Below are 55071 nucleotides of genomic sequence, written 5' to 3' on the forward strand. Positions count from 1 at the left end.
CGGCGAAAAATTCGCTTACGTCGACATCCTGCAGAACCCTGAGATCCGCGCCAACCTGCCCAAATACGCCAACTGGCCGACGTTCCCGCAGTTGTGGGTAGCCGGTGAGCTGGTCGGCGGCAGCGACATCATCACCGAGATGATGGCTGACGGCTCCTTGCAGGAACTGGTCAAGTCCGCAAGCGCCAAGGCTCAGTAAGCACGTCTGCCCGGTAGGAACACGCGGACGGCGATCCGTCCTGCCCGCGACAGGGCCATGCATTGCTCAAATGCCTGGCCTGATCGTTTCTACCTGAAAGCAGACAAGAAAAAGCCCCGCTCTCGCAAGAGGCGGGGCTTTTTCATGGCCATGCATGTCGAAGCGGGGACGTTATTCGCCCATCTGCGACTGCAGGTAGTTTTCGATGCCGATCTTGTCGATCAGGCCCAGTTGGGTTTCCAGCCAGTCGATGTGCTCTTCCTCGGATTCGAGGATGTCTTCGAGCATCTCGCGGCTACCGAAATCACCCACGGTTTCGAAGTGAGCGATGGCAGCCTTGAGATCGGCCAGACCCTTCTGTTCGATCTTGAGGTCGCACTCCAGCATTTCCTTGGTGTGCTCACCGATCAGGATCTTGCCCAGGTCCTGCAGGTTGGGCAGACCTTCGAGGAACAGAATGCGCTTGATGAGTTTGTCGGCGTGTTTCATCTCGTCGATGGACTCGCGGTACTCATGTTCGCCCAGCTTTTTCAGACCCCAGTCTTCATACATGCGCGCGTGCAGGAAGTACTGATTGATCGCGACCAGCTCGTTCCCGAGGATCTTGTTGAGATGCTGGATGACTGTAATGTCGCCTTTCATGATCGAGGTCCTGCCGATGGCTTGTGTAGATAAAGCGCGAGTTTGAGCCGCACTTAAAAGCCTGTCAAACCTAAGTTATTGAATAATAAGTGAAATTAAATAGGAATAAGAATGTTTGAGTTCCGCATCTTGACGCTAAGCAATTGAATTACAGGCATAAAAAAACCGGACGCAGGGTCCGGTTCTCTGGAAACGGTGATTCAGGCTGCGGAAAATTTCGCCGGATAAGCCAGCGCCGCATGACTGCTTTGCAGTTCAGTCAGGGTTTCACGCACCACTTCCTTGGCCAGGCAGGCGCATTTCCCACATTTACTGGCGACGCCGGTTGTCTCACGAACTTCACGGTAACTGCAGCAGCCTTCCAGAATTGCTTCACGGATTTGGCCGTCGGTGACACCTTGGCAGAGACAAACATACATAAGTCAGAGACCGTCGCTGGTAATTGCTTGGTGCCGTGGAGACTAATGTGAATGAGAATGCTTGTCAAAACTGTTCTTGTAACCATTGCGCCTCTCCGATGAGTGGTCGGATTGTACCGGTCCGGCAAGCGGCGGCCGGGCGCGTTTGATGCATAAAAAAACCGACCTTGAAAGGCCGGTTTCTCGTAGCACGCGCTCGCTCAATCGTCGAAGTCGTGCCAACCGCCCATTTCCTTCCAGCGGTTGACGATGCCGCAGAACAGCTCGGCGGTCTTCTCGGTGTCATAGCGAGCGGAGTGAGCCTCACGGCCGTCGAAGTCGATACCGGCAGCCTGGCAGGCCTTGGCGAGAACCGTCTGGCCGTAAGCCAGGCCCGCCAGCGTCGCGGTGTCGAAGCTGGAGAACGGGTGAAACGGGTTACGCTTCATGTCCATGCGCGCGACGGCGGCATTGAGAAAGCCCAGGTCGAAGCTGGCGTTGTGGCCGACCAGCACGGCGCGCTTGCAACCGTTGGCCTTGAGTGCCTTGCGTACGCCGCGAAAGATATCGGTCAGCGCAGTTTCTTCGCTGACGGCCATGCGCAGGGGATGGTCCAGCTTGATACCGGTGAATTCCAGGGCAGCCGCTTCAACGTTGGCGCCTTCGAAGGGCTCGACCCGGAAAAAGTAAGTGTGTTCCGGAAACACGAAACCCTTTTCGTCCATGCCGATCGTCACGGCGGCGATTTCCAGCAGCGCATCGGTTGCCGAATTGAAACCGCCGGTTTCAACGTCGACGACGACGGGCAGATAGCCGCGAAAGCGAGCGGCCATCGGGTGACGGGATCCGCCACCGCCTTGACCGTCCTGTTCGTCGTCGAAATGATCTTCACTCACGCGTGTTCCTCCAGCAGACGCCAGCGCAGTTTTTCACCAGCGCGCAGCGGGATTACGGTCAGCTCGCCGAAGGGCAGGCTGGCAGGTGCGGTCCATTCTTCACGGACCAGCGTGATGGTGTCCTGGTTGGCCGGCAGGCCGTAGAACGCCGGGCCGTGCAGGCTGGCGAAACCTTCCAGCTTGTCCAGCGCGTCGCGCTGTTCGAACGCCTCTGCATACAACTCGATGGCGGCATAGGCGGTGTAGCAGCCCGCGCAGCCACAGGCGTTTTCCTTGGCATGCTGGGCGTGAGGCGCCGAGTCGGTGCCCAGGAAGAACTTGCCGCTGCCGCTGGTAGCCGCATCGAGCAAGGCCACCTGATGCGTGTTGCGCTTGAGGATCGGCAGGCAGTAGAAATGTGGACGAATACCGCCGACCAGCATGTGATTGCGGTTATAAAGCAGGTGATGCGCGGTGATGGTCGCCGCCACATTGGCCGAAGCTTCGTTGACGAACTGCACGGCGTCGGCGGTGGTGATGTGTTCGAACACCACTTTGAGTGCCGGGAAACGCTCCACGACGCGGCGCAGGTGCTCGTCGATGAACACCTTCTCGCGGTCGAACACGTCGATCTCGCCACGGGTGACTTCACCGTGCACCAACAGCAGCATGCCGACTTCGGCCATGGCTTCGAGGGCCGGGAAGATCTTGTCGATGCTGGTGACGCCCGAATCGGAATTCGTGGTGGCGCCGGCCGGATACAGCTTGGCCGCATGGACGAAGCCGCTGGCCTTGGCCTGGCGGATGTCTTCAGCGCTGGTCTGGTCGGTGAGGTAGAGCACCATCAGCGGCTCGAAGCGGCTGCCGGCCGGGCGTGCGGCCAGGATGCGCTGGCGATAGGCGTCTGCCTGTTGCGCGTTGCGCACAGGAGGCACCAGGTTGGGCATGATGATGGCGCGGCCAAAGGTGCGTGCCACGTCAGCGACGGTATTGGGCAAGACAGCTCCATCACGGAGGTGAATGTGCCAGTCGTCGGGACGCAGAAGGGTCAGGCGGTCAGACATTGGGGATTCCAGGCGGGTCAAACTCGCTGGGAATGCTACCGGAAAAGACTCTCTCAGGCACTCGCTATCAAGTTTTGTAGGAAGTAACCGATAGCCCGATGTAGGAAGCAATTTCGTTTCGCGGTCATTTTCAAGTGGAGCTTGCCGTGCGCCAGCTATATGTAGCCCTGCTCAGCGTGTTCGCCAGCCTTCCGGCCATGGCGATGAATTTCCAGACCCGTCTGGAAAGCATCGAGTGGAAGGTCGAGGGAGATCAGTTCGAGTGCCGTCTGACGCAGCCGATCACCGACTTTGGTGCCGGTGAGTTCGTGCGTCGCGCGGGCGAGCAGGCCACATTCCGTCTCAAGACGTCCTACGCCACGCTGGGCAGCGGCTCGGCGACCTTGCTGGCCGCGGCTGCGCCGTGGCAGCCAGGTCGGGGCGATATCAATCTGGGCTCGGTGCGCGTCAGCAACGGCGAGATTCCGTTCAATACGTCCCAGGCGCAGGCCGGACGGCTCATCAATGGCCTGATGGAAGGGCGCAGCCCGCTTATCCGCCACTACTCTCGCGAGGGAGGGACCATGGAAGTGCGCCTGCTGCCGGTCAAGTTCAGCAAGGCATTTGCGGACTATCAAGCCTGTACGGCCAAGCTGCTGCCGATGAATTTCGATCAGGTCAAGCAGTCGGAAGTCGGCTTCCCCGGTGGCGGGATCGAACTCGATGCCAAGGCCAAGGCCCGGCTGGACACCATGATTGCGTATCTGAAGGCCGATCCGACGGTCAATCACATTGAACTCGACGGGCACTCGGACAACAGCGGTAATCGCCTGACCAACCGTGATCTGTCGCGACGTCGTGCGCTTGCGGTCATGGACTACTTCAAGGCGCAGGGCATCCCTGAGCAGCAGATCACCTTGCGCTTTCACGGCGAGCGTTACCCGCTGGCGCCTAATACCAACAATGCCAACCGTGCACGCAACCGCCGGGTGAATGTGCATCTGGAGCGCGTCGCGCCCGACGAGCGTCCGGCTCCGGTGGCTTCGTCGGCCAGTGCCGCCGCCACATCCTGATCATTTGTCCCGTCGAGGCGGCCATTACTGTCGCCTCGTCGTCAGAAGCTGTCGCGCCCCTGTAAATTTGCTGGTTTGAACGGTAGAATCGCTGGTTTTCCGTACAACCCGGTGGAGTGATGGCATGGCGGACGTAAACAAGGTAGTTCTAGCGTATTCCGGTGGCCTGGATACTTCGGTAATCCTCAAGTGGCTGCAAGATACCTACAACTGCGAAGTGGTGACCTTTACCGCTGACCTGGGTCAGGGCGAAGAGGTCGAACCGGCTCGCGCCAAGGCTCAGGCCATGGGCGTCAAGGAAATCTACATCGACGACCTGCGCGAAGAATTCGTGCGCGATTTCGTGTTCCCGATGTTCCGCGCCAATACCGTCTACGAAGGCGAGTACCTGCTGGGTACTTCCATCGCTCGTCCGTTGATTGCCAAACGCCTGATCGAAATCGCCAACGAAACCGGCGCCGACGCCATTTCCCACGGTGCCACCGGCAAGGGCAACGACCAGGTCCGTTTCGAGCTTGGCGCCTACGCGCTCAAGCCGGGCGTCAAGGTCATCGCCCCATGGCGCGAGTGGGATCTGCTGTCGCGTGAAAAGCTCATGGATTACGCCGAGAAGCACGCGATCCCGATCGAGCGTCACGGCAAGAAGAAGTCTCCGTACTCCATGGATGCCAACCTGCTGCACATCTCCTATGAAGGCGGCGTGCTGGAAGACACCTGGACCGAGCACGAAGAAGACATGTGGCGTTGGACCAAGTCCCCGGAGGACGCACCCAACGTTCCGACCTATCTCGAACTGACCTACCGCAACGGCGACATCGTGGCCCTGGACGGCGTCGAAATGACTCCGGCCACCGTGCTGGCGACCCTGAACCGCATCGGCGGCGAGAACGGCATCGGCCGTCTGGACATCGTGGAAAACCGCTATGTGGGCATGAAGTCCCGTGGCTGCTACGAAACCCCAGGCGGCACCATCATGCTGCGTGCCCACCGCGCCATCGAATCGATCACTCTGGATCGTGAAGTCGCTCACCTCAAGGATGAGCTGATGGTCAAATACGCCAGCCTGATCTACACCGGCTACTGGTGGAGCCCTGAACGCCTGATGTTGCAGCAGATGATCGACGCTTCCCAGGTGCACGTGAACGGCGTGGTTCGCTTGAAGCTGTACAAGGGCAACGTGATCGTGACCGGTCGCAAGTCCGAAGAGTCGCTGTTCGACGCCAACATTGCGACCTTCGAGGAAGACGGCGGCGCCTACAACCAGGCCGATGCGGCGGGCTTCATCAAGCTCAACGCCTTGCGTATGCGTATCGCTGCGAACAAAGGCCGCAAGTTCTTCTGAGCGGCCCCGGTATGAGAATGCAGCCCGTTAGGGCTGCATTCGAATTCTGATGCTCGGCGGCGCTCAGCCGTCGAGGCTTCACGGCCTGGTCAGCGTTCTTTTACTGGCCTTCCTCCCCGAATAACCGTATTTGATGGGTTTTTCCTTTACGCTCAAACCTGCGTGCTTGAGTGGCAAGTTCAAGTAATCCACCAGATCGGCAATTCCCATGCTGTAACGCTTCATGAGCGCTGTCAGTTTTCTTTCGAATTCCAGATACCGGGTAAGTTGCTCATTGGTCTCCAGAGACTTCAGTCTTTCCTGGTGCGCCTTGAGGGCGCGCTCAATTTCGCGATATTCCTTTAGCTTGGACATGATCTCTCCATTGATGGGACCGCCATCGCTGAGGGTAGTTGTCAATACTTGTTGTCGGAGTGGTGTTCACACGGTTCTCCCTGAAAATCCCACACTGCCAAAAATGTTAGACGGGATTTTCCGGAATGCGACGGCCGGTATCTACAGGATTCAGTATCTTGATCGCGATACACGGGTGCGGGCGTGAGTTTCATTGGATTTACCCTGTTTCTTACTTGATCTATTCGTTATTCGGCAATATTAATCGTAACTTCCTACAGGTTTTGAAGGCGCTGATAGACGCTGTTGTTCTGGAGTCGACGCTGGCTCGAATGCGTTGCAGTTGATGTTGCGATTGTCAGTGGCCTTTCGCGAGGCATCGAGGACGTCGTGTGTGGTGGGCTGGTTGGAGCAGTCCGGCGTCGTATAGAGGGCGCTCGGATTGAAGTTAAGCGTCAGGAAAAACAGGATGACGAGGGTTGATGGAAATAATATGAGAAACCATATATAGGGTTGGCGCGACGCATCATCCAGATAGGGCAGTACGGTTGTAGCTGAGGCTTCGGATAAACCGGCAAACAAGGCAATGACGGTTATCGGGTTCATAAGGCGGGTGAACGGGTTCATGGTGTCGGCTTCAGATTCGATAAATGGTGGAGTGGGGTAGAGTTGTTCAGGCCGACAGGCGCCGAACGCGACCTGGCAGGTCGAGCGGGAAGTTCCAGGCGCACGGTCGAGCAGTCGTTGCCGAGAATTCCAGTACATTTCGGTTGTCATGAGGGGTCCCGTTCTCTGTTTTGGCGAAACTCGAAGCGGTACGCCTTTCCGATGTCCCACACCTGTCTGATACTCAGGCCGAGCACCTGGGCTATTTCTGTCGCGGTATAGCCGAGTGTGGAGTAGTGCATCGCGTGGCCTGCCACGACATCATCGATATCGGAAGTCGGCGTGAAAGTCTCTTTTCTGATGAACTTGACAGGACGGCTGTAACTTATCTTTACGCCATTGTCAGTTGCCAACTGGCGGATGTCCTTTTTGTTCATGCGCAACGAGTACTGCAGCGCGGATACACCCGCGCCTTTGGCCACCAGCTCCTTGAGCAATTCGAGTTTGTTGTGCTCGGCTTCAGCGCCCTGGTCTGGTGTGTGCTCGACGCCGTAGGCCGCAGGAGCCTCGGCGATCCCTCCGTCGGGGATGACCGAGATCACTCCACCCTGAGAAACAAACTCCTCCACGGCGGCGGAAAGGCTCTGGGCAGTCGAATCCTTTGATAGCGAGCAAGACGACTTGTTGTTCATGGTATATCCCTTTTTGAACATGGTTATACACATGGCCACTGTGCAGGCATAATCACATCTGGCTCGAAGTCAGTTTGGGATGAATGTCGCTGCCCGGCCATGTTCATGTTGTCCGAATCCTTTCGGTTATTTCGATAAAACGAGTCCCTTTAATCAATACTGTTCCGGTCTGCGCAAAGGCATTACGGGAAAAGCGTTCCGCATGTAGTTGTACATGTTAACGGGCTGAAAATATTGATTGGTTCTCAAAAAAGTAACGACTGGTAATAGAATTTGCAAGTAAAAAAGCGGTATGAAACATGAAATGAGTTGGTTTGTCCGAAATCGTCTTACATAGGGGTTTTTACCGTCTGTTAGTGTTGTAGTACCTTTCCTCTTTAATGGCTGAGCTATGGATTTGATCAAGGTTATAGTATTAGCTAGTTGTCGAATGAGCCCTTGTTTCAGGTTGGTCCTCTTGCGAATGTAGATGATCCCCGGTTTTTGGTGGTGAATCATGTGCAGGGTCGGGCGGGGTTCGCTCGGAACTGCCGGACACCTTATCTGGGCCTCTGAAGGCCCCGGGCGATCGTGCCTAGACGACAATGTAGGAAGCTTCTGTATATTTTGTAGGATTAATCTTTAAATACATATTTGTATGAAGTTGATACCGTTATGTGTGTAGTTTTCAACGCGGGGGTGCGGGTATGGCCTTTTCGTGTCGCTCGGTAGGTGGCAATAAATTCTGATCCTTGGGCCGTGGCGCATTTGCAGATTGCGCTTATTCTGGAGACAGGTTGTCGGAAAACGGTCAGGCCGGAGTTGGCGCATGAAGTTGCGCGGCCCGACAACGAGCGTTGTTATGAACTTTGATTCACCTGGAGGCCAGTAATGGGGCAACGAGGAATAACGTACCTGTCTGGTCCCGGTGCAGAAGCTGTCCGTGTTAACCGCAGGCTCTGGATAAGCGGTTCCCGATAGCACCAACTTCAGCGGTATCCCAGAGGGAAGCTTGAGATAATCATGGAAAACAGTTCGTTCACGTCTAGTTTTGTAGGATGTTTCTGTTGTGTTTGTGGGAATGGTCTTTGGCTGCCTGTCCGAAGGGGTGAGCGCCATGCAAAGCACTAAACGACTAAGCTATTGTGCTGACTCTAAAAATTCGAATATCGAAACTGGACTGCCCCATGAATAAAGTGCTGATCGTGGATGATCATCCCGTCATTCGCCTTGCTGTACGCATGCTGATGGAGCGTCATGGCTACGAAGTCATCGCAGAGACCGATAACGGGGTCGATGCGTTGCAGCTGGCTCGCGAGCATCTGCCCGATATCGTCATCCTCGACATCGGCATCCCGAAGCTGGACGGCCTTGAGGTCATCGCGCGCCTGTCAGCCATGACGCTGCCGTTCAAGATCCTGATCCTGACCTCCCAGGCCCCCGGCCATTTTTCCATGCGTTGCATGCAGGCGGGTGCTGCAGGCTATGTGTGCAAACAGCAGGATCTGACCGAGCTGTTGAGCGCGATCAAGGCTGTGTTGTCCGGCTACAGCTATTTTCCCAATCAGGCGCTGCACACGGTTCGGTCCAGCATGGGCAACGCCAGCGAGGCCGACATGGTGGATCGCCTTTCAGGGCGCGAAATGATGGTTCTGCAGCAGCTCGCCAGAGGCAAGACCAACAAGGAGATCGCCGACAGCATGTTCCTGAGCAACAAAACGGTCAGCACCTACAAGACACGCTTGCTGCTCAAGTTGAATGCCCACTCGCTGGTGGATCTGATCGAGCTTGCGCAGCGTAACGGGCTGGTATGAAACATGGCAGGGTGGGGTATTCAGCGCGTACCCGCGCTGGAGCCTCCCGGATGAGAGGCTTTGAAGTCGAGGCAGAGCGGTCGTCGCCATGGCTATGGCGGATGCAAAACGACTAGAGGTCGAAGTCGTAATCGGCCAGCTGTTTCTGCAGGCGCCGCTCTTCAAGCAGGTTGTCGATGGTGCGCCGTTTGCTCAGGTTTGTCTTGGCCGGCTCAGTGGCCGGCTGCTCACCCTCGTCGGAATCAACGGTGATGAAGTCGTCGTCTACGTCCAATTGCTCTTTGCCAGTACTCATGAAGGTGACTCCAGGCTTGGGCTGTCATTGGCGCACCTTATAGCGGCATTCTCCGGACGGGTAAAAAAGATTTTTTTAATCGATTCTGCCGCAGGATCGCTATTGATCAATCGTCCGATGTTTTGTGTTTGTACTCGCACAAGTCTTCGATCCGGCAGCTGCCACAGCGAGGTTTACGCGCCTGACATACGTAGCGGCCATGCAGGATCAGCCAGTGATGGGCATCGAGCAGGTAGTCTTTGGGCACGAATTTCATCAACTGCTTCTCGACCTCAAGAACCGTCTTGCCGGGCGCGATATGGGTGCGGTTACTGACCCGAAAAATGTGAGTGTCCACTGCCATGGCGATCTGGCGGAAAGCCGTATTGAGCACGACATTGGCCGTTTTGCGTCCGACACCGGGAAGTGCTTCGAGCGCTTCGCGGGTCTGCGGAACCTCACCACCGTGCCGCTCCAGAAGCAGCCGGCAGGTTTCGATCACATTCTTGGCCTTGCTGTTGTACAGGCCGATGGTGCGGATGTACTCCGACAGGCCTTCCACCCCAAGGTCCAGGATCGCCTTCGGTGTATTGGCCACCGGGTAGAGCCTGGCGGTCGCCTTGTTGACGCCGACGTCAGTGGCCTGCGCTGAAAGAATGACCGCGATAAGCAACTCGAACGGCGTGGTGTAGGCCAGTTCGGTCTTGGGATCAGGATTGTCCTCGTGCAACCTGCGAAAAATCTCCAGGCGTTTGGCGGCATTCATGAGCGGAGCGTTTCCTTGAATATCACAACGGGTTGGGAATCTGGTGCAGGGTGATCCAGTCGATTGGCAGGTTCAAGCAGGGTGGAGTCACTTTTCGCGCAGGGTGGCACCTGAAGCTGCGCCCTGGGCCTGGCTCAGCGCCTGTTCGGCGTGAACGACGGCGTTGTTCAACAGCACCAGCTCGTCGGCAGGCGCATGGGCCGTCTTGGCCTTGCCAAGCGCGGCGCGGGCCATCGCCAACTGGATTTTCGCTCGCTTGACTGCGGCTTGATCAAGGGCGGCGGCCACCGGCACCGAGGCATTTGTGGCGGTGACTGACGTCAGCCGTGCCAACTCACGTTCCGTGGCCTCGAATTCCCGTTGCAACTGAGCCAGCCGCGCTGCCTGCTCGGCAATCGGGGGATGCCCGAATGCCTTGAGCGACTTGTTGAGCTGCGCGCGACTCATCGCCACGGCAATCCGGGCTTTTTTTACGGCAGCATCGACATCTGGCGTGGCAGTCGATCCCGCCGTGGGCGCTGGACTGGGGGCCCCCGGAGGGATGGCCGGCTGGCGTGCGACGCGTTGCTGCACTCGCCGCTCCAGTTCACGCCGTAGGCGGTCGTTACGAGCCTCGAAGCGCCGGCGGGCGTGCAGACGCTTTATGGCGCGGGCCTGATAGTCGCCCGGTGTTTCAGCCATGCCGCCGACGATGGGGGTGACCCCGTTTCGCTCCAGCGGATGCATTTCGATGCAGTCTACCGGGCAGGGCGCAACACACAGGTCGCAGCCGGTGCATTCATCGACCAGCACGGTGTGCATCAGTTTTGCGGCCCCGACGATGGCATCGACCGGGCAGGCCTGGATGCATTTCGTACAGCCAATGCACTCCGCTTCGCGGATAAACGCAATCTGGGCAGGCGCCGGGCCACGTGCCACATCTAAAGGCAGAGCCGGGGTGCCGAGCAGTTCTGCCAGCTGCGCGATGGTTTCCTGTCCGCCTGGTGGGCAGCGGTTGATTGGCTCGCCGGCCGCGATACCTTGGGCGTAAGGCCGGCAACCAGGATGGCCGCACTTGCCGCACTGGGTCTGCGGCAGCAGCGCATCGATGCGTGCAATCAGGCCCGGCGAGGCGGCACCGGTGTGCAGGTGGGGAGTGTCGGTCATGATCGTATCGATGGTTCAGCGCTGGAGGCGTTATCGAGAGTTTGCCTCACTGCAGGGGGGATGCAAGGCAGGATGGATGAAGGCCCGGGCATCCTTCGCTCGAAGGATGCCGGGCCCTGGAGCGCTTACTTGATCCGCTGGCCCGGCTTGGCACCGCTATCCGGGCTGAGCAGATAGATTTCTTCTCCGCCGGGGCCTGCCGCCATCACCATGCCTTCGGAAATGCCGAAGCGCATCTTCCGGGGCTTGAGGTTGGCGATCATCATCGTCAGGCGGCCTTCCAGCTCGGCCGGGTTCGGGTAGGCACTCTTGATGCCGGAGAACACGTTGCGCTGCTCGTCACCGATATCCAGGGTCAGACGCAGCAGCTTGTCTGCACCTTCGACATGCTCGGCCTTGAGAATCAGGGCGACGCGCAGGTCGACTGCGGCAAACGCCTCGAAGTCGATCTCTGCGGACAGCGGGTCCTTGGTCAGTTCACCGTTGCCCTTGGGCGCGGCGTCGGCGTCGGCATTGGCATTGCCATCTGCCAGGTCTTCGCGGGAGGCTGCGGTCATCGCTTCGATCTTCGCCGGGTCGATACGGGTCATCAGCGCCGTGAACGGGTTGAGCTGATGATTGCTCAACAGCGTTTTGTGGTCGTCCCAGGTCAGCGGTGCCACGTTGAGGAATTTCTCGGCATCAGCGGCCAGTGCCGGCAGGACCGGCTTGAGGAAGATGACCAGTTGACGGAACAGGTTGATGCCCAGTGCGCATACCGCCTGGACTTCGTCCTGCTTGCCTTCCTGTTTGGCCAGCGCCCAGGGCGCCTTGTCGGCGATGAACGCGTTGGCGCGGTCGGCCAGGGCCATGGTTTCGCGCATGGCACGGGAAAAGTCCCGCGCCTCGTAGGCTTCGGCGATGCTCGGCGCTGCCGCCAGGAACGCGTCAGTCAGTTCCGGCGCAGCGTTGGTATCGACCATCACCCCTGCGTTGCCCTTGTGGATGAAGCCCGCGCAGCGGCTGGCGATGTTCACCACCTTGCCGATCAGATCGGAGTTGACCTTCTGCACGAAGTCTTCGAGGTTCAGGTCCAGGTCATCCACGCCGCGGCCCAGCTTGGATGCGTAGTAGTAGCGCAGGTATTCCGGCGACAGGTGGTCCAGATAGGTACGGGCCTTGATGAAGGTGCCGCGCGACTTCGACATCTTCTGGCCGTTTACCGTGATGTAACCGTGTACGTTCACTGCCGTAGGCTTGCGCAGGCCCGCGCCTTCGAGCATGGCCGGCCAGAACAGGGCGTGGAAATTGACGATGTCCTTGCCGATGAAATGGTACAGCTCGGTGGTGGAGTCCTTGGCCCAGTAGGCGTCGAAGTCCAGGTCCGGGCGGCGGGCGCACAGGTTCTTGAAGCTGGCCATGTAGCCGATCGGCGCGTCCAGCCAGACGTAGAAATACTTGCCCGGCTCGTCGGGAATCTCAAAACCGAAGTACGGCGCGTCGCGGGAAATATCCCACTGCTGCAGGCCCGAGTCGAGCCATTCGGCGATCTTGTTGGCGACGGCGTCCTGCAAGGCACCGCTGCGCGTCCAGCTCTTGAGCATGGCGTCAAAGGCCGGCAGGTCGAAGAAGAAATGCTTGGAATCCTTCAGCACCGGCGTGGCACCGGAAATGGCCGATTTCGGATCTTTCAGGTCGGTAGGGGCGTAGGTCGCGCCGCATTTTTCGCAGTTGTCGCCATACTGATCTTCGGTGCCGCATTTCGGGCAGGTGCCCTTGATGAAGCGGTCGGCCAGGAACATTTTCTTTTCCGGGTCGAAATACTGCGTGATCGAACGGGTGGCGATGTGCCCGGCGTCGCGCAGACGCTTGTAGATCATGCTCGACAGTTCGCGGTTTTCGTCCGAGTGGGTCGAATGGAAATTGTCGAAATCCACCAGGAAATCGGCGAAATCGGCGCTGTGCTCGGCGTTGACGTTGTCGATCAGTTGCTCAGGCGTGATGCCTTCGCGTTCGGCGCGCAGCATGATGGCCGAGCCATGGGCGTCGTCAGCGCACACGTAAGTGCACTGGTTGCCGCGATGTTTCTGGTACCGCACCCACATGTCGGTCTGGATGTATTCGAGCATGTGGCCAAGGTGGATTGAACCGTTGGCATAGGGGAGGGCGCTGGTAACGAGAATCTGGCGTGGCTCGGACATGGGCTCGGCTACTTGAAGTGAAACGGAGGTCGGCCACTATAAAGGTCTGGGGATTTTTTTTCACCGTTTAGCGACGTGGGAAGTGTCCTGGACTGGCAGTGAAACCATGTCGCCGCCCGTCAGAACGGTTAGGATAGCCGCCTGTTTCAGTCAGCCTTTTTCGGAGTGAGCCCATGAGCGCAGTCAACCGCGCAGCGGTGGAGACGATTCTTCGCCAGTACACCGACCCTTACATGAACCAGGATCCGGTCAGTGCCGGTTGTGTGCGGGCCATCGATATTCAGGGCGGCCAGGTCACCGTGCAGCTGGAGCTGGGCTACGCCGCCGGCCTTTTCAGGAGCGGCTGGGCTCAGGTGTTGAAAACCGCCGTGGAAGGTCTTGACGGCGTGACCGCGGCTCGGGTCGAGATCGCCAGCGTTATCAGCGCGCACAAGGCCCAGGGTCAGGTGCCCGGCCTGGCCAATGTAAAGAACATCGTGGCGGTGGCCTCCGGCAAGGGTGGCGTGGGCAAATCCACCACCGCTGCCAATCTGGCGCTGGCGCTGGCCCGCGAAGGTGCGCGGGTCGGGATTCTCGACGCCGATATCTACGGCCCCAGCCAGGGTGTGATGTTCGGCATTCCTGAAGGCACCCGACCAAAAATCAAGGACCAGAAATGGTTCGTGCCCATCGAAGCCCACGGTGTCGAAGTGATGTCCATGGCGTTTCTGACCGATGACAATACGCCGATGGTCTGGCGAGGGCCGATGGTGTCCGGCGCCTTGCTGCAGCTGGTGACCCAGACCGCATGGAATGATCTGGATTACCTGGTGATCGACATGCCGCCCGGTACCGGCGACATTCAGTTGACCCTCGCGCAGAAAGTCCCGGTGGCTGGCGCGGTGATCGTTACCACGCCTCAGGATCTGGCGCTGCTCGACGCGAAGAAAGGCGTCGAGATGTTCCGCAAGGTCAACATCCCGGTGCTGGGCGTGGTGGAGAATATGGCCGTGCACATCTGCTCGAACTGCGGTCACGCCGAGCATCTGTTCGGTGAGGGTGGTGGCGAGAAGCTGGCCTCACAGTACGACGTGGAACTGCTGGCGTCGCTGCCGCTGTCGATGCTGATTCGTGAGCAGGCCGACGGAGGCAAGCCGACAGTGATTGCCGAGCCGGAAAGCCAGATCGCCATGGTCTATCAGGAACTGGCTCGCCATGTAGGCGCGCGCATCGTGCTGCAGGAAGCTGCCAGCCCGGCGATGCCGACCATTTCGGTGAGTGACGACTGACGACAGCCGCCAAGACCTGTGGGAGCGGACCGGGCGGGACCGCTCCCACAGGACTCGAGAAAATCCAGGCAATAAAAAACCCCGCTTTTGAGGGCGGGGTTTTTCAAGCGATTCAGTACAAGTTAGATAACTTGAACTTCCTCAGCCTGCATGCCTTTCTGACCGCGGGTAGCGATGAAAGAAACCTGTTGGCCTTCTTTCAGGCTCTTGAAGCCGTCGGACTGGATAGCTTTGAAGTGCACGAACAGGTCGTCACCGGACTGTGGAGTGATGAAGCCGAAGCCTTTTTCATCGTTGAACCACTTAACGGTACCAGTTTGGCGATTGGACATGATGTATCTCCTTGGACAAAGTTAACTGCGACTCAGGAAGAGCCCTGGCCGAGACTGAGTGCAAAGAGCTGGAAAATTCATGGAGATGGTTGGATCGAAATTCAACATCGTGTAGAGATTCTCAGTGACACAAGCAACACAGTGGCGCCACCTTAACCCTTTTTGCGGAACGTGCCAATGGTCTGTCGAGATTATTTCCTGACGGGTGAAAAACGGCACGTCCGGCAAGCGAAGCGGCCTTGCGTGACCTTTGAACGCAAGGCCCCGGCCCGGTAAGATGCGGCACATCTTTCTTCACCTCGTTATTCAGGACACCGCCATGAGCATCAAATCGGACAAGTGGATTCGCCGCATGGCGCAAGAGCAAGGCATGATCGAGCCCTTCGTCGAGCGCCAGATGCGTGGCGAGGGCGCCGACCGGGTGATCTCCTTTGGCGTTTCCAGCTACGGCTACGACGTGCGTTGTGCGGATGAATTCAAGGTGTTCACCAACATCAACTCGGCGACCGTCGATCCGAAAAACTTCGACGAGAAGAGCTTCGTCGACGTCAAGAGCGACGTGTGCATCATCCCGCCCAACTCGTTTGCCCTGGCACGCACCGTCGAGTACTTCCGCATTCCGCGTAACGTGCTGACCATCTGTCTGGGCAAGAGCACCTACGCGCGCTGCGGCATCATCGTCAACGTGACGCCGCTGGAGCCGGAATGGGAAGGCCACGTGACCCTCGAGTTCTCCAACACCACCACGCTGCCGGCCAAGATCTACGCCAACGAAGGTGTGGCGCAGATGCTGTTCCTTGAGTCTGACGAGGAATGTGAAGTGTCCTACAAGGACCGTGGGGGCAAGTATCAGGGCCAGCGTGGCGTCACTCTGCCACGTACCTGATTTTCGATTTCGCGCTGACGCAAATTGAATTAATACAGTTTTATGCACTCTATTGGCTGACATGTCCCCGCATACATTTTGTGCGCGGGGCCGCTGATCGGAGTGCCCTATGAAGACCGACTACAAAACATCTGACCGGGAAACGTCTCCTCCGCCCAACGAGATCGGACTGCTGGCCTGGTCGTTGCTCGCGCATTCGCATCTGCACGCGCAATTCAACATGGTCGGCGGCGGAATCCCAGGTCAGCCTGACCCGGATACCCCGTTCCAGGAACCCACCGAGCCGGGTGAACCTACCATTCCTGACGAGCCACCTCCTGCGCCTGTAGCCTGACCCTTCCCTGAATCTGCCCTGATGTGCCATGCCGCCCGGCGCATTCCGCGTGGGCGAGCGGGCAGGTCAATGACTGGCGACGAGTGGCGATCGAGGGCTGATGAAGCGTTTCAGCCTCGCGGTAAAAGCGGTATCACCGCACACCCCAGATCGCCCCGTCGCCAGTGACATACACGCTGCTGCGGTCGGTCGGTTCGATGGCATAGCCGCCGGTGAATTCGCCGAACGCAGGCATCAGGCTGACATGCGCATCGAGGTAGAAGCAGGCCAGGCGCAAGCTTTGCCGGCCTCTTCCACGCAACCGGTAGACCGGGTGAACGTGCCCGGCCAGGACATGCAGCGACGGGTGCGCGTCCGGCTCGTGTTGCAGCGCAAACGGCCCCAGAATCAAGGGTTCTTCAACCACCTCGATGTTCAGCTCGGCCGGCGGATCACCGGCGCGTTTGTCGTGGTTGCCGCGAATCAGTGTGATGCTTAGCTGCGCATGTCGGGCACGCCATGTGCGCAGCGCGCTCAAGGTGCCTGCCGCATGGGACTCGGGGGCGTGGAGAAAGTCCCCCAGGAAGATCAGGTGGCCGACGTCGTAATCGGCCAGCAGCCGGTCCAGCCGCTGCAGATTGACCTGAGTCGTGCCGTGGGGCACCGGCTGGCCCAGTTTGCGATAGGCGGCGGCCTTGCCGAAGTGCGCGTCGGCAATCAGCAACGCACGGTGCGCGGGGTAATAGATGGCCTTGTCGGCCAGCAGCCATAGCTCGGCGCCGGCCAGGGTGACGACTTGGTAAGGGCTCAATGCTCGGTCTCCGGTCCGGCGGCTTTCTCCAGATCACGCACCATGCGCGCAATCCGGTCGGCGAGTTTTTCCGAACTCAGGCTTTCCCGGAAGCGTTCCACCAGCAGGGGAAACGCCAAGGGCGTCGCGCGTTTGATGACATGCATGTCCAGGGTCCGGTCGTTGATCTGTTCCAGCGTGTGCTCAAGCCGCGCCAGGTCCAGCTCTTGACGCAAGACTTCCTCCTCGGCCTGGGTCAACAGCATATTGCCGGCGTCGTAGCGTTTGAAGACCTCAAAGAACAGCCCGCTGGATGCCTGCAGTTGGCGGTTACTCTTCGATGCGCCCGGGTAGCCGGAAAATACCAGCCCCGAGATCCGGGCGATTTCCCGGAACCTGCGCAGCGCCAGTTCGCCCGCGTTCAGGCTGGCGATGATGTCTTCCATCAACCGATCCTGACTGAACAACCCACTGTCCAGCGCCTGAACCCAGTTCACTTCGCTGGCGCTGAGCAATTCCAGGCCATAGTCGTTGACGGCGATGGAGAAAGTCAGCGGCGTGTCCCGGCCCAACCGCCAGGCCAGCAGGCTCGCCAGGCCCAGATGTACATGGCGACCGGCGAAGGGATAGAGAAACAGATGCCAGCCCTCCCGTGATTTCAGGGTTTCCGCCAGCAGCGTATTGCGTCGCGGTAGGCCGGACCACTGCTGCTGGACTTCCAGCAACGGGCGCACCGCCTGCATTTCCGGGCTGAGGAATTCGCCGTGCGCGGCGGCGTCGAATTTTTCCACCACCGCATCGGCCAGTTCGCTGGACAGCGGCATTCTCCCGCCATTCCAGCGCGGCACCGCGGCTTTCTTGCCTGTGGCGCGTTTGACGTAGGCGGTCATGTTTTCCACGCGCACCAGTTCCAGCACCCGACCGGCGAACAGGAAACCGTCGCCCGGCCTCAGGCGCGCAATGAAGCCCTCTTCGACGCTGCCCAGCGAGCCACCGCCGCCTCCTTTCTTCCAGTACTTGAGGTTGATGCTGGCGTCGCTGACGATGGTGCCGACGCTCATGCGGTGGCGACGAGCCAAGCGGGCGTCCGGCACGCGCCAGACGCCATGCTCATCCGGTTCGGCGCGACGATAATCGGGGTAGGCGGTGAGCGAATGGCCACCGTTGCGCACGAAGGCCAGCGCCCAGTGCCACTGCTCGTCGGTGAGGTCACGATAGGCCCAGGCGGTGCGCACTTCGGCCAACAGCTCATCGGGCAGGAAACCGCCGCCGAGGGCGACACTGACCAGATGCTGGACCAGCACGTCCAGCGGTTGGCGTGGCGATTCGCGCGGCTCGATCATGCGCGCCGCCACGGCGGTGCAAGCGGCTGCGGCTTCCACCAGCTCCAGGCTGTGGGTCGGCACCAGGGTGACTCGCGACGGGCGACCTGGGGCGTGGCCGGAGCGACCGGCACGCTGCATCAAGCGGGCGATACCTTTGGGCGAACCGATTTGCAGGACACGTTCCACCGGCAGGAAGTCGACGCCCAGGTCCAGGCTCGACGTGCACACCACCGCCTTGAGCTGGCCTTCCTTGAGCGCACGCTCGACCCAGTCGCGAACCTCGCGCGCCAGCGAGCCGTGGTGCAGGGCGATCAAGCCGGCCCAATCCGGCCGCGCTTCCAGCAGTGCCTGATACCAGATTTCCGATTGCGAGCGGGTATTGGTGAACACCAGGCAACTGGCGCTGCCGTCAACTTCGGCCACTACCTGAGGCAGCATTCGCAATCCCATGTGTCCGGCCCAGGGAAAACGTTCGATGGACGGTGGCAGCAAGGTATCGACTGTCAGGTCCTTGACGATCTTGCCCTGCACGGTCACCCCGCCGTCGCCGAGCAACACCTGTTGAGCATGCTCTTGATTGCCCAGGGTCGCGGAAATGCCCCACACGATCAGTTGCGGATTCCAGCGCCGCAGGCGAGCCAAGGCCAATTGCAGCTGAACGCCACGCTTGTTGCCGATCAACTCGTGCCATTCGTCCACGACCACGACGCGAAGCGTCGACAGCGTGGTTTGGGCGTCGGCGCGGGTCAATAGCAGCGTCAGGCTCTCGGGCGTGGTGATCAGCGCCGAGGGCAGGCGTCGGCCCTGGCGAGCACGCTCGCTGCTGCTGGTGTCGCCGGTGCGCAGGCCAACCGTCCAGGGAATGTCGAGATCGCTCAACGGCGCCTCAAGGGCGCGCGCCGTGTCGGCGGCCAGCGCGCGCATCGGCGTGATCCACATCACGCTCAATGGCGCGGCGGGCGGCTTGCGTTTGCGGGGCTTGTCATCGGCGGGCGGCGGATTGGCTTTTGCGAAGCGATTGAGAGCGGCGAACCACACGGCGTAGGTCTTGCCGGAGCCGGTGCTGGCATGCAGCAGCCCGGACTCACCTTTCCTGACCGCCGCCCAGACTTCTTTCTGAAAGGGAAACGGCTTCCAGCCTCGGGCCGAAAACCATCGCTGAGCGAAATCGGTGGGTCTGCTCATCCAGTCGGGTGTGCTCTGAGGGGAGATAAGTCAGAGACAGCAGTGAGTGGGAGATAGTTTTAAAGGATGTGTGCTCTCGAACGCCTTCGCCAGCAAGGCGGATCTTGCAGATGGGATAGCCTGTCGGAGCCGGCTTGCTGGCGAAGAGGGAGATGCAAGCCGATGGTTATTTCAGATTCCCGCTGAGAAACTGCTGCAACCGCTCGCTCTTGGGGTTGTTGAGCACTTCATCCGGGTGGCCGGACTCTTCGATCCGGCCTTTGTGCAGGAACACCACCTGGTTGGCGACCTTGCGGGCAAAGCCCATTTCGTGGGTCACCAGGATCATGGTGCGGCCTTCTTCGGCCAGGCCTTGAATCACCTTCAGCACTTCCCCCACCAGTTCCGGGTCAAGGGCCGAGGTCGGCTCGTCGAACAGCATGATCTCCGGCTCCATCGCCAGCGCCCTGGCAATGGCCACGCGCTGTTGTTGGCCACCGGAGAGAAACGCCGGGTATTGATCGGCGACGCGTTCCGGCAAACCGACCTTGTCCAGATACATCCGGGCACGTTTTTCCGCTTCGGCTTTCGACACCCCAAGTACCCGGCGCGGCGCCATGGTGATGTTCTCCAGCACGGTCATATGCGCCCACAGGTTGAAATGCTGAAACACCATGGCCAGCCGGGTGCGGATGCGTTGCAGCTCCTGAGGATCGGCCACGCGCATGCCGTCCTTGTCGCTGACCATTTGCACCTGCTGGCCGTCCAGGCTCATGGCGCCGTCGTTGGGTTGCTCAAGAAAATTGATGCAGCGCAGGAAGGTACTTTTGCCCGAGCCGCTGGCGCCGATCAGGCAGATCACATCGCCGCTGCTGGCCTTGAGCGAAACACCCTTGAGCACCTCGTTGTCGCCATAGCTTTTATGCAGGCCGTCGATGGTGAGTTTGTACATGTCTGGACCTCAAGGAGAAAGTAGATAGCCGCTGCGGTAGGCCTGGGTGCCTGCAACGTGGGCGATGGCCATGCCGGCGGTTGCCATGCGGCGCAGCGAGCGGGCGTAGAGCAGCCCGGCGTTGGCAGCATGAACCGGCGTGACGGCATCACTGATCGGGTCGATGACGTCGGCGATCAACTGACCGGCCTCGACGTGTTCGCCGGGCATGGCACAGAACACCAGCAGTCCGCCGACCGGGCTGGTCACCGGTTCGACAGCGGCCAGTGGCGTGGCGGGGTAGAGCAGTTCGGGGGCGGGTGCAGCATCGCCATCGATGACACCGAAGTTGATCAGGTAGCTGATGATCGCCTGACAGTCGCGGCTGGCGAGGGCATGGCTGACATCGCCCTGGCCGCGCAGCTCGACGGTGACTGAAAAACTGCCTGATGGAATCTCGCAACGCGCGTCGAATCGCTGCTGCAGTTTCCACCACACCAGCGTGAAGCATTCGTCGAACGAGTGACCGCCGGAATCGGTCGCCAGCAGGCTGGCCTGGGCACCGAGGTAGCGCGACAGCAGTTCGACCTTCGGCCAGGCTTCGGGTGTGGTGTAGACATGTTCCACCGACTCGAAGTCGCAATGCAGGTCCAGCACCATGTCGGCATCGCACGCCAGCCGTTGCAGGGTCAGGCGCAGCGATTGCAACTGGGTGCCGGCGACCTGCTCGTGCAACGCGCGGCGCAGGCTGTCGCGAATCAGCGTCTGGTTCTGCGCAGCATCGGCGCTCAGGTGCGGTTCGATTTCGTCGCCCACCTGCTGGGCCAGATCAACGAACCAGCGGTTGAAGTTCTCACCGCTCTCCAGCTCGTAACGGCCCAGCGGGGTGTCCATCAATACCTGTTCCAGGCCGATGGGATTGGCAACCGGCACCACGACAATCTCGCCCAACAGCCGGCCGGCGCTTTCCAGCTCTGCCAGTCGCTGCTTGAGGTACCAGGCCACCAGCATGCCCGGCAGTTCGTCGGCATGCAGCGAAGCCTGGATGTAGACCTTGCGACCGCCATCCTGCGGGCCGTAATGGAAGCTGTGAACCTGCCGCCCGGTGCCCGGCACCGGCGACAGCAGATCGTGGGTGTTGTGCTGCATGGTCGATTCCTAGTGAGCGGGGCCGAGAAAAGCCAGCCAACGGCGTTCGGCAAGGCGAAACAGGCCGACCAGAATGAAGGTGACGGTCAGGTACATCAGCGCGGCGATCCCGAACGACTGGAAGGTCATGAAGGTGGCCGAGTTGGCGTCCCGCGCCACTTTGAGAATGTCCGGCACCGTGGCGGTAAAGGCCACGGTGGTCGAATGCAGCATCAGGATCACTTCGTTGCTGTAGTACGGCAGCGAGCGACGCAGCACCGACGGCATGATCACGTAGGCGTACAGCTTCCAGCCCGTCAGGCCGTAGGCCTTGGCCGCTTCCACTTCACCATGGGCCATGCTGCGGATCGAGCCGGCGAAGATCTCGGTGGTGTAGGCGCAGGTATTGAGCGTGAACGCCAGGATGGTGCAGTTCATCGCATCGCGAAAGAAGGCATCCAGCATCGGCTGTTCGCGCACCGCGGCAATGCTGTAGATGCCGGTGTAGCAGATCAGCAGCTGTATATAGAGCGGCGTCCCCCGGAACAGGTAGGTGTAGAACTGAACCGGCCAGCGCACCCAGCGCTTTTTCGACACTCGGGCAATCGACAGCGGAATCGACAGGCAAAAGCCGATGGCGATGGACGCGCTGAGCAGCCACATGGTCATCGCCAGACCGGTAACGTTTACCCCGTCGCTATAAAGGAAGGGTTTCCAGTATTCCTGAAGCAATTCGATCATCGTTGCGCCTCCCGGCTGCCGGCAGCGTAACGCCGTTCAGCCCAGCGCAGGGCGAAGTTCGACGCACTGGTGATCACCAGATAGATGAGCGCGGCCAGCACCAGGAAGTAGAACAACTGGTACGTGCTCTTGCCGGCATCCTGTGATGCCTTGACCAGATCGGCCAGACCGATGATCGACACCAGGGCGGTGGCCTTGAGCAACACCTGCCAGTTATTGCCGATGCCCGGCAGTGCATAACGCATCATTTGCGGAAACACCACGTAGCGAAATCGTTGGCCGCGTTTGAGGCCATAGGCGATGGCCGCTTCGACCTGGCCGCGCGGCACCGAGAGAATCGCGCCGCGGAAGGTTTCGGTGAAATAGGCGCCGTAGATGAAGCCCAGGGTAATCACGCCGGCGCCGAACGGGTTGATCTCGATGTATTCCCATTCCATGGCGTCGGTCAGCAGGGTCAGCCAGGTTTGCAGGCTGTAGAAGATCAGCAGCATCAGCACCAGGTCAGGCACGCCGCGGATCAGGGTGGTGTATAGCTGAGCAGGAATGCGCAACAGCGCCGAGCCGGACAGTTTTGCGCTGGCGCCGATCAGGCCGAGCACAATGCTCAGCGCCAGCGACAGCAGCGATAATTTGATGGTCATCCAGGTGCCCTGCATCAGCAGCGGGCCAAAGCCCTTGAGGCTGAACGCCGAAAGTCCCAGAGAGTGCATGAGTGTATCGAGCATGGATAAAGCCTTGCGCGGTCAACAGACAAAAACGTCCATCGACCGCGGCAAGATTTGCCGCCCATCGAAGGAGCGGCGGATCATCGCCGAAGTCGATGGGCGTTGGGGTGTTATTTACCGCTATACAGGTTCAGATCGCCAAAGTGTTTTTTCTGGATTTCGGCGTAGGTACCGTCGTCGTGTAACGCTTTGATACCTTTATCCAACAACGCCTTGAGCTCTTTGTTACCTTTCGCGATACCCACGGCGGTCTTGGCCGGCAGCAACGGGCTGTCGACGGCCTCGCTCACTTCATAATCGGCACCGGCCGGCGACTTCAAAAAGCCCAGTTCGGCCTGCAGCATGTCCTGGATGGAAGCGTCAAGGCGACCGGAAGTCAGGTCCGCGTAAACCTGGTCCTGATTCTGGTAAGCCTTGGTGGTCACGCCGGCCTTGTCCAGTACGGCCTTGGCATACGCTTCCTGGATGGTGCCTTGCTCGTAGCCGACGGTCTTGCCTTTGAGGCTGGCCGGGTCGGCGGTCAGGCCTGCACCTTTCTTGAACACCAGCGACGTCGGGCCGGAGAACAGTTCGTTAGAGAAATCGATGACTTTTTCGCGAGCCGGGGTGACGGTCATCGACGAGATCACGCCGTCAAACTTACGGGCTTTCAAGCCAGGGATCATGCCGTCGAAGTCGCTTTCAACCCACTTGCAGGTGACTTTCAGCTCTTTGCAGATCGCGTTGCCCAGATCGATATCGAAGCCCACCAGGCTGCCGTCGGCGGCCTTGGATTCAAACGGCGCGTAGGAAGGATCGACGCCGAAGCGCAGTTCCTTGTATTCCTTGGCCATTGCGTTGCCAGCGGCCAGGCACAGAGCCAGTGCAGAGAGAGTCAGCCATGCTTTTTTCATCGTTCAGTCCTTAAAACCTAGAGGGGTGTTGGGAACACGCGAAGTTTGCTACCGGCAGGTGCCAGATTGATATCAGATAGCAAGTTTTGAACCAACGGAGCAAACGTGCGTTTGAAGTGTACGGGCGTGTCGCATTTTTGAATCAATGCACGGCGAGGCGTACGGATCGCTGTAGGACCGACCTTGGTCGTGACTAGGCCCGGTCAGACGGCATTTGCCTAGCCCTACGATGGCGTTCGCCAGCGAGCTGGCTGCTACAGGTGCAAGAGGCCTGATTTGGTGCGTTGATAATCAGGCGCACTTTTCTGGTGCGCTATCCAAGCAAATCCTGCAATGTCGCCAGGCTGTCGGCTTCCGCCACCGGCTTGTCCTGGCGCCAGCGCAGCATCCTGGGGAAGCGCACGGCAATGCCGCTCTTGTGACGCTTGGACAGAGCAATGCCCTCGAAGCCCAGCTCGAACACCAGGCTGGGCGTGACGCTGCGCACCGGGCCGAATTTCTCGATGGTGGTCTTGCGGATGATGGCGTCGACCTTGCGCATCTCATCGTCCGTCAGCCCGGAATAGGCCTTGGCAAACGGCACCAGCGTACGCTCTCTGGACTCCGGTGGCCCGTCCCAGACGGCGAAGGTGTAGTCGGTATAAAGGCTGGCGCGGCGTCCGTGGCCGCGCTGTGCATAGATCAATACCGCATCGACGCTGAATGGATCGACCTTCCATTTCCACCACACGCCCATGTCTTTGGTGCGACCGACGCCATACAGCGACTCCCGCGCCTTGAGCATCATGCCTTCGACCCCTAGGCTGCGTGAGGCCTCACGCTGGGTGTCGAAGTCGCGCCAGTCTTTGCCTTGAAGAACAGGGGAGGGCATCAGCACCGGGCTGCGGCAGCTGTCGATCAACTGCTCCAGCTGAGTGCGCCGCTCATGTTGCGGGCGGCTGCGCCAGTCGTGGCCTTGCCATTCCAGTAGATCGTAGGCGAGCACCACCACCGGCACGTCGGCGAGAATCTTTTTGCCCAAGGTTTTGCGGCCAATCCGCTGTTGCAGCAATGCGAAAGGCTGCACCGAAGGCGCTGGTTGATGGGCATCGTCGTTCAGCTCGAAGGCCGCTTCTGCGCCGACTTCCACTTCCGGCGCCTTCCAGACCACGATTTCGCCATCGATCACCGTGCCGTCGGGCAGGCATGCGGCCAGGCTGTGCAGTTCGGGGAAACGATCGGTCACCAGTTCCTCGCCCCGCGACCAGATCCACAACCGCCCGTCACGCTTGACCAGTTGCGCCCGAATGCCGTCCCACTTCCATTCCACCTGCCACTGCTCCACCGGGCCGAGCAGTGTCTCGAACTGGTCGGTGGGCTGCTGCAACGCGTGGGCCAGGAAAAAAGGGTAGGGCTGGCCGCCGCGCTGGGCATGTTCGTCTTCCGATTCGGCGGCAATCAGTTTCAGGTAACGCTCTGCGCTGGGCCGGTGCGACAGATCGGTATAACCCACCAACCGCTGGGCCACGCGCTTGCTGTCGATGTCGGCCAGTGCCGCGAGGGCGCGAGTCACCAGCAATTTGGAAACACCGACCCGGAAACTGCCGGTAATCAGTTTGATGCAGACCATCAGGCTGATGCGATCCAGTTGCGACCAGAACGCCGGCAAGCGCTCGGCCAGTTCTTCAGGCGGCAGGCCACGCAGCGGCAGCAACTTGTCTTCCATCCAGACTGCCAGACCCTGGTCATTGCTGTGTTCGGCCTGGGGCAACAGCAGTGACAGGGTTTCGGCCAGGTCGCCCACCGCCTGATAGCTTTCCTCGAACAGCCATTCCGGCAGGCTGGCCAGGGTCATGGCCTGTTCGCGCAGCACGCGGGTCGGCACCAGTTGTCGGGGCCGCCCGCCTGACAGGAAGTACACCGCCCACGCCGCGTCTTCCGGCGTGGCCTGGGCGAAATAGTCACGCATGGCGGCCAGCTTGGCATTGCTCGACGTGGTGGCGTCCAGGCGCGAATAGAGTTCGGCAAAAGCTTTCATGATGACGTCTCTTCAGCGGCGGGGGTGTCGGCCGCCGTGGCCATTTCGTCCTCGTCGCCGTATTCGGTGCTGAAGCCCTGGGCGTCGAGTCCGGTTTCGCGCAGGTAACGCACCAGCACCGCCACCGAGCCGTGGGTGACCATTACCCGTTCGGCGCCGGTCTGTTCGATGGCCCACAGCAAGCCGGGCCAGTCAGCGTGATCGGACAGCACGAAGCCGCGATCCACACCACGTCTGCGCCGGGTGCCGCGCAGCATCATCCAGCCGCTGGCGAATGCGTCGCTGTACTCGCCGAAACGTTTCATCCAGCTGCTGCCACCGGCCGAGGGTGGCGCGATGATCAATGCCTGACGCAAGGCCGGGTCGGTTTTCTTGAAGTCTCCGGCGTATTGGGTTTCCGGAATGCGGATGCCGCCTTCGCGATACACCTTGTTCAACGGTTCGACGGCGCCATGGACCAGGATCGGGCCGATCTGGGGGTCGATGCCGTGCAGGATGCGCTGCGCCTTGCCGAAGGAATAGGCGAACAGCACGCTGGCCTTGCCCTGCGCGGCGTTCTCGCGCCACCAATCGTTGATGCCGGAAAAAATCTGCGCCTGCGGCTCCCACTGATAGATCGGCAGGCCGAAGGTCGATTCGGTGATGAAGGTGTGGCAGCGCACCGGCTCGAACGGCGCGCAGGTGCCGTCGGGCTCGACTTTGTAGTCGCCGGATGCGACCCAGACTTCGCCTTCGTATTCCAGACGGACCTGCGCCGACCCCAGCACATGACCGGCCGGATGCAGGCTCAGCTTGACGCCATGGTGGGTGATGGTCTCGCCGTATTCGAGGGTTTGCAGGCGGATGTCCTGGCCCAGCCGCGAACGCAGAATACCTTCGCCGCTGGCCGCCGCCAGGTAATGGGTGTTGCCCATCCGGGCGTGGTCGCCGTGGCCGTGGGTAATCACCGACCGCTCCACCGGACGCCACGGGTCGATATAGAAATCACCGGGAGGGCAATACAAACCTTCGGGCCGAGCAATGACAAGATCCATGGGACAACCATATGGATGGGCTTGTTAGCTATGAGCCGGGGTAGTGCGGGAAGTTCGAGGATTCTGTGGGAGCGGACCGGGCGGCGCTCCGCTCCCACAACGGGGTTATTTCCCGGGCGTCAGCGTCAGGCGCTGTTTGCCGTAGCCCTTTTCATAATTCTGCTGTTGCAACGGGATCGACATGTACTGCGCCTTGAGCCACGGCTCGGCGCTGTTGGCAAAGTACGGACTTGCCGGGTTGCCGGACTGGCCGGTGCTGATGAGCCCCATCATCGGCTCCACCAGGCTGAAATCCACGACCATGCGCAGCCCAGGCGCGGTGCGCGCATCCAGATCGCTGCCCCATGCATAGCCGGAAACGTTCAGCGTGCTGTGATCGCCGCCAGTCGCTCGCTTGTCCGCATCGCGATGCAGCGCGCCCCATTGCCAGGCGTTGTGATCGGCACCCAGCAGGCTGTCGCCGCGGGTGATGGCGCCGGCAAGGCTGCGCGCGAGGATTGCCGGTTTGTCTTCCTGTTGCGCGGTCTTGATGTCATCCCAGTACGGGCTATCTTCACGGCCCAGCAGATGGTCGGCCTGCGCCGGATACGAGGTGTTGGCATTCGCCACCAGCGCCTGCCAGGCCGGGCTGTCTTGCGGCCCCAACTCGTCGAGGAACGTCTGGCGTGCGCTTTCCTGCAGGAACAGCTCGTAAAGCGCGGCGTCGGCGGAACCGGCGGCAAGCTTGCCGTCGAACTTCATCAGGCGAGTGTAGGCCTCGCGGGCCTTGCTGCGCTCGGCGTCAGGCAGGGCATCGATGGCTTGCCTGAGCGGCTTGACCATACCCGGCGCTTCGAACATCAGCTTGAGCTTGGCGGCGAACGTGGTGGTCTGGTCGTATTGCATGGCGATGGTGCTGCGGGTGTCCTGCCTGGCACCGTTGGCCAGTTCCGCAATCCGTTCGGCACGTTCCGGGCTGCCCCAGGAGTTGGACAGCTGCATGCCGTAGCCTTTGGGAATGGTCCGCTGGTTCGCGGTTCCCAGCCAGCCCTGGCGTGGATCTTGATCGTAAGGGTGCAGCATCGGGTCGGCGAAACCGTCCCAGTCGTACTGGCCGTCCCAGCCAGGCGAAGGCAGCAGGCCCTGGCCGTCGCGGCGATTCGGGAAGCGCCCGGTGACTTGCCAGCCGATGTTCGACGCATCGGCGAACACCATGTTCAGGGTGATGGCGCGGATCTCGCGGCTGGTGTCGAAGGCGCGCTCGACCTTGGGGGCGCGGGACAGATCGAAGAACGCATCCAGGCTCTTGTCGTCCTTGAAGTCCGGCGTCTGCAGCGCCAGTCCCAGGCCGTTGCCCAGCGGGGTGGCGCCGGCATTCAGCAGGGCGCCGTGGCGCGTGGCGTAGACGGTTTCACGGATCGGGCGGCCGCCTTTGATCAGAAAGGTTTCTTCATGGGCGACTGCGGGAAGCCACTTGCCGTCGGCCATGTACATCAGGCGATTGTTCTCGCGCTTGATCTTTTCCAGGAACAGATCCTGGTTGTCGCCTTTGACGTTACTCATGCTCCAGGCCAGCTTGCCGTTGAAACCGCTGAGCACCAGCGGCAGGCCCGCGAGGGTTACGCCCGAGGCCTGGTATTTCGGTGCGCGAATCTGCACGAAGCTCCAGGCCGAGTGGCTGCCGGCCGGTAATTGCAGGTCGGCGGCCAGCAGGCTTTTGCCGCTGCGGCTGCGTTGCGGTGCGATGGCCCAGTTGCTCGACGCAGCAGCGCCCAGCATGTTCAGGTCAGTGAGGTGCAGCGCGACCTTGTTCAGGTCTGCCAGGCTTGCGACCTGATTGTTCAGGTTCAGGCCCTTGAGTTTGTCGGCTTCAGCGAACGGCAACGGTTCATCCGGGTAGGTCGGCAGCAGCCAGGCAAGTTTGTCGGCACCGACCTTCTGCGCCAGCACCAGGGCCGACAACTCTTCCTGAAGGTTCACCGACAGGCTGAAATTGAGCAGGCTGAAGATCAACGCCGAGTCTTCCGGCTTCCAGTATTCAGGGCGATAACCGGAGCCTGCGAGGTCTGACGGCAGCTTGTCGCGATAACGGAACAGGTACGCGTTCACGCCACGGGCGTAGACCTCGAAGAAGCGTTTGAGGCGCGGCGACGCAGCGTTGTAGAGCTCGCCGGCGTTCTGTTTGAGGTTCGCCGAGCGCATCAGGCGGTCGACCTCCAGCGCATCGGCACCGGCCATTTCCGCCAACCGCCCCTGGGCCAGCAAGCGCATGCTGAGCATTTGCGTGATGCGGTCGCCGGCGTGTACGTAACCCAGAGTGAATAGCGCGTCGTGGTAGGAGCTGCTTTCGATCAGCGGCATGCCCAGCATGTTGCGCCGCACCGATACGTTCTGTGCCAGCCCCTTGACTGGAAAGGTCCCGACGCCGGGAATCAGCGTGTCACTGTCACCACCAGTCAGTTGGCAACCGGCAAGGCTCAGGAAACCCGCCGCAGCGGCAGCAACGCCCAATCGTGGGACAAAAGATGAAAAGGCGGGCGAGGCCATGGGCAAGCTCCTGGAGGGATAGCGTACAAAAGTCGCTACGTTAGAGAGCAGGCCAGCGCCACGCAAGATGGGAAGGATGTTTATTTCAATGCATTTCAGAAACCGGCCTCCCGCGGGAGCCAGCTTGCTGGCGAAGACTCATTTTCGGCCGATCCAGCTACAGGCTTTCTGGCCTCTTCGCCAGCAAGACAGATCGTCTGCCGCTGGCTTCTAACCGATCAATCCTTCGGCGGATTGATCTGGTCTACCAGCGCGTACGCACGCTTGGTAGCGTCGCGGTCGGCGATGCTGTCGAACCAGCGCTTGAGGTGCGGGAAGTCGTTGAGGTCCTGTTCCTGATACGTGTGCGGCACGATCCACGGATAGATCGCCATGTCGGCGATGCTGTATTCGCTGCCGGCCACGAAGTCACGGTCTGCCAGGCGCTTGTTCAGCACGCCGTAGAGTCTGGCGGTTTCATTGATATAGCGCTCGATGGCGTAGGGGATCTTTTCCTTGGCGAAGCGATTGAAATGGTGATTCTGCCCAGCCATCGGACCCAGGCCGCCCATTTGCCAGAACAGCCACTGCAGTGCTTCCTGACGGCCGCGCAGATCCTTGGGAATGAAGCGACCGGTCTTTTCGGCCAGGTACAGCAGGATGGCGCCGGATTCGAACAGGCTCAGCGGCTCGCCGCCATCGGCCGGCTCATGATCGACAATGGCCGGAATGCGGTTGTTGGGGGCAATTTTCAGAAACTCGGGTTTGAACTGCTCGTCCTTGCCGATATTGACCGGGAAGATCTTGTACGGCAGGCCGGTCTCTTCGAGAAACAGGGTAACTTTGTGGCCGTTGGGGGTGGTCCAGTAGTGAAGGTCGATCATCGAAGGCTCCATGTGGGTGACCAAAACCCACTGTTTTACTCTTCCCTCATGCCATCGCACAAATGAAAACGGCCTGCGAGGCAGGCCGTTGGCGAAACGATCGGCGCATCAGGCGCCGTGGCATTTCTTGAATTTCTTCTCGCTGCCGCACGGGCAAGGATCGTTGCGACCCACGTCCTTCAAAGCGTTGCGCACCGGCTCCTGGTGCGCATGGCCGCAGTTCGGGCCGTGGACATGACCGTGCTGGTGGTCATCGTGGTCATGGTCGTGGTTGCAATCAGGGCCATGAACATGGGCGTGCTGGTTCATCGGTGTACTCCGCAAGAAAAATCGGTGCGCATTATCTCGTAAATGCACGTCGAGCAGTATCCCAGTGTTTTTTTCAGGAAAGCTGATACATTTTTAAGTATGCTTAGTTTCAACCGGTTTCACTGACTCACTGACTTGCGGCCATTCAGCCATGAACAGACACCAACGTATCGCCAGGGCCATCGAGGCCAGCGGCAAGAAGAAGGGCGAGATCGCCGCGCTGTGCGGGGTCGCCAATTCCGCTGTCACCCAGTGGATTTCCGGAGAGAGCAAAAGCCTGCGTCCCGAGAACCTGTATGCGCTGGCCAGGGCAACAGGCTTTCGCGCCGAGTGGCTGGCCATCGGCGAAGGTCCGCAGCGCGAGGCTCAGGTAGACGCCAACGTCGCCGACATCCACCAACCGCGCATGTCGTTCCGTTACCCGGTCATCAGCTGGGTGTCGGCCGGGTCCTGGGAAGAAGCGGTGGAGCCGTATCCCGAAGGCTTTTCCGACCGTTATGAAATCTCGGACTACGACTCCAAGGGTCCGGCGTTCTGGCTGGAGGTCAAGGGCGACTCGATGACCGCACCCAGCGGGCTGAGCGTCCCGGAAGGCATGATGATCCTGATCGACACCGAAGCCGAAGTGCTGCCCGGAAAACTGGTCATCGCCAAGCTGCCGGCGAGCAACGAGGCCACTTTCAAAAAGCTGGTGGAGGATGGCGGCGTGCGTTACCTAAAGCCGCTCAATCCGGCCTACAAGATGATCGAATGCGGCCCTGACTGCCGGATCATTGGCGTGGCGGTGCGGATGACCGCCAGGTTGTAGCGGCGCGAGCCGGGTCATTTTCAAGTGATGACCTTGCCGGAATTCCGGGATTGGAATACTGTATTTATGTACAGTACTTCATTGAGGAGTTCGTCATGGTGAATAACGTCAATGCCAGGGCCTGCACGCCGTCCGGCTATGAGCTGATCGGTCGACGTATCCAGCGTCTGGTATCGGCGCCCAAGGTTCAGAAAGTCCAGTGGGTTCTCGTCAGTCGGCTCGATGATGAACCGCAGGAAGGCTGGGACCGGGTGCTGCTCGAAATCGAGGAAACCGACGGCATCCAGGTGGAGCGGCTCGAAGACGGGGCGGTTCGCATTGGTTGGCAGCGGTACATCGATAACTGACCGAAGCCCGCGCCCGCGGGCTTTTCTTTCCTACCGTCCGTCATCCATTATTCAGCATGCTTGACTGTAAATTTAAGAATGCTTAAATTCATTCCAGGGTCGAATGTTACAGCGGAACGCCCTTCCGTTGCCCCAGTCGACTTCCAGACGTTGCAAGCCACACCTGCTGAACCCCTTGCGGCATCGCAATGGCCCGTTCAACGCGCCTGGCTCACAACGGCCTTTTTGTCCCGTACAAGGAGTCAGGCATATGGAATGGTTGGGCGAGTTGGCGCAAAGAAGTGAATGGCTGATGGCCGGGCTGTTGGGCGCGGTGATCTCCGGTTGGTGGCACAAGACCGAACTGGTCGACTGGCGCGCCAGAATCATCTTCGTGATCACCGGGGCCACCTGCTCGGTCTACCTGACCGGTATCGCCAGCAATTACCTGGGCATCGCCGACCCTCGCAATGTCGCGGGCGTAGGGTTTCTGCTGGGGTCGTTCGGCGGAGCATCAATGGCGGCGATCAACCGCGCACTGCTGGCGGCGGACATCTGGAAGTTTCTCACAGAGCTGGTTCGCAACCGGTTCGACGGCCGCTGATCCGGTTTTCAGTGGTCCTGCACCAGAGCGCCGGGGACGATTTCGCCACTGCGTCCCACTGCCACGGTGTCTCTGAACAGAAGACCGGTCTTGAGTTTGCCTTCCAGGCGATAACGAATGGGCCGGTCAGGTTTTTTCAGCATCCTGGAGATAGGCTTGAGGTGTTTCCACAGGTTGGTCCTGACCGGCACCGTGAATGTCTTGTGGCCGTGAGCGGGGACGAAGAACCAGTCGCTGGACTTGTCATCGGCAAGCATCATGTCATTGAGCATGATCTTGTAGCGCAAGCCGCGGACCAGAATGCGCGAGTCATTGTCGTTCTCGACCCTGAACAGCAGATTGAAATCCTGCTGCACCAGTCTGGCCTTGACCACCTGGACCTTGAGCAAATGAATGTCCGGGTCCCGATAGGGTGAGGTGCTCCACATCGAGCAGCCGCTCAACACGAGGGTCAGCACGGCGAGGCTTATGGTTCTTGTCATGGGTGCCACTTGCTCCGTATGAGGGCTGAGTTTAGCAACTCGAAGGGCAGGGGCAATCGGGTTGTCCGTATTGCCGACGCTGCGCCATACTCCCTGGGTGTGCAACATGAGTACCCACCATGCCTCAATATGAAATTGTCTTCTTCGGTGAACTGGTCGACGGTGCCCAGCCCGAACGGGTCAAGGCCAATCTGGGCAAGCTGTTCCAGGCCGATGCCCAGCGTCTGGAGCTGCTGTTGTCCGGGCGACGGTTGGTACTGAAAAACAATCTCGACGCCGACATCGCCGAAAAATATCGCGCCACGATGGAACGTGCCGGCGCCCGTGTGCAGGTCGTGGCGATGACGCCTGCGGTCCAAGAGCAGGTCATGGAAGAGGTCGAACTGGCGCCGCCACCGGACGAACCGACCTGGACTCGCAAGACGGCGCCTGCCGGTCGCACAGCGCTGCCACGAGTAGAACCCGCCGAGCAGGCCGGCCCGCGCGACGTTTATGCGGCGGCGTTCGTTGATGTGGTCGCACCGGACTTCGAGCTGGCCCGGCCCGGCAGCGACATGCAGGACCCGAAACCCGCGCCGCTGGCGCCGAACCTGGATTTGTCCGGCTTGAGCCTGGCGCCGGCAGGCAGCGACATGGGGCAGGCGCCCAAGCCCAAGGCCAGACCCGCGCCGGACACCTCGCACCTGAAGGTGGTTTAAACCGTCACGCTGCGTAGCTTGCGCAGCACTTCTTGAACTTGAGTTCACTGCCGCAAGGGCAGGCGTCGTTGCGGCCAGCACTCAACGGCACGGTGGGGTCGATGAAATACCAGCGGCCCTGATTCTGAACGAAACCCGAACGCTCGCGATGACTGTGCTCGCCACTGCCGTCGTGCCAGCGGGCGGTGAAGGTCACCAGCGCATGCTCGGGCTTGCCGCCGAACACTTCCGAACTCTCGACCTCCAGCCCCAGCCAAGTGCTCTGCGCGCTCCACTGCGCCATGGCCTCGCGATCCAGCCCGGCGCGTTGCGCAGGCAACGTGGTGTCCAGCAGGTAATCGATCAGGCCCAGCACGTAGGCGCTGTAGCGCGAGCGCATCAGTTTCTCGGCGCACGGCGCAGGCAGCCCGGCGTGATAATGACCGCAGCAGGCCAGCAGCAAATCCCCGCTGCCGCACGGGCAAATAGCACTACTCATGAATCACCACCAATATTTGCCGAAGTTTTCAGGGTTGGCCCAATACTTGGCGTTCAACCAGTCAGGGACTTGTTTGTATTCGCGCAGGTCGTAGGTGAACAGCGTCAGGACCTGCTCGTCGCGGGTGAAACGCTCGCTGGCTTGCAGGGCCAGCGAAAAGAAATCGGTTTCCTGCCAGCCGCACGCGTGCAGGTCGGCCAGCACGGCAATCCGGCTGGCGTTGAGGTTGCGAATGCCGCCGAGCAACTCAAGGCCGGTGCGTTTGGGCAGATGTTCGAGGCAGTCGACCACCAACGCCAGGTCAAAGCGGCGCGCGGCCAGTTCAGGCGGCAGGGCACCGGGCACTGCCCGCGCCAGCCGGGTGTCCGGATGCGCGTCCTGGAAGGCTTGCAGTGCCGGAAAATCCTGCACGCCGATCAGCAGCACGCTGGCGGGTGCGTAACGGTCGAGCAGGGCGGCCAGCGCTTGCTGGGGTGTGCGGGTGGAAAAGCCGACGCTCATCGAAAATCCTCATGGTGACCTGCAAGACTAGCCTGCCCGGCACTCACTGCAAAGCACGTCGGCGCCCGGAACGCCGTGCGGTGCGCGCCGCAAGCGTGCGGCAGGTCCCTGTTTTTTCATGTACTGCTGGCATATTCATCGAGCAAGACGTCTACTGTGCCCAGCGTGTGTCGCACACCAGCGACACCGCCGACAGGCGTGAATCAAGGGATCGGACAGGGGCTGGCGATGAAGCTGTTTTGGGGATTGGGCAAACTGTTGATGTTGGCGTTCTGGATCGTGGTACTGGTCGGCTCGGTGCTGGATGTGCCGCGACCGTTCGGGGTCATGATCAATATGGCCGGGGCGGTGATTCTGCTGACGCATCTGCTGGAGCTGGTACTGTTCAACGGCAGCCTGCGTGGGCGCAGGCACCCGTGGCGCGACCGGGGCAAGATCGTGCTGTTCGGCATGTTCCATATTCAGTCCATTGGCCGGCCAGCGGAGCGTACTCATGCGTAAGTTGTGGCTTCTTGCCGTGCTGTTCAGCCCGCTGGCCCTGGCCCAGACTGTCATCGTCGAATCCCATTCACTCATGCGCCTGCCCGGCAACAACGACCGTTTGCAGGTCGAGCGCCTGGAAGTGGCGGACTACGGGACGCTGCTGATCCCCGGCGGGATCAGCGAAGTACGTATTGGCGAGCTGGTGCTCGGTCACGAAGCGCGCATTGCCATCGTGCCCAGTGCGCAACCCATCAGCGTGCGGGTGGAGCATGGCCGCTTCGCAACCGGTAGCCAGATCACGGCGCGTGGCGCTCCCGGCACGTTTGAAAAGCCGGCCCTGCCGGGTCGTAACCTGACGTTGCGGATCAATGACCTGAGCGCCGACCTGCTGTCGGTGGATGCGCGGGGCGGTGCCGGCGGGCCGGGCTATGTCGGCCTGGACGGCGGCAACGGGCAGGCACCGGGTTGCACCTGGGGTCAGGCCGGTCGCGGCCATGATGGTGATGACGGGGGCAGCGGGCACGACGGTGCGGCAGGCGGCCAGGTCAGGTTGGAGCTGCCGCAAGGTTTCGCGGCCGAGCGTATTCAAGTCAATGTCAACGGCGGTGCTGCGGGACCTGGCGGCGCCGGTGGTCAGCCCGGCAAGGGCGGCGCGTCCAAAGGCTGTCTTGTCTATCGCGCCGATGGCGGCAAACCGGGCAAGCCGGGTCAGGCAGGACAACCGGGGAATGCCGGGCCGGCGGGCTCGATCACCGTTCAGCGCTTCTGAACCTGGCAATCCGGGTGCCGCTCAGGCTGCCCGGACTCCGGCAACGGCGTCAAAACGTCGGCCGTGCCGCCGCAATTGCCACCACCGCCAGTCCCACGATCAGATTGAACCCTACCAGCCGTCGGATGCTGCCTTGGGCAGCGGCGGCCTCGGCCCATTGCGCGCCTTCCACTGCACGGCGCAGCTCGGGCAACTGCAGGGAATGAATGCGCAGGAACAGCGCCACCATTACCACATACAGTCCCATCATTACCTGCACGTAGCGCGGCGCGGTTTCAAAGCTGGTGAAGTGCAGCTGGATCATGCCGATACCGGTGATCGGCAGCACTACCACCACGGCCCAGACCCAGACGAAAAACCGTGGCAACACTTCGACCCACAATTTCAAGCGAGACGGGCCGTCCAGTGCTGAAATGACAGCCGGACGCAGGATCATCCAGGCGAAGAACATGCCGCCGACCCATATCAGGGCAGCCAGGACATGCAGCGTGTAGACGGGGGCGAAAGCGGTCATCAGGTACTCCGTTCTGCGCGGATGGAATTAGCGCGGTATGATAGCGCCCACTCAGAACCACTGAAAATTTATCCAGCAGTCTCCAGCCCTTTATAGCCGTGCCCCCGAACCGAAGCCAATGATCAGTACCGAACTCAAATCCCAGATCCAGGGCGCTTATTCGCGTTTCCTCGAAGCCAAGAGCCTCAAGCCGCGCTATGGACAGCGTTTGATGATCGCGGAGGTCGCCAAGGTGCTGGGCGATATCGATACCGATGAGGAGGGCCGTCGCTCGGGCGACCCGGCCGTGGTGGCGGTGGAGGCGGGCACTGGTACCGGCAAGACCGTGGCCTACGCCATCGCTGCGATTCCGACCGCCAAGCTGGCCGGCAAGCGGCTGGTGATCGCCACCGCCACCGTTGCCCTGCAGGAACAGATCGTCCACAAGGACCTGCCTGATCTGATGCGCAACAGCGGCCTGAATTTCACCTTTGCGCTGGCCAAGGGCCGCGGGCGCTACATGTGCCTGTCCAAGCTCGACATGCTCTTGCAGGAGAGCGATTCGGCCAATGCCACCGCGCAGCTGTTCGAGGAAGAAGGCTTCAAGATCGAGGTCGACGAAGCCAGCCAGAAACTGTTCACCAGCATGTTGCAGAAGCTGGCCGGCAACAAATGGGACGGCGACCGTGACAGCTGGCCTCAGGAATTGCCTGACCAGGACTGGGCGCGCCTGACCACCGACCACAGCCAGTGCACCAATCGGCATTGCCCCAACTTCCAGCAGTGTGCGTTCTACAAGGCCCGCGAAGGCATGGGCAAGGTCGACGTGATTGTCACCAACCACGATATGGTGCTGGCCGACCTGGCGCTGGGTGGTGGTGCGGTGCTGCCTGACCCGCGCGACACGCTGTACGTCTTCGACGAAGGCCATCACCTGCCGGATAAAGCCATCGGCCACTTCGCACATTACACGCGGTTGCGCTCCACGGCCGACTGGCTGGAACAGACCGCCAAGAACCTTGCCAAATTGCTCGCTCAGCACCCGTTGCCGGGCGACCTGGGCAAGTTGATCGAGCAGGTGCCGGAACTGGCCCGGGAGATCAAAGGCCACCAGCAGTTCATGTTCGGTGCCTGCGAGCAACTGGCCGATTTTCGTGCCGGTGAAGACATGCAGGGGCGCGAGCGCCCGCGTCATCGCTTCATCGGTGGCGTGATCCCCGAGCACATCCGCGAAATGGGCATCGAGCTGAAGAAAGGCTTCTCGCGCCTGAACGATCTGTTCACGCGCCTGACTGAACTGCTCAAGGAAGGCATGGACGGCGAGGTCAATATCGGCATCGCCAGCCATCAGGCCGAAGAGTGGTACCCGTTGTTCGGCAGCCTGCTGGCCCGCGCCAGCGGCAACTGGGAACTGTGGACCGCCTTTACCGCCGAAGACCCGGAAGACAGCCCGCCCATGGCGCGCTGGTTGACCCTGGCTGACAGCGGCGCAATGTTCGACATCGAAGTCAACGCCAGCCCGATCCTCGCTGCGGAAATGCTGCGCCGCAACCTGTGGAACGTGGCCTATGGCGCGCTGGTGACTTCCGCGACGCTGACTGCGCTGGGCAAGTTCGACCGCTACCGGATGCGTGCCGGCCTGCCCAAGGTCGCAGTGACCGCCGTGGTGCCCAGCCCGTTTCATCATGCCGACGCCGGTGTGCTGCGGGTTCCGGATCTCAAGGCCGATCCCCGTGATGCCGTCGCGCATACCGCGGCGATCATTCGCGAGCTGCCGCGTCTGGTCGAAGGCTCGCGGGGTACGCTGGTGCTGTACTCGTCGCGCAAACAGATGCAGGACGTGTTCGACGGCCTGGACCGTGACTGGCGCAAGCAGGTGTTCATTCAAGGCAACCTGTCGAAACAGGAAACCCTGAACAAGCACAAGGCGCGGGTCGACAGCGGCGAGTCCAGCGTGTTGTTCGGTCTGGCCAGCTTTGCCGAAGGTGTGGATTTGCCGGGCGCGTACTGCGAGCACGTGGTGATCGCCAAGATCCCGTTCGCGGTGCCCGATGATCCGGTCGAGGCCGCGCTGGCGGAATGGATCGAAGCGCGAGGCGGCAATCCGTTCATGGAAATCGCCGTGCCGGATGCGTCGCTGCGACTGGTCCAGGCATGCGGCCGATTGCTGCGCACCGAAGAGGACCGCGGCACCATCACGCTGTTGGACCGCCGTGTCGTGACCCAGCGCTACGGCAAGGCCATCCTCAACGCACTGCCACCGTTTCACCGGGAAATTTCCTGAGGTACGGCCTACAAACTGTCTGCGGTCCTCGGTTCCGTGGGAGGCAGGTTTAAACCTGTCGCAGAGGCCGCGCGTCTGTTCCCAAACCTCTCAATCGCTGAAACAATGCACGACTTTTTTCAGTCGGTCGTGTGGAGGGCAGCGGGTGCAGATTCAGGGTCATTTCGAGCTTAAATTCGAAGCGGTGCGTGAAGCCTTTGCTGCGCTTTTCGAAGACTCCCAGGAGCGCGGGGCAGCGCTGTGCATCCAGATCGGTGGTGAAACCGTGGTCGATCTGTGGGCCGGGACCGCCGACAAGGACGGTGCCGAGGCCTGGCACAGCGACACCCTGGCCAACCTCTTTTCCTGCACCAAACCGTTCGCGGCAGTGGCTGTGCTGCAGCTGATCGATGAAGGCAAGCTGCATCTGGACGAGCCGGTCTCGCGGCTCTGGCCCGAGTTCGCCGCCGCCGGCAAGGCTTCGATCACCCTGCGTCAGTTGCTCTGCCACCAGGCAGGTCTGCCGGCACTGCGCGAGATGCTGCCCGCCGAAGCGCTTTACGACTGGGCGACCATGACCGGCGCGCTGGCGGCCGAAGAACCCTGGTGGACGCCCGGTCAGGGTCATGGCTACGCGGCTATCACCTACGGCTGGCTGGTGGGCGAGATGTTGCGTCGCGCCGATGGTCGCGGGCCGGGGGAATCCATCGTGGCGAGGATCTCGCGGCCGCTGGGGCTCGATTTCCATGTCGGCCTGACTGATGACCAGTTCCACCGCGTCGCCCATATCGCACGCGGCAAAGGCAATGGCGGCGATGCAGCCGCTCAGCGTCTGTTGCAGACCACCATGCGCGAACCCGACTCCATGACCGCGCGGGCCTTCACCAACCCGCCGTCGATCATGACCAGTACCAACAAGCCAGAGTGGCGTCGCATGCAACAGCCCGCCGCCAACGGCCATGGCAATGCACGCAGCCTTGCCGGCTTCTACGCCGCATTGCTCGACGGCAGCCTGCTGGAAGCCGAGTTGCTCAACGAACTGACGCGTCAGCACAGCGTTGGTCAGGACAAGACCCTGCTGACCTCAACGCGCTTCGGCCTGGGTTGCATGCTCGATCAGTCCGAGCTGGCGAACGCGACCTACGGTCTTGGCCCCAAGGCGTTCGGCCATCCGGGTGCGGGCGGTTCGGTGGGGTTCGCCGATCCGGACTATGAAGTGGCATTCGGTTTCGTCACCAATACGCTGGGGCCGTATGTGCTGATGGATCCACGGGCGCAGACACTGGCGCGTACGTTGCGTGAGTGTTTGCAATAACTATCATTGGTAAGTGCTTGTTTCATACCGACTGTCAGTTAATGAGCTGTAACGGGAACCGTACGACGGTTTCTTTTTCCATCTGTATCTTCATGCGTGTTATACGGACGTTGCTTCGCTGACAGTGCTTTGTCGGTGCAGCTTCGTTCCCTTGTCCGAACAAACCGTTGTGGGTCATCCATGCTATCCAATAAAAGCCTCGTTCTTGCCCTTTGCCTCGCCGCTACCGGCTGCGCTCAGACACCCCAATCCGATGTATCCGATACCGGAGGCCATTGGTGGCAGTTCGGTTCCGACAAGGCGGCCGATGATGCGGTCGCGAAAACACCGGTAGCCGATGCGCCCAAGGCGGCAGCTCCGGTCGCCAAGGCTGAGAAGCCCGCCGAACCTGGCCAGTCCGACAGCAGCGGCCCGTGGTACTGGCCATTCGCTTCGAACGACAGCGCGCCGGCCAAGCCCGATGCAGTAGCCGCCAAGGCCGCCGATAAGCCGGTGCCGCCATTGGTGGCCAAGTCTGAGGCCGATAGCAAATGGTGGTGGCCGTTCGGCAGTGACAAGAAGGACGAGCCCAAGGCCGTGCCGATGCCCGATCCGAAAATCACCCAGGCCTGGCTCGACGAATACGAACCGCGCCTGCGGGCCGCGATCAAGGACAGCCCGTTCGAGCTGGAACGCCGCGCTGACCTGCTGGCGATCACCGCGCCGGTCGACAGCTCGTTCAACCCGGACCGTCCGGCCATGCTGCTACCCGTCACCCTGGGGCCGATCACCCGCCTGGCCAAGCTGGTGGAAAGCGATCAGAAAACCGCCGTGCTGGTGCTGGGTCATGCCGATACCTCCGGTGCGGCCGATGCCAACCAGAAAATCAGTCAGCAACGCGCGCAGTCCATCGCGGCGATCTTCCGCCTCAGCGGCCTGGAGCGTAATCGCCTGAGCTTGCGCGGTATGGGTGCGGTGATGCCGCGTGCCGCCAACGACAGTGCGCAGGGCCGTTCGCTGAACCGTCGCGTAGAAATCCTGATGACGCCGCAGGACACCATGGTTGCTCTGATGAGCCGCTACGCCTTGCCGCCGGCCCCGACATTGGTCGCCACTCAGGACGTCAAGCCTGTTGCGCCGGCAGTGGTACCGGCCAAGAAAGCCGCCCCGGCCAAGAAGGAAACGGCGAAGAAAGCGACGGCCAAGACCAGCACTGCCAAGAAAGCACCTGCCAAGGCCGCTGCCAAGAAGCCCGCCGCCGCAAAAGCTCCCGCCAAGACGACTGCGAAAAAAACCAACGATCAAGCCAGCAACTGATCGGGTCGAGCGATAACTGTGAGCAGGCTCTGCTTGCTCACAGCATCGTTGCGCAGAACAATGGCGTTTTCATCCTCGACGGAGAAACGCCATGACTCATTCCCTGGCCGATATGCGCCGTGACTACACCCGCGACGGGTTGACCGAGGCGCAGGCGCCGGATGAGCCGTTCGCGCTGTTTCACACCTGGTTCGACCAGGCGCGGCAGACCGAACAGGCGCCCGTGGAAGCCAATGCGATGACGCTGGCGACGGTCGACGAGCAAGGCCGCCCTCATTGCCGGATCCTGCTGCTCAAAGGTCTGGATGCCCAGGGCTTCACATTCTTCACCAACTACGACAGCGCCAAGGGCCAGCAACTCGCCGCCCGGCCGTTTGCCGCCATGACCTTCTTCTGGCCCACGCTTGAGCGTCAGGTGCGCATCGAAGGGCGGGTAGTAAAAGTCACTCCGGAAGAGTCCGACGCCTACTTCCAGGTCAGGCCGCTGGGCAGCCGCCTCGGTGCCTGGGCTTCGCCGCAAAGTCGGGTGATTGCCAACCGCGCTGAACTCGAAGGTCTGATCAAACAGACCGAACAACGCTTTCTCGACACCCAGCCGCATTGTCCCGAACATTGGGGTGGCTACCGCTTGTTGCCCGAGCGCATCGAATTCTGGCAGGGCCGTTCCAGCCGTCTTCATGATCGTTTGAACTATCGTTCAGTCGACGGGCAGTGGACACGCGAGCGTCTGGCACCCTGATTGAATTATTGTCTGGCCGTATCGTCTTAAGCGTTACGTAGGCCGTCGCTGTATGACGCCTGAATGAACTCAACATGCAGGTGCAGGAGCCGTGACAGCATCAACGTCAGGCACGTCTAATGGCTACTGTTCCCTCTGGAGATATCCGCTATGCGCAAGTCTGCTTTTCTGGTCGCTTCGTTCACTGCCATGGCGTTGACGCTCGGCGGCTGTACTTCGAATCTCACAGGCGACTCTTATTCCCGCGATGAAGCCCGGACCGTGCAGACCGTGCGCCTGGGTACCGTCGAATCCCTGCGTCCGGTGAAGATCGAGGGCACCAAGACCCCCATCGGTGCAGGTGCCGGTGCGGTCGTCGGTGGCGTGGGCGGCAGCGCCATCGGCGGTGGTCGTGGTAGCGTCGTCGCAGCGGTGATCGGCGCGGTGGCCGGTGGCTTGCTGGGGTCGGCAACCGAAGAAGGTTTCACCCGCACGCAAGGTGTCGAGATCACCGTTCGCGAAGATGACGGCAGCATGCGTGCCTACGTGCAGCAGGTTCAGGAAAACGAGATTTTCCGGGTTGGCGAGCGCGTGCGGATCATGACCGTCAACGGCACGAGCCGCGTGACTCACTGATCGCCATGATGGCGGTGACATGAGACGAAAAACCCCGGGTTCGACACTCGGGGTTTTTCATGGGCGGCCGATCAGGTTCTGGGGCCGGTTGAGTCACGGCAGGTTGATCGCATGATTGCATAGCCGATCAGCGCGGAGAGGATGGAGCCGGTGAGGATCCCCATTCGATCTGCCCCTGCATACTGGCTGGTGCCAGGTTCGAAGGCCAGGGAACCGACGAACAGGCTCATGGTGAAACCGATGCCGCAGAGCACTGAAACTCCCAGCACCTGGCCCCAGTTCGCTTCATGTGGCAGCGCTGCCAGTCGTGCCTTGACTGCCAGCCAGGTCAGGCCGAAAACCCCCAGCGTTTTGCCAAGCAGCAGACCTGCCGCTATGCCCAGCGGCACCGGCGCGATGAAGCTTTCCAGTGTCAGGCCGGCCAGGGAGACTCCGGCATTGGCGAACGCGAACAGTGGCAGGATGGCGTAGGCCACCACGGGATGCAGCACATGCTCCAGGGTCAGCAGCGCAGAGTGCGGAGTGCCCCGCACCCGATGCGGGATGCAGAACGCCAGGACTACTCCCGCCAGCGTCGCATGGATACCGCTTTTCAGAACGCAGATCCACAGCACTACACCCACCAGCAAATAAGCGGCCACCCGCGTTACGCCGGCCCGGTTCATTCCGATCAGGATAGCGACGGCCACACCGGCCAGGATCAACGACAGCACCGACAGCTCGCGGGTGTACACCAGGGCGATGACGATGATCGCGCCCAGGTCATCGATGATTGCCAGGGTCATGAGGAACAGCTTGAGCGACACCGGCACCCGCTTGCCCAGCAGCGCCAGGATGCCCAGCGCGAAGGCGATGTCGGTTGCCATGGGGATCGCCCAGCCGTCGAGAGCAGCGGGACTGCCCTGGTTTAGCGCGATGTAAATCAATGCCGGAACGACCATGCCGCCAATGGCGGCTGCACCCGGCAGGATCACCCTGGACGGACTGGACAGGTGGCCTTCCAGCACCTCGCGTTTGACCTCCAGGCCGATCACCAGGAAGAACAGCACCATCAGGCCATCGTTGATCCATAAAAGCAGGGGTTTGGCGATTTTCAGTGCGCCTAGCTGGGCGATGATAGGTATGTCGAGGAAGGCGCTGTAGAGCCATGACAGGGGTGAATTGTTGATGATGAGTGCCAGGACGGCCGCAGCGATCAGCAACAGGCCTCCAGCTGCCTCAAGCTGGAAAAAACGGGTAATGGTGTTTCTCATGGGGAGGGACTGCTCTCGGTGCTTTGGTCAGCGAGAGGCCGCCTGGACAGCCCTCGCAGAGTGGCGAAGGGCTGGATTTTAACAATCGAGAAACCGGGGACGGGTCGGAGGTGCCTGATGCTGCTGTAGGAATGGTCCTATTGTCACAGATCCCTGCAGGAGCCAGCGAGCTGGCGAAGAGGCCGGTCCAGCCGCAGTACTTTCAGCGTCTGGCGCAACGTCTTCGCGACCAAGGTCGCTCCTACAGTGTTTGCGCGGGTCAGATCCCCAGCATGTCCCGCGCCAGCGCTTCGGCAATGCGAATGCCGTCCACGCCTGCCGAGAGAATGCCACCGGCGTATCCGGCACCTTCACCGGCCGGATACAGGCCTTTGGTGTTGAGGCTCTGCATGTCGGCGCCACGGGTGATGCGCAGCGGTGCCGAGGTGCGGGTTTCGATGCCGGTCAGCACGGCGTCGTGCAGCGAAAAGCCTTTGATCTGCTTGTCGAACGCCGGCAGCGCTTCGCGGATCGCCTCGATGGCGTAGGCGGGCAGGGCGTCGGCCAGGTCGACCAGTTTCACGCCGGGTTTGTACGAAGGCTCGACGCTGCCGATAGCCGTCGATACCTTGCCGGCGATGAAGTCGCCGACCAGTTGCGCTGGGGCCTCATAGGTGCCGCCGCCCATCACGAAAGCGTGGGATTCCAGGCGCTCCTGCAGTTCGATCCCGGCCAACGGGCTGCCCGGATAATCCTGCTCCGGCGTGATGCCGACCACGATTCCCGAGTTGGCATTGCGCTCGTTGCGCGAATACTGGCTCATGCCGTTGGTGACGACGCGATTGGGTTCGGAAGTCGCCGCCACCACGGTGCCGCCCGGGCACATGCAGAAGCTGTAGACCGAACGGCCGTTGCTGGCATGGTGCACCAGCTTGTAGTCAGCGGCGCCCAGTTTCGGGTGACCGGCGTACTTGCCCAGGCGGGCGCGGTCGATCAGCGATTGCGGATGCTCGATACGGAAACCCACTGAGAACGGCTTGGCTTCCATGAATACGCCGCGGCCGTGCAGCATGCGGAACGTGTCCCGGGCGCTGTGCCCCAGGGCCATGATCACGTGGCGCGACTCGATTTGCTCGCCGCCGTCCAGCTCCACACCACGCAGCTGGCCGTCTTCGATCAGCACGTCGGTAACGCGCTGTTCGAAACGCACTTCGCCACCCAGCGCCTTGATCTGCTCGCGCATGTTCTCCACCACGCCGGTCAGGCGGAAGGTGCCGATGTGCGGTTTGCTGACGTAAAGGATTTCTTCCGGCGCACCGGCCTTGACGAACTCGTGCAGCACCTTGCGGCCGTGGAACTGCGGGTCTTTGATCTGGCTGTAGAGCTTGCCGTCGGAGAAGGTCCCGGCGCCGCCCTCACCGAACTGCACGTTGGACTCGGGGTTGAGCACGTTCTTGCGCCACAGGCCCCAGGTGTCCTTGGTGCGTTGGCGCACTTCCTTGCCGCGTTCGAGGATGATCGGCTTGAAACCCATCTGCGCCAGCAGCAGCCCGGCAAAGATGCCGCATGGGCCGAAACCGACCACCAGCGGGCGCTCGCTCAGACCTTCAGGTGCATGGCCGACCACCTTGTAGCTGACATCCGGCGCCGTGCCGATATGGCGGTCGTCGGCGAACTTGCGCAACAGGGTCGCTTCATCGCGGACCTGGAAGTCGATGGTGTAGATGAAGCACAGCTCGGATGACTTCTTGCGCGCGTCGTAGCTGCGCTTGAACAGGGTGAAGTCCAGCAGGTCGCTGCTGTCGATGCCCAGGCGCTGCAACAAGGCGGCGCGCAAGTCTTCTTCCGGGTGATCGATCGGCAGCTTGAGTTCGGTGATTCGTAACATTGAGGGGTCCAGTTTCCGGGCCGCAGGTTCAGCCCGACAGCACTACAAGAACCGGCGATTATAAGCGCTGAACCCCTCTGGCGGCGAGGCCGGGTGCGCAGTGGTGCCCGGTGGTCGACAGGACAGTGCTGCGCCTGTGCTTCAATCGTCGCGCGAACCGCCGTAATAGCCGCAGCCGCGCTGGGTCTGGCCGTTGATGCGCAGCTCGGCGCTCAGGTGCTGCACCGAGCCGTTGACACTATCGACGCAGCGCTGCGGTGCGACCCACAGCTCGATTCGCTGATTGTTGGCCTCGGTGCTGATGCTGAAACGGCCGTCGGGCATCTGCTCTTCGACATAGGGCAGCGCCAGCGGCGGCTGGCCGTCGCGCTCCACGACCATGCCCTTGCCGCTGACGTTGACGTTCCATGCCGGGCCGTTGCCGTTGGCGTGAAGCGTCAGACGTTTGAAGTTCATATCGCCGCAGGCATTGGCCGGACGCTCTACACGGTACAGCTGATGCAGATCCAGCTGACCATCGCTATTGGCGGCCTTGCTGGCGGCGAAGGTGCCGCGCAGGTCGGCGAAGACCTTGCCGTCCGCGCCTGCCAGGCTGGTGGCTTCCTGCAGAATGCCGGTGTTGTCGCGGTCCTTGACCACATAGCGACGCTGCTCGTTGCACGGCTGGAACAGCAACTGGCCGCCGGCGCCGGTGAGGTCGCCCTGCATGCGGAGCATGCCCACCGTGGACACCTTGGGTGTTTCAGGGGACGAGGCGAGCATCCCGCAACCGGCAAACAGGGGCAGAACGGCGAATACGAGGGCGCAACGAGCAGCGGACATGAGCGGGTCTCCAGACAAGTGCCGCCACGTTACGCAGACTGCCGCTGCATCACAAGACCCGATAGGTCCGACCGGTGTGTAATCCCTCGACGCTGCGGGCATAGGCCAGGGCGACATCCGCTGCCGGAACCGGTTTTGAGCCGCGGAAGTACGGCGCGTATTTGTCCATGGCCTCGACCAGCACGTTGGCGCTGACCGAGTTGACGCGCATGCCGCGTGGCAGCTCGATGGCAGCGGCCCGTACGAAGGCGTCGATGGCGCCGTTCACCAGGCTCGCGGATACGCCAGACAATATCGGTTCTTCGCTGAGGATTCCCGAGGTGAGGGTAAAGGATGCGCCGTCGTTGGCGTACTGCTGCCCGATCAGCAACAGATTGACCTGGCCCATGAGCTTGTCCTGCAGGCCAAGGCTCAGGTCGCTTTCGCTCATCTTGGCCAGCGGGACGAAATTCACATTACCGGCCGCGCACACCAGAGCGTCGAAGCTTCCTACACGCTCGAACAGGGCGCGAATAGAAGCGCTGTCGCTGATATCGACATGCTCATCGCCGCTGTGACGGCCGATGCGCACGATGTCATGGCGGGTTTCAAGCTCGCGGGCCACGGCCGAACCTACGGTTCCGCTGGCGCCGATCAACAGGATTTTCATGGTGTCGCTCCAGAGTGGGCAAGTTGAGTGCTCAGTCTAGTAAGCTGGATAAGGCGCATAAATCATGTAATGGGAAACCTTTGGTTCTCTAAAGGAAACAATCGAGTGAGTGACATCGAAGATCTCGCGGCCTTTGCGGTGCTGATCGAGGCGGGGAGTTTTACCGCTGCGGCGGTGCTATTGGGTTGCAGCAAGGGGCGGCTGTCCAAGCGGATTTCCCAGTTGGAAAAAAGCTATTCAGTGCAGCTGCTGCATCGCACGACTCGCCGCTTGAGCCTGACCTCGGCCGGCATGGCGCTGCTGCCTCAAGCCCGGCAGTTGCTGGAACATGCTCAGCGCGCCCGCAATATCGCAGCGTCGATGCGCGATGAGATGGTGGGGGAAATACGTATCACGGTGCCGGTTTCTCTGGGCGAAACCTTTTGTGAGGGGCTGCTGACGGGGTTTGCCGCGCGCTATCCGCACGTGCGTATCGAACTGGATCTGCAAAACGCCATGCGCGACCTGCGCCGCGAAGGCTTCGATCTGGCCATTCGCGGTCGAGTGGACAGTGATGAACGGTTGGTCGCCAGGCCGCTGTTGGTGATGCAGGAGTTGACCTGTGCGAGTCCTGCCTATCTGGATCGCCTCGGTGTGCCCGGCAACCCCGAGCAGTTGGCAGGGCATCGCTGCCTGCTCAATAGCCATTCCGGTGAGCGTCGCCAGTGGCTTTATCATCGCGGCCATGAACTGACCCGCGTCGAAGTGGATGGCCCGTTCGCCAGCAATCATTACAGCCTGCTGAAGAAGGCCGCATTGGCCGCAGCCGGTATTGCTCGCCTGCCGTCGTACATGGTTCACGACGAGATAGGCGACGGGCGTCTGCGCTGGCTGTTTCAGGATTACCGGACCAGCACCTCGCCGCTATTGCTGGTGCATCCCTACGAAAGCGAAGTGCCCAAGCGCGTGCAGGTGCTGGCGGATTATTTGCTGGAGTGGTTCCGGCGAACCACATCGACACCGTAGCAGCGAGCTTGCTCGCGAAGACGGCGTCCCGGGCGCAGCAGGTGCGTAGCCTCGGTACCGCCATCGCCAGCGAGCTGGCTTCTACAAGGGTCTGCCTCAACCGCCCAGGTATGCATCCCGCACTTTCGGGTCGACCAGCAGTTCTTCACCGGTACCTTGCATCACCACCCGGCCGTTTTCCAGGACGTAGGCGCGGTCGGCGATTTTCAGGGCCTGGTTGGCGTTCTGCTCCACCAGAAACACGGTCACGCCGTCACGCCGCAGTTGTTCGACGATCTCGAAAATCTGCTGGATGATGATCGGCGCCAGACCCAGTGAAGGCTCGTCCAGCAACAACAGCTTGGGCTTGCTCATCAGCGCCCGGCCGATGGCGAGCATCTGCTGTTCGCCGCCGGACATGGTGCCGCCGCGCTGGGTGAAGCGTTCCTTGAGGCGCGGGAACAGCTGCAGAACCTTGTCCATCTGCTCCTGGTAGTCGGCCTTCTCGGTAAAGAACCCGCCCATGGCCAGGTTTTCCTCGACGGTGAGCCGCGCAAACACTCGGCGGCCTTCCGGCACCACCGCGATGCTCTTGCGCATGATCACCGAGGACTCCAGCCCGACCAGTTCCTCGCCCATGTAGCGGATGCTGCCGCTGTGGGCGCGGGGCGATCCGCACAAGGTCATGAGCAGCGTCGATTTACCCGCGCCGTTGGCGCCGATCAAGGTCACGATCTCGCCCTGGCGTACATCGACATTGACGCCGTGCAGCGCCTGGATCTTGCCGTAGAAGGTGGAAACGTTTTCGAACTGCAGCATTTACGCTTCCCCCAAATAGGCTTTGATGACTTCCGGATTGTCACGGATCTGTTCCGGCGTACCGTCGGCCAGCGGCGTGCCCTGGTTGATCACCACGATGTGGTCGGAAATGCTCATCACCAGTTTCATGTCGTGCTCGATCAGCAGCACCGTGGCGTTGTGCTCGTTGCGCAGTACGCCGATCAGCGCCTTGAGGTCGTCGGTTTCCCGCGGGTTGAGGCCCGCAGCTGGCTCGTCGAGCATGAGAATCCGCGGGCGGGTCATCATGCAGCGAGCGATTTCCAGGCGGCGTTGCTGACCGTAGGCCAGCGTGCCGGCCGGGCGGTTGGCAAATTCCGTGAGGTTGACCGCGTCCAGCCAATACGCGGCGTATTCCATGGCTTCACGTTCGCTGCGACGGAACGCAGGGGTTTTGAACAGGCCGGCCAGGAAGTTGGTGTTCAGGTGGCGATGCTGGGCGACCAGCAAGTTCTCGACCGCCGTCATTTCCTTGAACAGACGCACGTTCTGAAACGTGCGCACCACACCCTTGCGGGCGATCTGGTGTCCGGCCAGGCCCTGGATTTCCTCACCGTCCAGCAGGATGGTGCCGCCGGTCGGTTTGTAGAAGCCGGTCAGGCAGTTGAAAACCGTGGTCTTGCCGGCGCCGTTCGGGCCGATCATCGACACGACCTGTTTTTCATGGACGGTCAGTGCCACGCCGTTGACGGCCAGCAGGCCGCCAAAGCGCATGCTCAAGCCGGAGGCTTGCAGAAGAGGGCGGCTCATTGCTGCGGCTCCGCTTTCAATTTCAGTTCGGGGCGTTGCATCGGCAGGAAACCTTGAGGACGCCAGATCATCATCAGCACCATCAAGGCGCCGAACATCAACATGCGGTAGTCGCTGAACTCGCGCATCAGTTCGGGCAACAGGATCATCACGATGGCCGCCAGAATCACACCCAATTGCGAGCCCATGCCACCGAGCACCACGATGGCGAGGATGATCGCCGACTCGATGAAGGTGAACGATTCAGGCGTTACCAAGCCCTGGCGCGCAGCGAAGAAGCTGCCGGCGAACCCGGCGAACGCGGCGCCCAGCGTAAACGCTGAAAGCTTGATCACGGTTGGATTCAGGCCCAACGCACGGCAGGCGATTTCGTCTTCACGCAGTGCTTCCCAGGCACGCCCGATGGGCATGCGCAGCAGGCGGTTGATCACGAACAGGGCGAACAGGGCCAGCAGCAGAGCGATCAGGTACAGGTAGATCACTTTGCTGATCGGGCTGTAGTCCAGGCCGAAATACTGGTGGAAGGTCTGCGCACCTTCGGCGGCACGCCGCTCGAAGCTCAGGCCGAAGAAGGTCGGCTTCTCGATGTTGCTGATCCCGTTCGGACCGCCGGTGATTTCGGTCATGTTGCGCAGGAAGATGCGGATGATCTCGCCGAAGCCCAACGTCACGATGGCCAGATAGTCACCGCGCAGTCGTAACACCGGAAAGCCCAGCAGGAAGCCGAACAGCGCCGCCAGCAGGCCGGCCAGAGGCAGGCATTCCCAGAAGCTCAGGCCGAAATAGTGCGACAGCAGTGCATAGCCGTACGCGCCGACGGCATAGAAGCCGACATAACCCAGGTCAAGCAACCCCGCCAGACCGACCACGATGTTCAGGCCCAGGCCCAGCATCACGTAGATCAGAATCAGGGTCGCGATGTCCACCGCGCCGCGCGAGCCAAAGAACGGCCAGACGAAAGCCAGCACGATCAGCGCCGCCAGGCCCCAGGCCTGGGTTTTCGGGCGGGTCATGAAGTCGCTGGTTTTCTGCGGGATCAGTGGTTTGTCGGACTTGCGACCCATGCCACTGATCTGTTCGGCGAACAGCACGCGCAGAAACATCAGCACCGAACAGACGGCAATGATGATCAACGTTGTAGGACTGGCGTTCTGCACTTGCAGTGTTACGCCGGAGAAGGCCAGTTTCAGGCCCAGAACCGGATAGGCCACGGCCCATACCAGCGCAGCGCTGAACAGCGCCTGTTTGAGAGACTTGCTCATACTTTCTCAACCTCCGGACGGCCCAGAAGACCGGTCGGCCGGAACAGCAGCACCAGAATCAGCAGCCCGAAAGCCACCACGTCCTTGTACTGATCGCCAAATATATCGGCGCCGAAGGCTTCGGCGACGCCCAGCACCAGACCACCGAGCATCGCGCCGGGAATCGAGCCGATGCCTCCCAGTACCGCGGCAGTGAACGCTTTCAACCCGACCAGAAAACCGGCGCTGGGGTTGATCACACCGTATTGCATGCTCAGCAGCACCGCGGCCACAGCCGCCAGTGCGGCGCCGACCACGAAGGTCAGGGCGATGACGCTGTTGGTGTTGATGCCCAGCAGGTTGGCCATCTTCATGTCCTCGGCGCAGGCGCGGCAGGCGCGACCCATCCGCGAACGGGAAATGAACAGGGTCAGCCCAGTCATGGCCAGCAGGGTGACCACGAAAACGATGATCTGGATGTAGGAAATCAGCACTTCCTGCGAACCACCGGGGCCGAACGACAGGCTGCCGGGGAGCAGGTTGGGAATGGCGAAGTTGCCTGAACCCTGGGAAAGCTGGACCGCGTTCTGCAAAAAGATCGACATGCCGATCGCAGAAATCAACGGGATCAGACGGTTGCTGTTGCGCAGCGGACGGTAGGCGAGCCGTTCGATGCTGTATCCGTAAGCACTGGTGACGATGATTGCCGCGGCAAAACCGGCGATCATCAACAGCGGCAGGCTGTGGATGCCCATCATGGCCAGAGCGGCCAGGGCCATGAAAGCGACATAGGAACCGATCATGTACACCTCGCCGTGCGCGAAGTTGATCATTCCGATGATGCCGTACACCATCGTGTAGCCGATGGCGATCAATGCATACGTACTGCCAATGGTCAGGCCATTGACCAGTTGTTGCATGTAGTGGAATAACTCGGGCATTTACCGCGCTCCTAAAAACCTGATCTGCATTTCTCTGGCCTGCGCCGGGATCGCACTCTATCGGTGCGTTGCCGGTAATGCCACCAGTGAACCGCTGGTAACGGTTTTAAGATTTTCAGGGGGCTGCGCGTCCGGATCACGGAACGCAGCCTTCATTCGTAAAACAAAGCCCACTGCGGGTGCAGTGGGCTTCGGTGATCAAAACAGAAAGCTTATTGTGCGGCTTCGGTCTTCGGCTTGCCGAAGTGCCACTCGTAGACCACGAACTGGAAGTTCTTCAGGTCGCCTTTCTCGTCGTAGCTCAGCTCGCCCATCGGAGTCTGGAAGGTTCCGGCGTGGATGGCGGCTGCCACTTTGTCGGTGTCTTCGGACTTGGCGGCGGCGATGCCGTCGGCGATGACCTGGACCGCAGAGTAGGACGGGTACACGAACGGACCGCTTGGGTCTTCATTCTTGTCCTTGAACGCCTTGGTCAGTGCCTGGTTGGCCGGATCCTGGTCGAAGGATTTAGGCAGAGTTACCAGCAGGCCTTCGGAAGCGTCGCCGGCGATCTGCGAGATGGAGTCGTTGCCGACGCCTTCAGGACCCATGAAGCGGGCTTTCAGGCCCTTTTCCTTGGACTGACGCAGGATCTGGCCCAGCTCCGGGTGGTAGCCGCCGTAGTAGACGAAGTCGACGTTGGCTTGCTTGAGCTTGGCGATCAGCGAGGAGAAGTCCTTGTCACCGGGGTTGATGCCTTCAAACAGGGCAACCTTGGTGCCTTTGCCTTCCAGCGTGGTCTTCACCGCAGAAGCGATACCTTCGCCGTATTGCTGCTTGTCGTGAACGACCGCGACGACCTTCGGCTTGACGACGTCGGCGATGTAGTTACCGGCGGCCGGGCCCTGGGCGCTGTCCAGGCCGATGGTGCGGAACACCAGCTTGTAGCCACGGTTGGTGATTTCCGGGCTGGTGGCAGCCGGGGTCACCATGATGATGCCTTCGTCTTCATAGACGTCGGAAGCGGGTTGAGCGGAGCTGGAGCAGAGGTGACCGATAACGTACTTGACGCCGTCGTTGACCACGTTGTTGGCGACGGCAACGGCCTGCTTGGGTTCGCAGACATCATCGTATTCAACCGCGACGAGCTGCTTGCCATTCACGCCACCCTTGGCGTTGATCTGCTCGATGGCCATCCTGGCGCCGCGGAACTGCATGGCGCCGTATTCGGCGACCGGGCCAGTCTTGGGGCCGGCGATGCCGATCTTGATGGTGTCGGCTGCGAACGAATGGCTGGCAACCCCGGCCATAACCAATGCGGCAAACAGCTTCGAAAGCGTCTTGGTACCCTTAGTCATGATGCTCCACTCTTGCTTTGTCGTTTTTATAATCCTGATGGCCAAGGCTTCAGGACCGGATTTGTCATCGGTCTCTCTCTGCACCGGCCAGCCGTACCGGGCCAGTCTAGATTGCCGGTCACCGGGTTGGAAAGCTGGCTACAGGGGAGTGCGCCGCTGCGTGTCGCGTAATTGAAAGAAACTTATACAAACCCTGCTGCCCCGGCCGGACTTCGGCGCCGGGCGTACCGGTTTGCGTGCATTTTCCTGCAATCAATCGTCTGCTTCCGGGTATGTCCAGGCAAGAGGCGGCGCTATCATTGCGCCGATTTTCTTTACAGGACAAACCCATGACGCAAGAACCTAGCACCCTCTATGCCAAACTGCTTGGCGAAACCGCTGCGATCACCTGGAAAGAATTGCAACCATTCTTTGCCAAGGGTGCCCTGTTGTGGGTCGAAGAACCGCTGGACCTGATCGAAGTAGCCGAGGCGGTGGCGGAGAATGAGGCCCCCAGGGTTTCCGCATGGCTGGACAGCGGGCAACTTGCCAAGGTGTCGGAGACCAAGGCTTTAGAGCTGGTAGAGCGCGATCCGACGCTATGGGCGGTCGTAGTGGCACCGTGGGTATTGATCCAGAACAGGGCAGGAGAATAGCGGGCGCCCTGAATTGGTGCTCGAAAGGGCTCCAAAATGGGTGGGACGGTAACCTCGGCGTATCGGGTCGGTAGCGAAACGCCACAGTCCGGTCTGCTCAATCAGCCTGTTTCGCCAGCAAGCTGGCTCCGCAGGTTCGAGGCAACCGTGGCCTTGCACGAGCCAGCTTGCTGGCGAAGCCTTCAATCCGACCAACGGCTACGCTTGGTACGCTCCCCAGGGTGATCAGCCGGGGCGCTGTGATTGCCCGGCAGGTCGGCGAAAAGGTCATGGGAAGACAACGCGTCGGGCCGTTTCGTCTCCGGCGCCAGCATCTGCGCTGCAGGCCACACGCTGGCAGCGGTTGTCTCGTTCATCTGCTTGATCATCGGCAGCAGCGCGGTCAGCGGCCGGGGTTTGCTGAACAGATACCCCTGCACATAATCACTGCCGAATTCGCTGAGCAGTTGCAGTTGTTCTGCAGTTTCAACGCCCTCGGTGACGACTTTCAGCTTCAGGGTTCGGGCCATGACGATAATCGCGTGCACCAGTTCGATATCGTGCGGCGACTTGGGGATGTCGACGATGAACGATCGGTCGATCTTCAGCGTGTCCAGTGGCAGGCGCTTGAGGTAGGCCAGCGATGAATAGCCGGTTCCGAAGTCATCGATGGACAATGAAACCCCAAGGTTTCGGATCTGCTTGAGCATCAGGACGGTCTTGCCGACGTCGCCCATCAACGCGTTTTCCGTGATCTCCACTTCCAGTCGGCCCGGCCCGATGGCGCTATGGCGCATGGCCTGCTCGAACTCTTCGACCAGCTCTTCGCGGCCCAAATTGATTGCCGAGCAATTGACGGCAATCACGATGTCTTCAAGACCGTCCTGGCGCAGGGCGGCGAGGTCGCTGCAAGCGTTGCGCAGCACCCAGTTGTCCAGGTCGGCGATCAGGCCATTGGCTTCGGCGATGCCGATGAAGCGGTCCGGCGGCAACAGGCCGTGTTGCGGGTGTTCCCAGCGCACCAGTGCTTCGAGCTTGGCCACGCGTCCGGTGCGCAGCTCGACGATCGGCTGGTAGTAGACCTGCAGGCCATGGTCCTCGCGCAGCGCGTTGCGCAGCTCTTCTTCCAGATGCAGTTCGAGGCTGGCGCGGGTCCTGAGGGCAGGGCTGAAGAAATTGACACGGTTGCGTCCGTCGCCCTTGGATTGATACAGCGCCAGATCCGCATGCTTGAGCAGCTCTTCGCTGGTGGTGCCGTCGCGGGGCGACACTGCGATGCCGATGCTGGTGGTCATGACC

Annotated in this window: 58 protein-coding genes (2 of these 58 only partly in view); 20 read left to right on the top strand and 38 right to left on the bottom strand. The window is 60.9% G+C overall.

What is annotated here, in order from left to right:
* Positions 1 to 199 carry the 3' portion of a Grx4 family monothiol glutaredoxin gene (gene grxD, locus EGJ27_RS13595; RefSeq protein WP_125831265.1) on the top strand. It extends 125 nt beyond the left edge of the window, so 199 of the gene's 324 nt are visible here — the last part of the coding sequence; its start codon lies beyond the left edge, outside the window; the stop codon is at positions 197 to 199.
* A gap of 171 nt (positions 200 to 370) precedes the next feature.
* Here grxD and bfr read toward each other — a convergent pair whose 3' ends face one another.
* From bfr to pyrC, 4 genes are all read right to left on the bottom strand, one after another.
* Positions 371 to 841 (bottom strand): bacterioferritin, encoded by a 471-nt coding sequence (bfr, locus tag EGJ27_RS13600; protein WP_125831266.1) that lies wholly within the window; start codon positions 839 to 841, stop codon positions 371 to 373.
* Between the two features lie 200 nt (positions 842 to 1041).
* Positions 1042 to 1260: a bacterioferritin-associated ferredoxin gene (locus EGJ27_RS13605; RefSeq protein WP_125831267.1), complete on the bottom strand. Its 219-nt coding sequence runs from the start codon at positions 1258 to 1260 to the stop codon at positions 1042 to 1044.
* A 200-nt stretch (positions 1261 to 1460) separates the two neighbouring features.
* Positions 1461 to 2135: a ribonuclease T gene (gene rnt, locus EGJ27_RS13610; protein WP_125831268.1), complete on the bottom strand. Its 675-nt coding sequence runs from the start codon at positions 2133 to 2135 to the stop codon at positions 1461 to 1463.
* Positions 2132 to 3178 carry a dihydroorotase gene (pyrC, locus tag EGJ27_RS13615; RefSeq protein WP_125831269.1) on the bottom strand — a complete coding sequence of 349 codons (1047 nt, stop codon included), beginning with the start codon at positions 3176 to 3178 and terminating at the stop codon, positions 2132 to 2134. The genes rnt and pyrC overlap by 4 nt, the downstream gene beginning before the upstream one ends.
* 146 nt (positions 3179 to 3324) lie before the next feature.
* Here pyrC and EGJ27_RS13620 point away from each other — a divergent pair, with 146 nt between their 5' ends.
* Together EGJ27_RS13620 and EGJ27_RS13625 are read left to right on the top strand one after the other, a co-directional pair.
* Positions 3325 to 4230 (top strand): OmpA family protein, encoded by a 906-nt coding sequence (locus EGJ27_RS13620; protein WP_125831270.1) that lies wholly within the window; start codon positions 3325 to 3327, stop codon positions 4228 to 4230.
* A 124-nt stretch (positions 4231 to 4354) separates the two neighbouring features.
* The gene (locus EGJ27_RS13625) at positions 4355 to 5572 is read left to right on the top strand and encodes an argininosuccinate synthase (protein ID WP_125831271.1); all 1218 of its coding nucleotides are present in this window, start codon (positions 4355 to 4357) and stop codon (positions 5570 to 5572) included.
* A gap of 78 nt (positions 5573 to 5650) precedes the next feature.
* Here EGJ27_RS13625 and EGJ27_RS13630 read toward each other — a convergent pair whose 3' ends face one another.
* The 3 genes from EGJ27_RS13630 to EGJ27_RS13640 all read right to left on the bottom strand — a co-directional run bounded on the left by EGJ27_RS13630 (position 5651) and on the right by EGJ27_RS13640 (position 7236).
* Positions 5651 to 5926: a hypothetical protein gene (locus tag EGJ27_RS13630; RefSeq protein WP_125831272.1), complete on the bottom strand. Its 276-nt coding sequence runs from the start codon at positions 5924 to 5926 to the stop codon at positions 5651 to 5653.
* A gap of 240 nt (positions 5927 to 6166) precedes the next feature.
* Positions 6167 to 6682, bottom strand: a complete 516-nt coding sequence (locus EGJ27_RS13635; RefSeq protein ID WP_125831273.1) for a hypothetical protein — start codon at positions 6680 to 6682, stop codon at positions 6167 to 6169.
* Positions 6679 to 7236, bottom strand: a complete 558-nt coding sequence (locus EGJ27_RS13640) for a hypothetical protein (protein ID WP_125831274.1) — start codon at positions 7234 to 7236, stop codon at positions 6679 to 6681. Before EGJ27_RS13640 ends, EGJ27_RS13635 begins: the two co-directional genes overlap by 4 nt.
* Before the next feature lie 1133 nt (positions 7237 to 8369).
* Here EGJ27_RS13640 and EGJ27_RS13645 point away from each other — a divergent pair.
* Positions 8370 to 8996 carry a response regulator transcription factor gene (locus EGJ27_RS13645; protein WP_125831275.1) on the top strand — a complete coding sequence of 209 codons (627 nt, stop codon included), beginning with the start codon at positions 8370 to 8372 and terminating at the stop codon, positions 8994 to 8996.
* A gap of 112 nt (positions 8997 to 9108) precedes the next feature.
* On the opposite strand, the gene EGJ27_RS13650 is transcribed toward EGJ27_RS13645, so the two are convergent.
* From EGJ27_RS13650 to metG, 4 genes are all read right to left on the bottom strand, one after another.
* Positions 9109 to 9291: a PA3496 family putative envelope integrity protein gene (locus EGJ27_RS13650; RefSeq protein ID WP_125831276.1), complete on the bottom strand. Its 183-nt coding sequence runs from the start codon at positions 9289 to 9291 to the stop codon at positions 9109 to 9111.
* A 106-nt stretch (positions 9292 to 9397) separates the two neighbouring features.
* Complete coding sequence (gene nth, locus EGJ27_RS13655) at positions 9398 to 10036, bottom strand: endonuclease III (RefSeq protein ID WP_125831277.1); 639 nt, start codon at positions 10034 to 10036, stop codon at positions 9398 to 9400.
* An 87-nt stretch (positions 10037 to 10123) separates the two neighbouring features.
* Positions 10124 to 11182, bottom strand: a complete 1059-nt coding sequence (rsxB, locus tag EGJ27_RS13660) for an electron transport complex subunit RsxB (RefSeq protein ID WP_125831278.1) — start codon at positions 11180 to 11182, stop codon at positions 10124 to 10126.
* A 125-nt stretch (positions 11183 to 11307) separates the two neighbouring features.
* Entirely contained in the window at positions 11308 to 13362 is a 2055-nt protein-coding gene (gene metG, locus EGJ27_RS13665; protein ID WP_125831279.1) for a methionine--tRNA ligase, read from the bottom strand.
* A 173-nt stretch (positions 13363 to 13535) separates the two neighbouring features.
* Between metG and apbC the strand changes: the two genes are divergently transcribed.
* The gene (gene apbC / locus EGJ27_RS13670) at positions 13536 to 14630 is read left to right on the top strand and encodes an iron-sulfur cluster carrier protein ApbC (protein WP_125831280.1); all 1095 of its coding nucleotides are present in this window, start codon (positions 13536 to 13538) and stop codon (positions 14628 to 14630) included.
* 122 nt (positions 14631 to 14752) lie between these two features.
* Here apbC and EGJ27_RS13675 read toward each other — a convergent pair whose 3' ends face one another.
* Positions 14753 to 14962, bottom strand: a complete 210-nt coding sequence (locus tag EGJ27_RS13675; protein WP_002554837.1) for a cold-shock protein — start codon at positions 14960 to 14962, stop codon at positions 14753 to 14755.
* Between the two features lie 319 nt (positions 14963 to 15281).
* Between EGJ27_RS13675 and dcd the strand changes: the two genes are divergently transcribed.
* Both dcd and EGJ27_RS13685 read left to right on the top strand, forming a co-directional pair.
* Positions 15282 to 15848, top strand: coding sequence for a dCTP deaminase (dcd, locus tag EGJ27_RS13680; protein WP_125831281.1), 567 nt, complete (start codon positions 15282 to 15284; stop codon positions 15846 to 15848).
* Between the two features lie 109 nt (positions 15849 to 15957).
* Positions 15958 to 16182, top strand: a complete 225-nt coding sequence (locus EGJ27_RS13685; protein WP_125831282.1) for a hypothetical protein — start codon at positions 15958 to 15960, stop codon at positions 16180 to 16182.
* Positions 16183 to 16315: 133 nt separating this feature from the next.
* Here the strand turns inward: EGJ27_RS13685 and pdeM are convergent, their stop codons facing one another.
* The 12 genes from pdeM to EGJ27_RS13745 all read right to left on the bottom strand — a co-directional run bounded on the left by pdeM (position 16316) and on the right by EGJ27_RS13745 (position 30607).
* The gene (gene pdeM / locus EGJ27_RS13690; protein WP_125831283.1) at positions 16316 to 16972 is read right to left on the bottom strand and encodes a ligase-associated DNA damage response endonuclease PdeM; all 657 of its coding nucleotides are present in this window, start codon (positions 16970 to 16972) and stop codon (positions 16316 to 16318) included.
* Complete coding sequence (locus EGJ27_RS13695; RefSeq protein ID WP_125831284.1) at positions 16969 to 19461, bottom strand: ligase-associated DNA damage response DEXH box helicase; 2493 nt, start codon at positions 19459 to 19461, stop codon at positions 16969 to 16971. The genes pdeM and EGJ27_RS13695 overlap by 4 nt, the downstream gene beginning before the upstream one ends.
* A 166-nt stretch (positions 19462 to 19627) precedes the next feature.
* Positions 19628 to 20392, bottom strand: coding sequence for an ABC transporter ATP-binding protein (locus EGJ27_RS13700; RefSeq protein WP_125831285.1), 765 nt, complete (start codon positions 20390 to 20392; stop codon positions 19628 to 19630).
* Between the two features lie 9 nt (positions 20393 to 20401).
* Positions 20402 to 21520, bottom strand: a complete 1119-nt coding sequence (locus EGJ27_RS13705) for a succinylglutamate desuccinylase/aspartoacylase family protein (RefSeq protein WP_125831286.1) — start codon at positions 21518 to 21520, stop codon at positions 20402 to 20404.
* Between the two features lie 9 nt (positions 21521 to 21529).
* On the bottom strand, positions 21530 to 22240 hold the full coding sequence (locus EGJ27_RS13710) for an ABC transporter permease (RefSeq protein ID WP_125831287.1): 711 nt from the start codon (positions 22238 to 22240) through the stop codon (positions 21530 to 21532).
* Positions 22237 to 22965, bottom strand: a complete 729-nt coding sequence (locus EGJ27_RS13715; RefSeq protein WP_125831288.1) for an ABC transporter permease — start codon at positions 22963 to 22965, stop codon at positions 22237 to 22239. Before EGJ27_RS13715 ends, EGJ27_RS13710 begins: the two co-directional genes overlap by 4 nt.
* A 110-nt stretch (positions 22966 to 23075) precedes the next feature.
* Positions 23076 to 23858: a transporter substrate-binding domain-containing protein gene (locus EGJ27_RS13720; protein WP_125831289.1), complete on the bottom strand. Its 783-nt coding sequence runs from the start codon at positions 23856 to 23858 to the stop codon at positions 23076 to 23078.
* Positions 23859 to 24171: 313 nt separating this feature from the next.
* On the bottom strand, positions 24172 to 25875 hold the full coding sequence (locus EGJ27_RS13725; protein ID WP_125831290.1) for an ATP-dependent DNA ligase: 1704 nt from the start codon (positions 25873 to 25875) through the stop codon (positions 24172 to 24174).
* Positions 25872 to 26909: a ligase-associated DNA damage response exonuclease gene (locus EGJ27_RS13730; protein ID WP_125831291.1), complete on the bottom strand. Its 1038-nt coding sequence runs from the start codon at positions 26907 to 26909 to the stop codon at positions 25872 to 25874. The genes EGJ27_RS13725 and EGJ27_RS13730 overlap by 4 nt, the downstream gene beginning before the upstream one ends.
* Positions 26910 to 27014: 105 nt before the next feature.
* The gene (locus EGJ27_RS13735; protein WP_125831292.1) at positions 27015 to 29435 is read right to left on the bottom strand and encodes a penicillin acylase family protein; all 2421 of its coding nucleotides are present in this window, start codon (positions 29433 to 29435) and stop codon (positions 27015 to 27017) included.
* Between the two features lie 218 nt (positions 29436 to 29653).
* Positions 29654 to 30298 carry a glutathione binding-like protein gene (locus EGJ27_RS13740; protein ID WP_125831293.1) on the bottom strand — a complete coding sequence of 215 codons (645 nt, stop codon included), beginning with the start codon at positions 30296 to 30298 and terminating at the stop codon, positions 29654 to 29656.
* A gap of 108 nt (positions 30299 to 30406) precedes the next feature.
* Entirely contained in the window at positions 30407 to 30607 is a 201-nt protein-coding gene (locus EGJ27_RS13745; protein ID WP_125831294.1) for an SEC-C metal-binding domain-containing protein, read from the bottom strand.
* A gap of 151 nt (positions 30608 to 30758) precedes the next feature.
* Between EGJ27_RS13745 and EGJ27_RS13750 the strand changes: the two genes are divergently transcribed.
* The 3 genes from EGJ27_RS13750 to EGJ27_RS13760 all read left to right on the top strand — a co-directional run bounded on the left by EGJ27_RS13750 (position 30759) and on the right by EGJ27_RS13760 (position 32345).
* On the top strand, positions 30759 to 31415 hold the full coding sequence (locus EGJ27_RS13750) for a LexA family transcriptional regulator (RefSeq protein WP_125831295.1): 657 nt from the start codon (positions 30759 to 30761) through the stop codon (positions 31413 to 31415).
* 95 nt (positions 31416 to 31510) lie between these two features.
* The gene (locus EGJ27_RS13755; RefSeq protein WP_125831296.1) at positions 31511 to 31762 is read left to right on the top strand and encodes a DUF1654 domain-containing protein; all 252 of its coding nucleotides are present in this window, start codon (positions 31511 to 31513) and stop codon (positions 31760 to 31762) included.
* Positions 31763 to 32012: 250 nt separating this feature from the next.
* Positions 32013 to 32345, top strand: coding sequence for an MFS transporter (locus EGJ27_RS13760; protein WP_125831297.1), 333 nt, complete (start codon positions 32013 to 32015; stop codon positions 32343 to 32345).
* A gap of 8 nt (positions 32346 to 32353) precedes the next feature.
* On the opposite strand, the gene EGJ27_RS13765 is transcribed toward EGJ27_RS13760, so the two are convergent.
* Positions 32354 to 32827, bottom strand: a complete 474-nt coding sequence (locus EGJ27_RS13765) for an LEA type 2 family protein (protein WP_256672827.1) — start codon at positions 32825 to 32827, stop codon at positions 32354 to 32356.
* A gap of 119 nt (positions 32828 to 32946) precedes the next feature.
* Here EGJ27_RS13765 and EGJ27_RS13770 point away from each other — a divergent pair, with 119 nt between their 5' ends.
* Complete coding sequence (locus EGJ27_RS13770) at positions 32947 to 33525, top strand: hypothetical protein (protein ID WP_125831299.1); 579 nt, start codon at positions 32947 to 32949, stop codon at positions 33523 to 33525.
* Positions 33526 to 33529: 4 nt separating this feature from the next.
* Here the strand turns inward: EGJ27_RS13770 and EGJ27_RS13775 are convergent, their stop codons facing one another.
* Together EGJ27_RS13775 and EGJ27_RS13780 are read right to left on the bottom strand one after the other, a co-directional pair.
* Positions 33530 to 34003, bottom strand: a complete 474-nt coding sequence (locus EGJ27_RS13775) for a YchJ family protein (RefSeq protein WP_125831300.1) — start codon at positions 34001 to 34003, stop codon at positions 33530 to 33532.
* 3 nt (positions 34004 to 34006) lie between these two features.
* Positions 34007 to 34504 carry a DUF6231 family protein gene (locus EGJ27_RS13780; protein WP_125831301.1) on the bottom strand — a complete coding sequence of 166 codons (498 nt, stop codon included), beginning with the start codon at positions 34502 to 34504 and terminating at the stop codon, positions 34007 to 34009.
* 228 nt (positions 34505 to 34732) lie between these two features.
* Here EGJ27_RS13780 and EGJ27_RS13785 point away from each other — a divergent pair, with 228 nt between their 5' ends.
* Both EGJ27_RS13785 and EGJ27_RS13790 read left to right on the top strand, forming a co-directional pair.
* Positions 34733 to 35005, top strand: coding sequence for a DUF1145 domain-containing protein (locus EGJ27_RS13785; protein WP_125831302.1), 273 nt, complete (start codon positions 34733 to 34735; stop codon positions 35003 to 35005).
* Positions 34998 to 35756, top strand: a complete 759-nt coding sequence (locus tag EGJ27_RS13790) for a collagen-like protein (protein WP_125831303.1) — start codon at positions 34998 to 35000, stop codon at positions 35754 to 35756. Before EGJ27_RS13785 ends, EGJ27_RS13790 begins: the two co-directional genes overlap by 8 nt.
* Positions 35757 to 35805: 49 nt before the next feature.
* On the opposite strand, the gene EGJ27_RS13795 is transcribed toward EGJ27_RS13790, so the two are convergent.
* Complete coding sequence (locus EGJ27_RS13795; RefSeq protein WP_125831304.1) at positions 35806 to 36270, bottom strand: CopD family protein; 465 nt, start codon at positions 36268 to 36270, stop codon at positions 35806 to 35808.
* Between the two features lie 118 nt (positions 36271 to 36388).
* Here EGJ27_RS13795 and dinG point away from each other — a divergent pair, with 118 nt between their 5' ends.
* The 5 genes from dinG (at position 36389) to EGJ27_RS13820 (ending at position 42477) form a co-directional block, all read left to right on the top strand.
* Positions 36389 to 38533, top strand: a complete 2145-nt coding sequence (dinG, locus tag EGJ27_RS13800) for an ATP-dependent DNA helicase DinG (RefSeq protein WP_125831305.1) — start codon at positions 36389 to 36391, stop codon at positions 38531 to 38533.
* Between the two features lie 145 nt (positions 38534 to 38678).
* Entirely contained in the window at positions 38679 to 39827 is a 1149-nt protein-coding gene (locus EGJ27_RS13805; RefSeq protein ID WP_125831306.1) for a serine hydrolase domain-containing protein, read from the top strand.
* A gap of 180 nt (positions 39828 to 40007) precedes the next feature.
* Positions 40008 to 41123 (top strand): OmpA family protein, encoded by a 1116-nt coding sequence (locus tag EGJ27_RS13810; RefSeq protein ID WP_125831307.1) that lies wholly within the window; start codon positions 40008 to 40010, stop codon positions 41121 to 41123.
* Between the two features lie 91 nt (positions 41124 to 41214).
* Positions 41215 to 41862 (top strand): pyridoxamine 5'-phosphate oxidase, encoded by a 648-nt coding sequence (gene pdxH / locus EGJ27_RS13815; protein ID WP_125831308.1) that lies wholly within the window; start codon positions 41215 to 41217, stop codon positions 41860 to 41862.
* A gap of 150 nt (positions 41863 to 42012) precedes the next feature.
* The gene (locus EGJ27_RS13820) at positions 42013 to 42477 is read left to right on the top strand and encodes a glycine zipper 2TM domain-containing protein (protein ID WP_125831309.1); all 465 of its coding nucleotides are present in this window, start codon (positions 42013 to 42015) and stop codon (positions 42475 to 42477) included.
* Positions 42478 to 42548: 71 nt separating this feature from the next.
* On the opposite strand, the gene nhaA is transcribed toward EGJ27_RS13820, so the two are convergent.
* From nhaA to EGJ27_RS13840, 4 genes are all read right to left on the bottom strand, one after another.
* On the bottom strand, positions 42549 to 43730 hold the full coding sequence (gene nhaA, locus EGJ27_RS13825) for a Na+/H+ antiporter NhaA (protein ID WP_125831310.1): 1182 nt from the start codon (positions 43728 to 43730) through the stop codon (positions 42549 to 42551).
* Between the two features lie 259 nt (positions 43731 to 43989).
* Complete coding sequence (locus EGJ27_RS13830) at positions 43990 to 45597, bottom strand: NAD(P)/FAD-dependent oxidoreductase (protein ID WP_125831311.1); 1608 nt, start codon at positions 45595 to 45597, stop codon at positions 43990 to 43992.
* A gap of 141 nt (positions 45598 to 45738) precedes the next feature.
* The gene (locus EGJ27_RS13835; protein ID WP_125831312.1) at positions 45739 to 46419 is read right to left on the bottom strand and encodes a COG3650 family protein; all 681 of its coding nucleotides are present in this window, start codon (positions 46417 to 46419) and stop codon (positions 45739 to 45741) included.
* Between the two features lie 49 nt (positions 46420 to 46468).
* A complete protein-coding gene (locus tag EGJ27_RS13840) occupies positions 46469 to 47068 on the bottom strand; it encodes a short chain dehydrogenase (RefSeq protein WP_125831313.1) in 600 nt (199 codons plus the stop codon).
* Between the two features lie 105 nt (positions 47069 to 47173).
* On the opposite strand from EGJ27_RS13840, the gene EGJ27_RS13845 reads away from it, so the two are divergent.
* The gene (locus EGJ27_RS13845; RefSeq protein WP_125831314.1) at positions 47174 to 48073 is read left to right on the top strand and encodes a LysR family transcriptional regulator; all 900 of its coding nucleotides are present in this window, start codon (positions 47174 to 47176) and stop codon (positions 48071 to 48073) included.
* Positions 48074 to 48169: 96 nt separating this feature from the next.
* On the opposite strand, the gene EGJ27_RS13850 is transcribed toward EGJ27_RS13845, so the two are convergent.
* The 5 genes from EGJ27_RS13850 to EGJ27_RS13870 all read right to left on the bottom strand — a co-directional run bounded on the left by EGJ27_RS13850 (position 48170) and on the right by EGJ27_RS13870 (position 53158).
* Entirely contained in the window at positions 48170 to 48871 is a 702-nt protein-coding gene (locus EGJ27_RS13850; RefSeq protein ID WP_125831315.1) for an ABC transporter ATP-binding protein, read from the bottom strand.
* A complete protein-coding gene (livG, locus tag EGJ27_RS13855; protein ID WP_125831316.1) occupies positions 48872 to 49639 on the bottom strand; it encodes a high-affinity branched-chain amino acid ABC transporter ATP-binding protein LivG in 768 nt (255 codons plus the stop codon).
* Complete coding sequence (locus EGJ27_RS13860) at positions 49636 to 50901, bottom strand: high-affinity branched-chain amino acid ABC transporter permease LivM (protein WP_125831317.1); 1266 nt, start codon at positions 50899 to 50901, stop codon at positions 49636 to 49638. The genes livG and EGJ27_RS13860 overlap by 4 nt, the downstream gene beginning before the upstream one ends.
* Positions 50898 to 51821, bottom strand: coding sequence for a high-affinity branched-chain amino acid ABC transporter permease LivH (gene livH / locus EGJ27_RS13865; protein ID WP_125831318.1), 924 nt, complete (start codon positions 51819 to 51821; stop codon positions 50898 to 50900). The genes EGJ27_RS13860 and livH overlap by 4 nt, the downstream gene beginning before the upstream one ends.
* 212 nt (positions 51822 to 52033) lie before the next feature.
* On the bottom strand, positions 52034 to 53158 hold the full coding sequence (locus tag EGJ27_RS13870; protein ID WP_125831319.1) for a branched-chain amino acid ABC transporter substrate-binding protein: 1125 nt from the start codon (positions 53156 to 53158) through the stop codon (positions 52034 to 52036).
* A 329-nt stretch (positions 53159 to 53487) separates the two neighbouring features.
* Here EGJ27_RS13870 and EGJ27_RS13875 point away from each other — a divergent pair, with 329 nt between their 5' ends.
* On the top strand, positions 53488 to 53793 hold the full coding sequence (locus EGJ27_RS13875; protein WP_125831320.1) for a DUF2288 domain-containing protein: 306 nt from the start codon (positions 53488 to 53490) through the stop codon (positions 53791 to 53793).
* A 182-nt stretch (positions 53794 to 53975) separates the two neighbouring features.
* Here EGJ27_RS13875 and EGJ27_RS13880 read toward each other — a convergent pair whose 3' ends face one another.
* Positions 53976 to 55071, bottom strand: partial view of a bifunctional diguanylate cyclase/phosphodiesterase gene (locus EGJ27_RS13880; protein ID WP_125831321.1) — the end only. Its footprint extends 1220 nt past the window's final position; 1096 of the gene's 2316 nt are visible here — the last part of the coding sequence; its start codon lies off the right edge, out of view; it ends in the stop codon at positions 53976 to 53978.

It is taken from the genome of Pseudomonas sp. v388, from assembly GCF_003935425.1.
Lineage (GTDB): Bacteria > Pseudomonadota > Gammaproteobacteria > Pseudomonadales > Pseudomonadaceae > Aquipseudomonas.

Coding starts and splice junctions, on each gene's coding strand:
- bfr (WP_125831266.1), bottom strand. CDS start 841: ATGAAAGGCGACATTACAGTCATCCAGCATCTCAACAAGATCCTCGGG.
- EGJ27_RS13605 (WP_125831267.1), bottom strand. CDS start 1,260: ATGTATGTTTGTCTCTGCCAAGGTGTCACCGACGGCCAAATCCGTGAA.
- pyrC (WP_125831269.1), bottom strand. CDS start 3,178: ATGTCTGACCGCCTGACCCTTCTGCGTCCCGACGACTGGCACATTCAC.
- EGJ27_RS13625 (WP_125831271.1), top strand. CDS start 4,355: ATGGCGGACGTAAACAAGGTAGTTCTAGCGTATTCCGGTGGCCTGGAT.
- EGJ27_RS13630 (WP_125831272.1), bottom strand. CDS start 5,926: ATGTCCAAGCTAAAGGAATATCGCGAAATTGAGCGCGCCCTCAAGGCG.
- EGJ27_RS13635 (WP_125831273.1), bottom strand. CDS start 6,682: ATGACAACCGAAATGTACTGGAATTCTCGGCAACGACTGCTCGACCGT.
- EGJ27_RS13640 (WP_125831274.1), bottom strand. CDS start 7,236: ATGTGTATAACCATGTTCAAAAAGGGATATACCATGAACAACAAGTCG.
- EGJ27_RS13645 (WP_125831275.1), top strand. CDS start 8,370: ATGAATAAAGTGCTGATCGTGGATGATCATCCCGTCATTCGCCTTGCT.
- EGJ27_RS13650 (WP_125831276.1), bottom strand. CDS start 9,291: ATGAGTACTGGCAAAGAGCAATTGGACGTAGACGACGACTTCATCACC.
- nth (WP_125831277.1), bottom strand. CDS start 10,036: ATGAATGCCGCCAAACGCCTGGAGATTTTTCGCAGGTTGCACGAGGAC.
- rsxB (WP_125831278.1), bottom strand. CDS start 11,182: ATGACCGACACTCCCCACCTGCACACCGGTGCCGCCTCGCCGGGCCTG.
- metG (WP_125831279.1), bottom strand. CDS start 13,362: ATGTCCGAGCCACGCCAGATTCTCGTTACCAGCGCCCTCCCCTATGCC.
- apbC (WP_125831280.1), top strand. CDS start 13,536: ATGAGCGCAGTCAACCGCGCAGCGGTGGAGACGATTCTTCGCCAGTAC.
- EGJ27_RS13675 (WP_002554837.1), bottom strand. CDS start 14,962: ATGTCCAATCGCCAAACTGGTACCGTTAAGTGGTTCAACGATGAAAAA.
- dcd (WP_125831281.1), top strand. CDS start 15,282: ATGAGCATCAAATCGGACAAGTGGATTCGCCGCATGGCGCAAGAGCAA.
- EGJ27_RS13685 (WP_125831282.1), top strand. CDS start 15,958: ATGAAGACCGACTACAAAACATCTGACCGGGAAACGTCTCCTCCGCCC.
- EGJ27_RS13695 (WP_125831284.1), bottom strand. CDS start 19,461: ATGAGCAGACCCACCGATTTCGCTCAGCGATGGTTTTCGGCCCGAGGC.
- EGJ27_RS13700 (WP_125831285.1), bottom strand. CDS start 20,392: ATGTACAAACTCACCATCGACGGCCTGCATAAAAGCTATGGCGACAAC.
- EGJ27_RS13705 (WP_125831286.1), bottom strand. CDS start 21,520: ATGCAGCACAACACCCACGATCTGCTGTCGCCGGTGCCGGGCACCGGG.
- EGJ27_RS13710 (WP_125831287.1), bottom strand. CDS start 22,240: ATGATCGAATTGCTTCAGGAATACTGGAAACCCTTCCTTTATAGCGAC.
- EGJ27_RS13715 (WP_125831288.1), bottom strand. CDS start 22,965: ATGCTCGATACACTCATGCACTCTCTGGGACTTTCGGCGTTCAGCCTC.
- EGJ27_RS13720 (WP_125831289.1), bottom strand. CDS start 23,858: ATGAAAAAAGCATGGCTGACTCTCTCTGCACTGGCTCTGTGCCTGGCC.
- EGJ27_RS13725 (WP_125831290.1), bottom strand. CDS start 25,875: ATGAAAGCTTTTGCCGAACTCTATTCGCGCCTGGACGCCACCACGTCG.
- EGJ27_RS13730 (WP_125831291.1), bottom strand. CDS start 26,909: ATGGATCTTGTCATTGCTCGGCCCGAAGGTTTGTATTGCCCTCCCGGT.
- EGJ27_RS13735 (WP_125831292.1), bottom strand. CDS start 29,435: ATGGCCTCGCCCGCCTTTTCATCTTTTGTCCCACGATTGGGCGTTGCT.
- EGJ27_RS13740 (WP_125831293.1), bottom strand. CDS start 30,298: ATGATCGACCTTCACTACTGGACCACCCCCAACGGCCACAAAGTTACC.
- EGJ27_RS13745 (WP_125831294.1), bottom strand. CDS start 30,607: ATGAACCAGCACGCCCATGTTCATGGCCCTGATTGCAACCACGACCAT.
- EGJ27_RS13750 (WP_125831295.1), top strand. CDS start 30,759: ATGAACAGACACCAACGTATCGCCAGGGCCATCGAGGCCAGCGGCAAG.
- EGJ27_RS13755 (WP_125831296.1), top strand. CDS start 31,511: ATGGTGAATAACGTCAATGCCAGGGCCTGCACGCCGTCCGGCTATGAG.
- EGJ27_RS13760 (WP_125831297.1), top strand. CDS start 32,013: ATGGAATGGTTGGGCGAGTTGGCGCAAAGAAGTGAATGGCTGATGGCC.
- EGJ27_RS13765 (WP_256672827.1), bottom strand. CDS start 32,827: ATGACAAGAACCATAAGCCTCGCCGTGCTGACCCTCGTGTTGAGCGGC.
- EGJ27_RS13770 (WP_125831299.1), top strand. CDS start 32,947: ATGCCTCAATATGAAATTGTCTTCTTCGGTGAACTGGTCGACGGTGCC.
- EGJ27_RS13775 (WP_125831300.1), bottom strand. CDS start 34,003: ATGAGTAGTGCTATTTGCCCGTGCGGCAGCGGGGATTTGCTGCTGGCC.
- EGJ27_RS13780 (WP_125831301.1), bottom strand. CDS start 34,504: ATGAGCGTCGGCTTTTCCACCCGCACACCCCAGCAAGCGCTGGCCGCC.
- EGJ27_RS13785 (WP_125831302.1), top strand. CDS start 34,733: ATGAAGCTGTTTTGGGGATTGGGCAAACTGTTGATGTTGGCGTTCTGG.
- EGJ27_RS13790 (WP_125831303.1), top strand. CDS start 34,998: ATGCGTAAGTTGTGGCTTCTTGCCGTGCTGTTCAGCCCGCTGGCCCTG.
- EGJ27_RS13795 (WP_125831304.1), bottom strand. CDS start 36,270: ATGACCGCTTTCGCCCCCGTCTACACGCTGCATGTCCTGGCTGCCCTG.
- dinG (WP_125831305.1), top strand. CDS start 36,389: ATGATCAGTACCGAACTCAAATCCCAGATCCAGGGCGCTTATTCGCGT.
- EGJ27_RS13810 (WP_125831307.1), top strand. CDS start 40,008: ATGCTATCCAATAAAAGCCTCGTTCTTGCCCTTTGCCTCGCCGCTACC.
- pdxH (WP_125831308.1), top strand. CDS start 41,215: ATGACTCATTCCCTGGCCGATATGCGCCGTGACTACACCCGCGACGGG.
- EGJ27_RS13820 (WP_125831309.1), top strand. CDS start 42,013: ATGCGCAAGTCTGCTTTTCTGGTCGCTTCGTTCACTGCCATGGCGTTG.
- nhaA (WP_125831310.1), bottom strand. CDS start 43,730: ATGAGAAACACCATTACCCGTTTTTTCCAGCTTGAGGCAGCTGGAGGC.
- EGJ27_RS13830 (WP_125831311.1), bottom strand. CDS start 45,597: ATGTTACGAATCACCGAACTCAAGCTGCCGATCGATCACCCGGAAGAA.
- EGJ27_RS13835 (WP_125831312.1), bottom strand. CDS start 46,419: ATGTCCGCTGCTCGTTGCGCCCTCGTATTCGCCGTTCTGCCCCTGTTT.
- EGJ27_RS13840 (WP_125831313.1), bottom strand. CDS start 47,068: ATGAAAATCCTGTTGATCGGCGCCAGCGGAACCGTAGGTTCGGCCGTG.
- EGJ27_RS13850 (WP_125831315.1), bottom strand. CDS start 48,871: ATGCTGCAGTTCGAAAACGTTTCCACCTTCTACGGCAAGATCCAGGCG.
- livG (WP_125831316.1), bottom strand. CDS start 49,639: ATGAGCCGCCCTCTTCTGCAAGCCTCCGGCTTGAGCATGCGCTTTGGC.
- EGJ27_RS13860 (WP_125831317.1), bottom strand. CDS start 50,901: ATGAGCAAGTCTCTCAAACAGGCGCTGTTCAGCGCTGCGCTGGTATGG.
- livH (WP_125831318.1), bottom strand. CDS start 51,821: ATGCCCGAGTTATTCCACTACATGCAACAACTGGTCAATGGCCTGACC.
- EGJ27_RS13870 (WP_125831319.1), bottom strand. CDS start 53,158: ATGACTAAGGGTACCAAGACGCTTTCGAAGCTGTTTGCCGCATTGGTT.
- EGJ27_RS13875 (WP_125831320.1), top strand. CDS start 53,488: ATGACGCAAGAACCTAGCACCCTCTATGCCAAACTGCTTGGCGAAACC.